The 56,915-nt window shown below is 64.1% G+C and carries 52 protein-coding genes and 2 pseudogenes (2 of these 54 running past the window's edge); 25 read left to right on the top strand and 29 right to left on the bottom strand.

The genetic code is table 11. From position 1 onward, the window contains the following. A protein-coding gene (locus OKW37_RS10335) for a branched-chain amino acid ABC transporter substrate-binding protein (RefSeq protein ID WP_090803969.1) crosses the window boundary here: on the top strand, positions 1-363 show its 3' portion. 789 nt of this gene lie to the left of the window's left edge; the window shows 363 of its 1,152 coding nt (coding positions 790-1,152); its start codon lies off the left edge, out of view; its stop codon occupies positions 361-363. 58 nt (positions 364-421) lie between these two features. Here OKW37_RS10335 and OKW37_RS10330 read toward each other — a convergent pair whose 3' ends face one another. Next, entirely contained in the window at positions 422-2,350 is a 1,929-nt protein-coding gene (locus OKW37_RS10330; RefSeq protein ID WP_429408446.1) for a DUF3857 domain-containing transglutaminase family protein, read from the bottom strand. 187 nt (positions 2,351-2,537) lie between these two features. Beyond that, positions 2,538-3,200, bottom strand: coding sequence for a hypothetical protein (locus OKW37_RS10325; protein ID WP_187612009.1), 663 nt, complete (start codon positions 3,198-3,200; stop codon positions 2,538-2,540). A gap of 343 nt (positions 3,201-3,543) precedes the next feature. Between OKW37_RS10325 and OKW37_RS10320 the strand changes: the two genes are divergently transcribed. Beyond that, positions 3,544-3,678, top strand: a complete 135-nt coding sequence (locus tag OKW37_RS10320) for a hypothetical protein (RefSeq protein ID WP_260321281.1) — start codon at positions 3,544-3,546, stop codon at positions 3,676-3,678. Between the two features lie 278 nt (positions 3,679-3,956). Here OKW37_RS10320 and hutG read toward each other — a convergent pair whose 3' ends face one another. From hutG to OKW37_RS10280, 8 genes are all read right to left on the bottom strand, one after another. After that, positions 3,957-4,769, bottom strand: coding sequence for an N-formylglutamate deformylase (hutG, locus tag OKW37_RS10315; RefSeq protein ID WP_184062086.1), 813 nt, complete (start codon positions 4,767-4,769; stop codon positions 3,957-3,959). 51 nt (positions 4,770-4,820) lie between these two features. Beyond that, entirely contained in the window at positions 4,821-6,206 is a 1,386-nt protein-coding gene (locus OKW37_RS10310; protein WP_429406663.1) for a formimidoylglutamate deiminase, read from the bottom strand. 15 nt (positions 6,207-6,221) lie between these two features. Then, complete coding sequence (gene hutI, locus OKW37_RS10305; protein WP_429406665.1) at positions 6,222-7,451, bottom strand: imidazolonepropionase; 1,230 nt, start codon at positions 7,449-7,451, stop codon at positions 6,222-6,224. A gap of 84 nt (positions 7,452-7,535) precedes the next feature. Then, positions 7,536-8,186, bottom strand: coding sequence for a HutD/Ves family protein (locus OKW37_RS10300; RefSeq protein WP_429406667.1), 651 nt, complete (start codon positions 8,184-8,186; stop codon positions 7,536-7,538). Between the two features lie 8 nt (positions 8,187-8,194). Then, entirely contained in the window at positions 8,195-9,883 is a 1,689-nt protein-coding gene (gene hutU / locus OKW37_RS10295) for a urocanate hydratase (protein ID WP_429406669.1), read from the bottom strand. A 61-nt stretch (positions 9,884-9,944) separates the two neighbouring features. Continuing rightward, positions 9,945-10,640 carry a histidine utilization repressor gene (gene hutC / locus OKW37_RS10290; protein ID WP_184062091.1) on the bottom strand — a complete coding sequence of 232 codons (696 nt, stop codon included), beginning with the start codon at positions 10,638-10,640 and terminating at the stop codon, positions 9,945-9,947. Between the two features lie 25 nt (positions 10,641-10,665). Next, a complete protein-coding gene (hutH, locus tag OKW37_RS10285) occupies positions 10,666-12,186 on the bottom strand; it encodes a histidine ammonia-lyase (protein WP_429406672.1) in 1,521 nt (506 codons plus the stop codon). A gap of 329 nt (positions 12,187-12,515) precedes the next feature. Continuing rightward, the gene (locus OKW37_RS10280) at positions 12,516-13,439 is read right to left on the bottom strand and encodes a LysR family transcriptional regulator (protein WP_090803954.1); all 924 of its coding nucleotides are present in this window, start codon (positions 13,437-13,439) and stop codon (positions 12,516-12,518) included. A 158-nt stretch (positions 13,440-13,597) separates the two neighbouring features. Here OKW37_RS10280 and OKW37_RS10275 point away from each other — a divergent pair, with 158 nt between their 5' ends. Together OKW37_RS10275 and OKW37_RS10270 are read left to right on the top strand one after the other, a co-directional pair. Continuing rightward, complete coding sequence (locus tag OKW37_RS10275) at positions 13,598-14,512, top strand: NAD-dependent epimerase/dehydratase family protein (protein ID WP_429406674.1); 915 nt, start codon at positions 13,598-13,600, stop codon at positions 14,510-14,512. 130 nt (positions 14,513-14,642) lie between these two features. Then, positions 14,643-14,825 carry a hypothetical protein gene (locus OKW37_RS10270; RefSeq protein ID WP_018418561.1) on the top strand — a complete coding sequence of 61 codons (183 nt, stop codon included), beginning with the start codon at positions 14,643-14,645 and terminating at the stop codon, positions 14,823-14,825. 89 nt (positions 14,826-14,914) lie between these two features. Here the strand turns inward: OKW37_RS10270 and OKW37_RS10265 are convergent, their stop codons facing one another. Both OKW37_RS10265 and OKW37_RS10260 read right to left on the bottom strand, forming a co-directional pair. Further along, a complete protein-coding gene (locus OKW37_RS10265; protein ID WP_429406676.1) occupies positions 14,915-15,661 on the bottom strand; it encodes a DUF899 domain-containing protein in 747 nt (248 codons plus the stop codon). Between the two features lie 89 nt (positions 15,662-15,750). Beyond that, on the bottom strand, positions 15,751-17,145 hold the full coding sequence (locus tag OKW37_RS10260; RefSeq protein ID WP_429357173.1) for an NCS2 family permease: 1,395 nt from the start codon (positions 17,143-17,145) through the stop codon (positions 15,751-15,753). A gap of 444 nt (positions 17,146-17,589) precedes the next feature. On the opposite strand from OKW37_RS10260, the gene OKW37_RS10255 reads away from it, so the two are divergent. After that, positions 17,590-18,666: a PRC-barrel domain-containing protein gene (locus OKW37_RS10255; RefSeq protein ID WP_429406678.1), complete on the top strand. Its 1,077-nt coding sequence runs from the start codon at positions 17,590-17,592 to the stop codon at positions 18,664-18,666. Then, positions 18,663-19,911, top strand: a pseudogene (locus tag OKW37_RS10250) (MFS transporter). Before OKW37_RS10255 ends, OKW37_RS10250 begins: the two are co-directional and overlap by 4 nt. A gap of 104 nt (positions 19,912-20,015) precedes the next feature. On the opposite strand, the gene OKW37_RS10245 reads toward OKW37_RS10250, so the two are convergent. Continuing rightward, the gene (locus tag OKW37_RS10245) at positions 20,016-21,155 is read right to left on the bottom strand and encodes a Gfo/Idh/MocA family protein (protein ID WP_429406681.1); all 1,140 of its coding nucleotides are present in this window, start codon (positions 21,153-21,155) and stop codon (positions 20,016-20,018) included. Between the two features lie 3 nt (positions 21,156-21,158). Continuing rightward, the gene (locus tag OKW37_RS10240) at positions 21,159-21,926 is read right to left on the bottom strand and encodes a sugar phosphate isomerase/epimerase family protein (protein WP_184062099.1); all 768 of its coding nucleotides are present in this window, start codon (positions 21,924-21,926) and stop codon (positions 21,159-21,161) included. Positions 21,927-22,256: 330 nt separating this feature from the next. On the opposite strand from OKW37_RS10240, the gene OKW37_RS10235 reads away from it, so the two are divergent. The 8 genes from OKW37_RS10235 to OKW37_RS10200 all read left to right on the top strand — a co-directional run bounded on the left by OKW37_RS10235 (position 22,257) and on the right by OKW37_RS10200 (position 28,862). Next, positions 22,257-23,249 (top strand): LacI family DNA-binding transcriptional regulator, encoded by a 993-nt coding sequence (locus tag OKW37_RS10235; RefSeq protein ID WP_187631208.1) that lies wholly within the window; start codon positions 22,257-22,259, stop codon positions 23,247-23,249. A gap of 605 nt (positions 23,250-23,854) precedes the next feature. Beyond that, positions 23,855-24,235, top strand: a complete 381-nt coding sequence (locus OKW37_RS10230) for a DUF2946 domain-containing protein (RefSeq protein WP_429406687.1) — start codon at positions 23,855-23,857, stop codon at positions 24,233-24,235. Between the two features lie 106 nt (positions 24,236-24,341). Next, complete coding sequence (locus tag OKW37_RS10225) at positions 24,342-25,235, top strand: hypothetical protein (RefSeq protein ID WP_429406689.1); 894 nt, start codon at positions 24,342-24,344, stop codon at positions 25,233-25,235. Positions 25,236-25,253: 18 nt separating this feature from the next. Next, positions 25,254-25,619: a copper resistance CopC family protein gene (locus tag OKW37_RS10220; protein ID WP_429356953.1), complete on the top strand. Its 366-nt coding sequence runs from the start codon at positions 25,254-25,256 to the stop codon at positions 25,617-25,619. Positions 25,620-25,621: 2 nt separating this feature from the next. Beyond that, a complete protein-coding gene (locus OKW37_RS10215) occupies positions 25,622-26,527 on the top strand; it encodes a CopD family protein (protein ID WP_184062104.1) in 906 nt (301 codons plus the stop codon). A 115-nt stretch (positions 26,528-26,642) separates the two neighbouring features. Continuing rightward, a complete protein-coding gene (locus tag OKW37_RS10210) occupies positions 26,643-27,089 on the top strand; it encodes a copper chaperone PCu(A)C (RefSeq protein ID WP_244145121.1) in 447 nt (148 codons plus the stop codon). Positions 27,090-27,360: 271 nt separating this feature from the next. Further along, entirely contained in the window at positions 27,361-27,630 is a 270-nt protein-coding gene (locus tag OKW37_RS10205) for a MoaD/ThiS family protein (RefSeq protein ID WP_090803938.1), read from the top strand. 83 nt (positions 27,631-27,713) lie between these two features. Next, complete coding sequence (locus tag OKW37_RS10200; RefSeq protein WP_429406692.1) at positions 27,714-28,862, top strand: WD40/YVTN/BNR-like repeat-containing protein; 1,149 nt, start codon at positions 27,714-27,716, stop codon at positions 28,860-28,862. A gap of 271 nt (positions 28,863-29,133) precedes the next feature. On the opposite strand, the gene OKW37_RS10195 is transcribed toward OKW37_RS10200, so the two are convergent. From OKW37_RS10195 to OKW37_RS10185, 3 genes and pseudogenes are all read right to left on the bottom strand, one after another. Beyond that, the gene (locus OKW37_RS10195) at positions 29,134-29,457 is read right to left on the bottom strand and encodes a hypothetical protein (protein ID WP_429406694.1); all 324 of its coding nucleotides are present in this window, start codon (positions 29,455-29,457) and stop codon (positions 29,134-29,136) included. An 807-nt stretch (positions 29,458-30,264) separates the two neighbouring features. After that, positions 30,265-30,386 (bottom strand): annotated as a pseudogene (locus tag OKW37_RS10190) (IS5/IS1182 family transposase); the annotation flags it as partial. Next, complete coding sequence (locus OKW37_RS10185; protein WP_429406696.1) at positions 30,374-31,006, bottom strand: TetR/AcrR family transcriptional regulator; 633 nt, start codon at positions 31,004-31,006, stop codon at positions 30,374-30,376. The gene OKW37_RS10185 and the pseudogene OKW37_RS10190, both read right to left, overlap by 13 nt. A gap of 285 nt (positions 31,007-31,291) precedes the next feature. On the opposite strand from OKW37_RS10185, the gene OKW37_RS10180 reads away from it, so the two are divergent. From OKW37_RS10180 to OKW37_RS10170, 3 genes are all read left to right on the top strand, one after another. Further along, positions 31,292-32,185, top strand: coding sequence for an NAD(P)/FAD-dependent oxidoreductase (locus tag OKW37_RS10180; RefSeq protein WP_429406698.1), 894 nt, complete (start codon positions 31,292-31,294; stop codon positions 32,183-32,185). An 89-nt stretch (positions 32,186-32,274) separates the two neighbouring features. Continuing rightward, a complete protein-coding gene (locus OKW37_RS10175) occupies positions 32,275-33,138 on the top strand; it encodes a class I SAM-dependent methyltransferase (protein WP_429406700.1) in 864 nt (287 codons plus the stop codon). 282 nt (positions 33,139-33,420) lie between these two features. After that, positions 33,421-33,816, top strand: coding sequence for a VOC family protein (locus tag OKW37_RS10170; protein WP_429406702.1), 396 nt, complete (start codon positions 33,421-33,423; stop codon positions 33,814-33,816). Positions 33,817-34,075: 259 nt separating this feature from the next. On the opposite strand, the gene OKW37_RS10165 is transcribed toward OKW37_RS10170, so the two are convergent. From OKW37_RS10165 to OKW37_RS10135, 7 genes are all read right to left on the bottom strand, one after another. Beyond that, on the bottom strand, positions 34,076-34,450 hold the full coding sequence (locus OKW37_RS10165) for a BON domain-containing protein (RefSeq protein WP_429406704.1): 375 nt from the start codon (positions 34,448-34,450) through the stop codon (positions 34,076-34,078). A gap of 124 nt (positions 34,451-34,574) precedes the next feature. Beyond that, complete coding sequence (locus OKW37_RS10160; protein WP_429406706.1) at positions 34,575-35,699, bottom strand: porin; 1,125 nt, start codon at positions 35,697-35,699, stop codon at positions 34,575-34,577. Positions 35,700-35,790: 91 nt separating this feature from the next. Continuing rightward, positions 35,791-37,431 (bottom strand): 3-(methylthio)propionyl-CoA ligase, encoded by a 1,641-nt coding sequence (locus OKW37_RS10155; protein ID WP_429406708.1) that lies wholly within the window; start codon positions 37,429-37,431, stop codon positions 35,791-35,793. A 230-nt stretch (positions 37,432-37,661) separates the two neighbouring features. Continuing rightward, positions 37,662-38,504, bottom strand: coding sequence for an SDR family NAD(P)-dependent oxidoreductase (locus OKW37_RS10150; protein ID WP_429406710.1), 843 nt, complete (start codon positions 38,502-38,504; stop codon positions 37,662-37,664). Further along, complete coding sequence (locus tag OKW37_RS10145; protein WP_184062172.1) at positions 38,504-39,778, bottom strand: MFS transporter; 1,275 nt, start codon at positions 39,776-39,778, stop codon at positions 38,504-38,506. The genes OKW37_RS10150 and OKW37_RS10145 overlap by 1 nt, the downstream gene beginning before the upstream one ends. A 78-nt stretch (positions 39,779-39,856) precedes the next feature. Continuing rightward, the gene (locus tag OKW37_RS10140) at positions 39,857-40,912 is read right to left on the bottom strand and encodes a 3-keto-5-aminohexanoate cleavage protein (RefSeq protein ID WP_429406714.1); all 1,056 of its coding nucleotides are present in this window, start codon (positions 40,910-40,912) and stop codon (positions 39,857-39,859) included. 45 nt (positions 40,913-40,957) lie between these two features. Then, positions 40,958-41,365 carry a carboxymuconolactone decarboxylase family protein gene (locus OKW37_RS10135; protein WP_184044320.1) on the bottom strand — a complete coding sequence of 136 codons (408 nt, stop codon included), beginning with the start codon at positions 41,363-41,365 and terminating at the stop codon, positions 40,958-40,960. A 143-nt stretch (positions 41,366-41,508) separates the two neighbouring features. Between OKW37_RS10135 and OKW37_RS10130 the strand changes: the two genes are divergently transcribed. Then, on the top strand, positions 41,509-42,543 hold the full coding sequence (locus OKW37_RS10130; RefSeq protein WP_429406717.1) for an AraC family transcriptional regulator: 1,035 nt from the start codon (positions 41,509-41,511) through the stop codon (positions 42,541-42,543). Positions 42,544-42,784: 241 nt separating this feature from the next. On the opposite strand, the gene OKW37_RS10125 is transcribed toward OKW37_RS10130, so the two are convergent. Then, positions 42,785-45,190: a filamentous hemagglutinin N-terminal domain-containing protein gene (locus OKW37_RS10125; RefSeq protein ID WP_429406719.1), complete on the bottom strand. Its 2,406-nt coding sequence runs from the start codon at positions 45,188-45,190 to the stop codon at positions 42,785-42,787. Between the two features lie 417 nt (positions 45,191-45,607). Between OKW37_RS10125 and OKW37_RS10120 the strand changes: the two genes are divergently transcribed. Genes OKW37_RS10120 through OKW37_RS10110 form a run of 3 tightly spaced genes read left to right on the top strand, consistent with a single transcriptional unit; the run spans position 45,608 to position 48,496 of the window. Then, on the top strand, positions 45,608-46,429 hold the full coding sequence (locus OKW37_RS10120) for an ATP-binding cassette domain-containing protein (RefSeq protein WP_429408449.1): 822 nt from the start codon (positions 45,608-45,610) through the stop codon (positions 46,427-46,429). After that, positions 46,422-47,462 (top strand): ABC transporter permease, encoded by a 1,041-nt coding sequence (locus OKW37_RS10115; RefSeq protein WP_311734821.1) that lies wholly within the window; start codon positions 46,422-46,424, stop codon positions 47,460-47,462. The genes OKW37_RS10120 and OKW37_RS10115 overlap by 8 nt, the downstream gene beginning before the upstream one ends. Positions 47,463-47,491: 29 nt before the next feature. Further along, entirely contained in the window at positions 47,492-48,496 is a 1,005-nt protein-coding gene (locus tag OKW37_RS10110) for a substrate-binding domain-containing protein (RefSeq protein ID WP_429406720.1), read from the top strand. A gap of 56 nt (positions 48,497-48,552) precedes the next feature. Here the strand turns inward: OKW37_RS10110 and OKW37_RS10105 are convergent, their stop codons facing one another. Next, complete coding sequence (locus OKW37_RS10105; protein ID WP_429509809.1) at positions 48,553-49,992, bottom strand: DEAD/DEAH box helicase; 1,440 nt, start codon at positions 49,990-49,992, stop codon at positions 48,553-48,555. Positions 49,993-50,084: 92 nt separating this feature from the next. Between OKW37_RS10105 and OKW37_RS10100 the strand changes: the two genes are divergently transcribed. The 3 genes from OKW37_RS10100 to OKW37_RS10090 all read left to right on the top strand — a co-directional run bounded on the left by OKW37_RS10100 (position 50,085) and on the right by OKW37_RS10090 (position 52,709). Then, on the top strand, positions 50,085-50,693 hold the full coding sequence (locus OKW37_RS10100) for a TetR/AcrR family transcriptional regulator (protein ID WP_429406721.1): 609 nt from the start codon (positions 50,085-50,087) through the stop codon (positions 50,691-50,693). Positions 50,694-50,802: 109 nt separating this feature from the next. Beyond that, the gene (locus tag OKW37_RS10095) at positions 50,803-51,612 is read left to right on the top strand and encodes an oxidoreductase (RefSeq protein WP_184062121.1); all 810 of its coding nucleotides are present in this window, start codon (positions 50,803-50,805) and stop codon (positions 51,610-51,612) included. Between the two features lie 95 nt (positions 51,613-51,707). Further along, positions 51,708-52,709 (top strand): NADP-dependent oxidoreductase, encoded by a 1,002-nt coding sequence (locus OKW37_RS10090; protein WP_429406722.1) that lies wholly within the window; start codon positions 51,708-51,710, stop codon positions 52,707-52,709. Between the two features lie 85 nt (positions 52,710-52,794). Here the strand turns inward: OKW37_RS10090 and OKW37_RS10085 are convergent, their stop codons facing one another. Both OKW37_RS10085 and OKW37_RS10080 read right to left on the bottom strand, forming a co-directional pair. Beyond that, positions 52,795-54,201, bottom strand: a complete 1,407-nt coding sequence (locus OKW37_RS10085) for an MFS transporter (protein WP_429406723.1) — start codon at positions 54,199-54,201, stop codon at positions 52,795-52,797. A 60-nt stretch (positions 54,202-54,261) separates the two neighbouring features. Beyond that, a complete protein-coding gene (locus OKW37_RS10080; protein ID WP_429406724.1) occupies positions 54,262-55,434 on the bottom strand; it encodes a M20 aminoacylase family protein in 1,173 nt (390 codons plus the stop codon). Positions 55,435-55,603: 169 nt separating this feature from the next. Here OKW37_RS10080 and OKW37_RS10075 point away from each other — a divergent pair, with 169 nt between their 5' ends. Next, positions 55,604-56,554, top strand: coding sequence for a LysR substrate-binding domain-containing protein (locus OKW37_RS10075; protein WP_429406726.1), 951 nt, complete (start codon positions 55,604-55,606; stop codon positions 56,552-56,554). A gap of 37 nt (positions 56,555-56,591) precedes the next feature. On the opposite strand, the gene OKW37_RS10070 is transcribed toward OKW37_RS10075, so the two are convergent. Beyond that, positions 56,592-56,915, bottom strand: partial view of a LysR family transcriptional regulator ArgP gene (locus tag OKW37_RS10070; protein WP_184009370.1) — the 3' end only. The gene runs 570 nt beyond the window's last position; the window shows 324 of its 894 coding nt (coding positions 571-894); the start codon falls outside the window, past its right edge; its stop codon occupies positions 56,592-56,594.

Here is a 56,915-nt window from a genome sequence, read left to right as displayed (position 1 = left end):
GACTTCATCAAGCTCGCGGGCGATGCGTCCGACGGCGCGATGGCCTGGGAATACGGCCGCCCGCTCGCGCAACTGCCGGGTGGCAAGGACTTCAACGCGAAGTTCAAGAAGCGCTTCGGCGCGGACGTGCTGTCCTATGCGCCGTTCGGCTACGACGGCGCGTGGGTCGCGATCAAGGCGATGCAGCAGGCCAAATCCGACTCGCCGAACGTGTACCGTCCGGCGCTCAAGTCGATCGACTACGACGGCGTGACCGGCAAGATCTCGTTCGACAGCACCGGCGCGTTGAAGAGCGGCGCGTCGACGCTGTATCAGGTGAAGAACGGCGCGTGGGTGCCGGTCGTGACGAAGAGCGGCACCTAAGCTCCACGTCCAGTAGATCGTCGCGGCCCTGCCCGGCGCGTGGCCGGCGCGGGGCGCGCTACTGGCTCGCGCTCGCCGCCCGGACGACCACCTCGGCATCGAGATCGCGCTCGATGCGCACGAGGGCGTCGCGAATCGCCGCGAATTCGTTTGGCGTACACATCTGATGGCCGAACGCGGCGCGCAGATGCCGGTTGACCTGCAACGTGCGCGTCGCCGGATCGAAGACGTAGTGCGACGCAAACGTGAGCAACGGGTCCTCGACCGTGCTGTCGGTCGGCAGGTCCGTCACGCGCACGAAGCGCGGCAAGCTCATTTCCAGCGTTTCATCGAAGTCCCCGCCGATGCACGCCCACGGCTGCGTTCTGACTGGCTCCGCGAGCCACGCCTCGACCTGCGAGCCCATGCCGCCGGCGAGGCTCGTGAGCGCCCGCACGGCGGTCGTGCCGTCCGGCCAGATCAGATGCGGCACGCTGCCCTGCATCGACGTCGCGAACGGACCGCCGGTCACGGCGACGTCGTCGGTCTGCAATTGCGCGGAGCCGTGCAAGCCCGCTTGCAGCAGACGCCTGGCGGCAAGCTGCTGCGCGCCCTGGCGCGTCGCGCGGCGGAACGTGTTGCGTTCGAGCTCCGCGGTATAGCCCCGATCCTCGACGCGGTACGCATAATGTGCGGTGCCGTTTTCGTCGATGTCGATCTGCACGCGCGCCTTGCGTTCGCGCCGTTGAGTGGCCGGCGTGCGCGCGAGCACACCGTCGTCGACGAGCAGCACCGGCCGGTCCATGACGCCGCCAGGCAGATAGCCGAACGCGGTGCCGCCCGCCGTCGTGTCCGCGAATTGCGCCAGTTCGGGAATCCAGATGATCGCGTGATTGATCGCGCTCGCGCCGTAGCCGGGGACCTCGGGCAACGTGTAGTACGGACCGAGATTGAGCAGCACCGGCTCGCTGCGAATGCCGGCGGCCGCGAGCAGCGCGCCGTATAGCGCGACGTGGTCCTTGCAGTCGCCATAGCGGTTGCGCAGGATGTCGGCCGCCTTGTGCGGAATCGCCGCCGTCTCGCCGAGAAAAAGCGCGACGTAGCGGATGTTCAGACGCATCCAGTCGTACAGCGCGCGGGCTTTGTCGCGAGGATCGGTAAGGCCGGCCGTCAGTTGCTGTGCGAGACCGATGATCGCGGGATCGTCGCGGGTCGCGTCGTTCTCGGCGGGACCGCGATAGCGCGCGGCGAAGCTCGCGAAGTCTGGCACCGTCGACACCATCAGCCGGTCGCCCCAGTTCGCGTAGCCGACCGCGCCCGCTTCGAGCCGCGCATAGGGGCCGTGCCGGTAGTCGAACTCGTAGCGCGTGCGGCCGTTCGCGGTGACGGGCGGCATCGCGACGTAGCCGCGCGCATCCGCATAGAGCGGCACGTCGGCGGGAAGATCGAAGATCAGACGCTGCTCGTCGACGGGCTGGAGCGACGGCTCGACCAGATAGGCGAAGGTGCCCGCTTGCAGCGGCTTCGCGCGGGTCTTGCGAAATGCCAGGTGCACGCGCGAGCCGATCGTGACGCCGGGGAAGATCACGGTGCGCAACACACCGTCCTCGAAGCTCGGCGCGCCGGACGAGCGCGGCTCCTGCACATCGCGGATCGCCTCGGGACCGACCGCATGCGCGGTGCCGTCGGGGTCGATCGTGTCGGCGGCCAGCAATTGCACCTGCTCGATGTCCTTGTTGAACCACACGTAGCGTTGCGCGATCTCGTCGACGCCGCTGGCCGTGTCCGCGCGCATCAGCGTGTCGTCGTGTTCCTCGACGGAACCGTCTTTCTGGATCACGAACAAATGGACGTCGCGCTCGATCGTCGCAGGGGCGCGTTCGTTGGTGGAGGTGACGATTTCGCCGGCTGCCGCGCAAAGGGGCAAGGCGATGCCGCTCGCGGCGGATACCGCGGCAAGCAACGCCGCGGCGCGCACGCCGCGCCCGCGGCACGCGAGCCCGATCATCGCGATCGACGTGTGCGCCAACGTGACGACGACGTTCCCCAAGATCCACCTCGGACAGGTTCGTGTCGTCGTTGTAGCACATCGCCGACCCGTGCGTTTCGGGCCGGAGTCGGCGTTGCCGCGTCGGGCTCGAGCGGCATTGAAGTCACCGGCGCACCCGCGACGCAGCGGCCGGCGTCGATCGTCTTCACTCGCCGTCGTCGAGCTGGCTCAGCAGCGCCTGCAGTTTTTCCACGTGCCGCAGCAGCATGTGCCGGTGCTTGTCGATCTGTTCAAGCCGGCCCTCCAGGTCGGCTTGAATGCGGTCGTCGAGTTCGGCCGCGGCCATCACGTCCTCGACCTTCGCGCGCATCGATGCAAGCTCCACCGGCGCGTGCAGCAGATGCCGCTCGAAGCGCCGCACTTCCTGCGTCGCGAGATCGCGCACCTTGCGAAAATGCGCATGACGGCGGTGCGCTTCGACATCGAGCGTTTCTTCCTCGAGGCGTCGCGCGGGCGGCGGCTGCCCAAAAATCGGCTCGGGCCGCAACACCGTCTTCTTGCGCACCGGATGCGCGGTGCCCCGAAAGCGCGCGAGCGGCTGCTCGTTGTCGATCGCCTCTCGCGCATTCGGCGGGATCTCGTGACCGGTGTGCGGCACGTTCATCCAGCCGCCCGGCAAACCGGTGACGGCCTCGACGCCGCGCACGAATTCCTCGCTGAATTCGCGTTGCCCGGACAGCATCAGCTTCAGGTAGCTCGCGGAAAACGTCATCATGCGCGCGAGCCGGCTCGCGGCGCCGACCTCGCTGGTCAGCAACACCAGGTTCGCGCGCCAGACTGGCAGCAGCAATTCGTCGGAATCTTCCATCGCTGGGTCTTCCATCTTTTCGCCTGATGAATCGATGACCGCGTCGCGCATGTCATCGTTTTGAAAGGGTTGGTCGTCTCGCGGTGTCGCGTGCAATGCCGCTACGTCGCTTTGCGTGCGGTGGGGCCCAGATGCCGAAGGTACACATTTGACACGGTACGCACCGGCCAATTCAGCGCAAAGCGCGTCAAAACAGGGCTGACGACACATCGCGTGTTGCATTGACACACGTATTCGCGCGCCGGTCCTATCCGCGGCCGCTTGATGTGGCATGCTTACACGCCGATGCGGCACGCGTCGTGCTGCATGGCTTGCTCCACAACACTGACTTAAGGGTTTTGTAATGAAGAAAATCGTTCTCGCCGTCGCCGCAGCCGTCGCCACCCTGAGCACGATCGTCCCCGCTCAGGCCAATGAGCATCAGCACGAGTGCCATAAGGTGCGCGTGCATCATCATTGGGAAAAGCGCTGCCACTAATGGCGGTGAAACCGTGTCCGATGGACGCGGTGCACATCAAAAAGCCCCGCTTTCGCGGGGCTTTTTTTCATGGCGCGCCGCGTCTTGAAACAGCCGGCGCACGATACGCTGTGCGCGCTCGACGCTCAAACCATTCCATATGAACGCGCCCGCACGCAATCACGGACACATGCTGTTACACCTTCGCGATACGCTGACCGATGCGGGCCGACGCGGACCGCGATGCCGCGCGTTCTTGCAGCAATCGTGATCCGCGTGGTGAGAAAGGAATACAAGCTTCAGGCGGATTTCACGCGAGCGAGCGCCGTCGTTACCAGCGCTTCGAGCAGCGGCGCGACCTTCGCGGCGAGGTCTTCATCGTATGCATAAGGCAGGCGCTCTTCCATGTACGTGATCTGCGACAGCTCGAGTTGCACCGCATGCACGCCCTGCTCGGGCTGCCCGTATTGCCGCGTGATATAGCCGCCCTTGAAGCGGCCATTCGCGATCGCCGTATAGCCGCCGTGGCGCCCGACCAGCGCGGCCAGCTCGTCAGCCAGGCCCGGCGCGGCGCTCGCACCGTTAGACGTGCCGAAGTTGAAATCCGGCAGACGTCCGTCGAAAAACCGCGGCACGCGCGAGCGGATCGAATGCGCTTCCCACAGCAGCACCTTGCCGTGCTTCGCCTTCAGCGCCGCGAGCTCGCCGGTCAGCGCGTCGTGATACGGCTTCCAGTAAGCGTCGCGACGGCGCGCGATTTCGGCGTCGTCGGGCAGATGGCCGTCGCGATAGAGCGGCTCCTTGTCGAACGTGTCGACCGGCAGCAGACCCGTAGTGTCCTGCCCCGGGTACAGGTTCGCGCCGTCGGGCGGACGATTCAGGTCGACCACGTAGCGCGCGTAGGTCGGCGTCAGGATCGACGCGCCGAGGCGCTTCGCGAATGCATAGAGGCGATCGAGATGCCAGTCGCAATCGTCGGTGCGTTGCGCGACCGGTGTCATCGTCACCGCGATGTCGGCGGGGATTTGGGTGCCCAGATGCGGGATCGAGATCAGCAGCGGCAGGCTTCCCTGATGCAGCGAGAAAACCGGCGTGAGGTTCGAAGCAGTCATGTCAGTCCGGAATCGGTGGGATCGGAGAATCAGTTCGGCGGGTCATGGCCGTTATTTGAGCAGTTCCGCGAGCGCCGCGCGATAGCGCGCATAGGCGCCCTCTTCGTCGCGATGCCGGCGATCGTCGACGACCTTGACGCCGCCCGCGTAGACGTCGCGGATCGGCGTGTCGCCGTGCTCGCAGAATACGACGCCTGACAGCCACGCCTCGCGCTCATGCCCGGCGATGCTCGTATGGTCGGCGTCGAGCACGAGCCAGTCCGCGCGATGGCCCGGCTGCAACGCGCCGACCGCGCGGCCGGTCGCACGCGCGCCGCCGTCGAGCGCGGCCGCGTACAGACGATCCGCGACATGCGGAGCTTGCGCCGACGCCAGCACGTTGCGCTGCCGGCGCGTCAGACGCTGGCCGTATTCGAGCAGACGCAACTCGGCGCGCCAATCGACGCCGACATGGCTATCCGAGCCGACGCCGATGCGGCCGTGCGCGTCGAGATAGTCTTGCGCGGGAAAAATGCCGTCGCCGAGATTGGCCTCGGTGGTCAGACACAAACCCGCGACCGCGCCGCTCTTCGCGAGCGCGAGCGTTTCGTTCGCGTCGACGTGGGTCGCGTGCACGAGACACCAGCGGCTGTCCACATCGAAACGATCGAGCAGCCATTGCACCGGCCGCGTGCCTTCGGTTTCAAGGCACGCGTCGACCTCGGCGGTTTGTTCGGCGATATGGATGTGGACAGGCACGGTTGCGTCGATGCCGCCGAGCAACGCGCGCAGCGACGCCTCCGATACCGCGCGCAGCGAATGCGGCGCCACGCCGTAACGCAGCGCCGCATGTTCGGGGCGCGCGGCGCGTAGCGTGCCGAGCAGATCGAGCAGGCTCTCAGGCGTATTGATGAAGCGCCGCTGATCGTCGCGCGGCGCGCGCGCGCCGAAGCCGCTGTACTGATACAGCACCGGCAGCATCGTGATGCCGATACCGCTCGCCGATGCCGCGTCCACCACGCGTTGCGCAAGCTCGGCCTGATTCGCGTAGCGTTGGCCGTCCTGCGCGTGGTGCACGTAGTGGAACTCGCACACCGACGTATAGCCCGCCTTCAGCATCTCGATGTAGAGCCACTGCGCGACGCTCGCGAGGCCTTCCGGCGTGATGCGCGCGGCAAAGCGATACATCAGGTCGCGCCACGACCAGAAGTTATCCGTCGCATTGGCGCGATATTCGGTGAGCCCCGCCATCGCGCGCTGAAACGCGTGCGAGTGAAGATTCGGCATGCCTGGCATCAGCGGGCCCGCCGCCTTCGGCACACCCGCCGGCGCCTCGGGTTGATCCGTCGTGACCGCGGTCAGCGTGCCCTGAGCGTCCCATTCGAGCAGCACGTTGCGGCGCCAGCCCTCAGGCAGATACGCGTCAGCGGCGAACAGCGATTGATTGGATTGCGTCATCTCTCAGGTTCTAGTTCAGGTCGCACGCGACTCGCGCCGCGTATAAACGGTTTCGCCCGCGCGCACGACGCGCGCGCAGAGCGGCCGGCCAATCCAGTAAGCGAGCTCCGCCAGCGAATCGACCGACCACACCGCGAAGTCGGCCGCGCGACCGACCTGCAGCGCACCGTGCCGATCGCTCTTGCCGAGCGCGCGCGCAGCGTGCGTGGTGACGCCTTGCAGCACCTCGGGCACGGTCATGCGAAACAGCGTGCTCGCCATGTTCATCACCAGCAGTAACGAAGTCGCCGGTGAGGTGCCCGGGTTGCTGTCGGTCGAGATCGCGATCGGCACCTCGTAGCGCCGCAGCAGTTCGAGCGGCGGCAACTGGGTCTCGCGGATGAAGTAGTACGCGCCCGGCAGCAGCACCGCGACGGTGCCCGCTTCCTTCATCGCGGCGACGCCGGCTTCGTCGAGAAACTCCAGGTGATCCGCCGACAGCGCGCGATGCCGTGCCGCGAGCGCGGTGCCGCCGCCGTTCGACAACTGCTCGGCGTGCATCTTGACCGGCAGTTCGTAGCGCGCGGCCGCGTTGAACACGCGCTCGCTCTGTTCCAGCGAAAAACCGATCCGCTCGCAGAACACGTCGACCGCATCGACGAGGCCTTCGTCCGCGAGCGCGGGCAGCATCGTGTTGCAGACTTCATCGATATACGCGTCCGCTCGGCCCGCGAATTCAGGCGGCAACGCGTGCGCGCCGAGAAACGTCGTATAGACCGTGACCGGATAGCGCTCGCCGAGTTGCCGCGCGACGCGCAGCATCTTGCGCTCGCTCGCGAGATCGAGACCGTAGCCCGATTTGATTTCGATCGCCGTCACGCCTTCGGCGAGCAGCGGTTCGAGCCGCGCGGCCGCTTGCGTGAACAGCGACGCTTCGTCCGCGGCGCGCGTCGCGCGCACCGTCGACACGATGCCGCCGCCCTGTCGCGCGATTGCTTCGTAGCTGACGCCCGCGAGCCGCTGCGCGAATTCGTCGGCGCGCTGGCCGCCGTACACGAGGTGCGTATGGCAATCGACCAGGCCCGGCGTCACCCATGTGCCGCGCAGATCTTCGCGCGGCCATGCAGCATAGGGCGTGGGTAAATCGGCGAAAGCGCCGAGCCACGCGATACGGCCGCCGTCGACCGCAATCGCGGCATCGGCGAGCGTGTGGCGAGGATCGCCCTGCGGGCACAAATTCAGGTGATGCCAGACGGTTTGCTTCATCGCGTGCTCTTTGCCGCTCGTTGCGTGTCTGTGGATGGGTTGTCCGTGATGGAGCGCATGTGAGGCCCTATCACGGTTGATTCGTCATCGCGTGTAGCGGATCGTGATCGCGAGCACCGCGCCGTCGCCCGTCAGCGTGCAAGTGAGCGCGTTCGGCCCGTCGACGCGCAGCGTGTCGCCGGTGTCGAGCCGCACGGCTTGCGCGTGGTCCGCCGCCAGTCCGACCGTGACCGCGCCGCCTGCGCAAAACAGCAGCGCCACGTCGCCGTCGAGCACGCGCGGCGCATCCTGCCGCGTGCCAGTGCGCCACACGTCCAACTCGCCCTGCGCCACGTCGCGCCGCACCATCAGGTTGAAGTCGCGCGTCGCGCCGTCGACGAGCCGCGCGTCGATGCGCGGCGCGCCATCGAAGCGCGCGATGTCGAGCGGCTGCCGCAACACATGCGTCGAGGCGACGCCCGCGTCGCCCAGCTCATCGAGCAGCATGCCCGCGCCAGCCAGCAACACCAGCGTCCGGTCAACGCCGTCGAAGCGCGAGAACGGTCCCGCCTGCGCAACGTCGGCGACGCTCACGCGCCACACGAAGTCGGCGCTCGCCGCGCCCTGGCCGCCGCCTGGCGACGGAAATGCCGCGACCTCACGCGTGAGCCCGCCGCCGTTTTTCCACGGCGTCGCCACGAGGTCGGCGCCGCGAATCAGCGTGACGCCTGCCATGCCGCCCGCGTGGTTGGCCATGGTCACGATCAGCGGCCCAGCATCGGCAGATTGAGACCGGCCTCGCGCGCCGTCTGCTGCGCGAGTTCGTAGCCCGCATCCGCGTGACGCATCACGCCGGTGGCCGGATCGTTCAACAGCACGCGGCCGAGGCGCTGGTGCGCGGCTTGCGTGCCGTCCGCGACGATCACGACGCCCGCATGCTGCGAGAAGCCCATGCCGACGCCGCCGCCGTGATGCAACGACACCCACGACGCACCGCCCGCCGTGTTCAGCAGCGCGTTCAGCAACGGCCAGTCGCTGACCGCGTCCGAGCCGTCCTTCATCGATTCGGTTTCGCGGTTCGGGCTCGCGACCGAACCGGTATCGAGGTGATCGCGGCCGATCACGATCGGCGCCTTCAGCTCGCCGTTCCTGACCATTTCGTTGAACGCCTGGCCGAGACGATAGCGATCCTTCACGCCGACCCAGCAGATCCGCGCCGGCAGACCCTGGAACGCGATGCGTTCGCGCGCCATGTCGAGCCAGTTGTGCAGATGCGGATCGTCGGGGATCAGTTCCTTCACCTTCGCATCGGTCTTGTAGATGTCCTCGGGATCGCCCGACAGCGCGACCCAGCGGAACGGGCCCTTGCCTTCGCAGAACAGCGGCCGGATATACGCCGGCACGAAGCCCGGGAAATCGAACGCGTTTTCCACGCCCATTTCGAGCGCCATCTGGCGAATGTTGTTGCCGTAGTCGAGCGTTGCCGCGCCGCGTTCCTGCAGCGTCAGCATCGCCTGCACCTGGCTGGCCATCGACTGCTTGGCCGGCGTGACGATGCTTTCCGGCGCGGTCTTCATGCGCTCGCGCCAGTCTCCGACCGTCCAGCCCTGTGGCAGGTAGCCGTGAATCGGATCGTGCGCGCTCGTCTGGTCGGTCACGCAGTCCGGCGTGATGCCGCGCGCGACGCACTCGGCGAACACGTCGGCGGCATTGCCGAGCAGGCCAACCGAGATCGGCTTGCCGGCGCGCTTCGCTTCGTCGAGCATCGCGAGCGCCTCGTCGAGCGTCTTCGCCTTCTTGTCGACGTAGCGCGTCTTCAGACGGAAGTCGATGCGCGTCTCGTCGCATTCGACCGCGATCATCGAGAAGCCCGCCATCGTCGCCGCGAGCGGCTGCGCGCCGCCCATGCCGCCGAGACCGCCGGTCAGAATCCAGCGGCCCTTCGGGTCACCGTTGAAGTGCTGGTTCGCGACCGCGAAGAAGGTCTCGTAGGTGCCCTGGACGATGCCCTGGCTGCCGATGTAGATCCAGCTGCCCGCGGTCATCTGGCCGTACATCATCAGGCCCTTGCGGTCGAGTTCGTGAAAGTGTTCCCACGTCGCCCAGTGCGGCACGAGGTTCGAGTTCGCGAGCAGCACGCGCGGCGCGTCCGCATGGGTGCGGAACACGCCGACCGGCTTGCCCGACTGAATCAGCAGCGTTTCGTCTTCGTTCAGGTCCTTCAGCGACGCGAGGATCTGATCGAAGCAATCCCAGTTGCGCGCGGCGCGGCCAATGCCGCCGTACACGACGAGCGCGTGCGGGTGTTCGGCGACTTCGGGGTCCAGATTATTCTGGATCATCCGGTACGCGGCTTCCGCGATCCAGGTCTTGCAGGTCTTTTCCGCGCCGCGCGGTGCGCGGATCGTGCGAGTCGGATCGAGACGCGGATCGGCGTGTTTCGGATTGTTCATGGTGTCCCTAATCATGCGTGAAGAGGTTCGATAAAGATTCGGCGAAGACGAAAAAGCGAATTCAGAAATGCCCAGTGAAGCGGTAACGGGTGCCCGGATGCCACAGATTCGCGATCGAGGCGACCTCGCCTTGCGACCATGTGCGCCGGTGCAGCACCAGACACGGCTCGCGTTCACTCATGTTCAACAGCTCGCGCGTGATCTCGTCGGCGGCGAGCGCCTCGATGCGGTACTCGACGCGCTGCAGCGGCGCGACGCGCACGAGGTACTGGTTGGGCGTGGTGTTCGTGAAGTCCTGCAGCGCGTATTCGGGTGCGACGGCCGGATTGACCGAGCGTTCCTCGAGCTGCACCGGCTCCTCGTTTTCGAAATGCAGCAGGCGCGAATGAAACACGGGGCTGCCCGCGCTCACCTGCATCTCTTCGGCGAGCGCCGCATCGGCGATGCTGGCGCCGATGTTCAGCACCCTCGCCTGATAGCGATGACCGCGTGCAACGATTTCGTCGGAGATGCTGCGGATCGCCACCAGGGTCGACTCGTACTTGGGACGCGCGACGAAAGTGCCCGAGCCTTGTACACGTGTCAGCACCTGCTCCGAGGTCAACTCGCGCAACGCGCGGTTGACCGTCATGCGTGCGACGCTGAATTCGCGCGCAAGCTCGTTTTCGGAGGGCACCTGATCGCCTTCGGCCCACTCGCCCGCATGAATGCGCGCGAGGATGAAGTCCTTGATGCCCTGATAAGCGGGTGCGTTCATGGGTGTGATCCGCGCTCTCGACGACTCATTGTTCCGACGCGAACGAGAACGGGCTCAGCTTCGCGACCGCGCCGGCCTGCACGAGCTTGGTGACCGCCGCGATGTCCGGCGCGAAGTAGTGATCGAGCTCGTAGTGCGCGACGTCCTTGCGCACGAGGTCCATCACCTTCTGCAGGCTCGGGCTGGTCTTGTGCGGCGCGCGCAGATCGACACCCTGGGCGGCAGCGAGCAGTTCGATCGACAGGATGTTCGCGGTGTTGTCGGCGATATCGCCGAGCTTGCGCGCGGCGAACGTCGCCATCGACACGTGGTCTTCCTGGTTCGCGGACGTAGGCAGCGAATCGACCGAAGCCGGATGCGCGAGCGTCTTGTTTTCCGACGCGAGCGCGGCGGCCGTCACGTGCGCAATCATGAAGCCGGAGTTCACGCCGCCATCCTTGACGAGGAACGGCGGCAGGCCCGACAGCGTCGCGTCGATCAGCAGTGCGATGCGGCGTTCGGCGAGCGCGCCGATTTCCGCCACGGCGAGCGCCAGGTTGTCGGCCGCGAACGCGACCGGCTCGGCGTGGAAGTTGCCGCCCGACAGCACTTCGCCGGTGTCCGGGAAAATCAGCGGATTGTCGGAGACCGCGTTCGCTTCCATCAGCAGCGTTTCGGCGGCCTGACGCATCTGGTCGAGACACGCACCCATCACCTGCGGCTGGCAGCGCAGGCTGTACGGGTCCTGCACCTTGTCGCAATCGGCGTGCGACACGTTGATCGCCGAACCTTGCAGCAGCGAGCGATAAGCCGCGGCCGCGTCGATCTGGCCTCGATGGCCGCGCAGTTCGTGGATGCGCGCGTCGAACGGCTTGACCGAGCCCATCGCCGCATCCACCGACAGTGCGCCGGCGACGAGCGCCGTGCGGTACAGGTCTTCGATCGCGAACATGTTGTACAGCGCGAGCGCGGTCGAAGCCTGGGTGCCGTTCAGCAGCGCGAGACCCTCCTTCGCCTGCAGCGTCAGCGGCTTCAGACCGACGAGCGCGAGGCCTTCGGTGGCCGGCATGCGCTCGCCCTTCGCGAACACTTCGCCGACGCCGAGCAGGGCCGCCGACATATGCGCGAGCGGCGCGAGGTCGCCCGATGCGCCGACCGAGCCCTTGACCGGGATCACCGGCAGTACGTCGGCGTTGAACAGCGCGATCAGCGCCTCCATCACTTCGCGGCGGATGCCCGAGTGGCCGCGGCCGAGGCTCGACAGCTTCAGCGCGATCAACAGACGCACGACCGGGCGCGACATCGGCTCGCCGACACCGACCGCGTGCGACAGCACCAGATTGCGTTGCAGCAGTTCGAGCTGATCGCGCGGAATGTGCGTGCTGGCGAGGCGGCCGAAGCCGGTATTGATGCCATAAGCCGGCTCGCCCCTGGCGGTGATGTCGGCGACGGCCTGCGCGCACGCGTCGATGGCGGCGTGGCTTGCGGGATCGAGTTGCAGGGTGACCTGCTCACGCGCGATCTGGCGCAGTTGCGGGAGGCTCAGGTAGCCGGGCTTCAGAATCATGGTTGTCGTCCTGTCTATACAAGTTCAATTAAGTCTAGCCGGCGTGCCTTGTATATACAACTTGTTTTTCGAGATTTCGTGCCTGGGGATTTCCATTATTTGGCACGTGGCTCGGCGGGAGCGCGGCGGGTTTGGCGGCAGGTCGCAGGCGGCGGGTGCTGGACGCATGGGCCGGCGTGGCCGCCGTGATTTAGCCCACAGTTGTATATACACCTTCGCGGCGCGGGTCGCCATCTGGCCAAAATTGGGCGCTCTCTCGCTGGCGGGAAGCCGGACACGCCGGCTCCGCCGATATCTGGGTTATAGGACAGAAGGCTCCGCGACGCGGATCAGAGCTTGACCCGCGCCGCGATGAAATCCAGAAAGCACTGCACGCGCCCCGCGAGCGATGCGCTCTGGTAGTACACCGCATGCACCGGCTGCCGTTCATCGACGAGCAGGTTGCCGAGAATCGGCACGAGGCGGTTTTCGCGCACGTCGCCGGCGGTCATGAAGTCGGCCAGACAGGCGACGCCCCAGCCGGACAGCGCCAGTTGCCGCAAGGTTTCGCCGCTCGACGCGGTGATCGACGGTTCGATCTTCAGCAGCGCGGCTTCGTCGCGCTGCCCCTTGGCGCGCTTCGTTCCCCTGCCCCCTTCCCGCAACGGCCAGCGATTCAAATGCTCCGGCGCCGTAAAGCCGATCAGCCGATGCGCGTGCAGCGCGTCGAGCGTGGTCGGCTCGCCGTGCTCGGCCAGATACGCCGGGCTCGCGAGCACGCGCAGCCTGCTCTCGCCGAGCGCGCGCGCATGCAGCGTCGAATCCTGCAGCGCGCCGATGCGAATCGCGATGTCGACCTTCTGTTCGAGCAGATCGACGATCCGCTCGTTGCTGGTCAATTCGAGCCGGATCTCCGGATACAGCGCCGAAAACGCGGTCATATGCGGCGCCACGCAATGCAGCATGAACGGCGACGCCGCATCGACGCGCAAGCGCCCCGACGGCCGTTGCCGCCCGCGCGCGACCGACTCCTCGGCCTCTTCGAGCGCGTCGAGGATCGCGCGGGCGCGCCGCAGGAACGCGTCGCCTTCCTCGGTCAGATGCAGACGCCGCGTCGTGCGCCGCACGAGCGCGGTGTCGAGCTTCTGCTCGAGGCGCGTGAGCGCGCGGCTCACGCCGGAGACGGTCTGCCCCAGCTTCTCGGCCGCCGCGGTAATCGAGCCGCTGTCGATCACGGTGACGAACACCAGCAATTCGTCGGTGGAGGTTTTCATTGTTGATTTCAGATCAAGATTGATTTGAGACTAACACGCTTTTTGCGAGAATCCGCGCGAGCGATACTGCGTGCCTGTCGATCGGAGTTGGCGCTTTAGCGCTTACTCCGATCCCATGCAAGAGATTGCGGTCTTGGCATTTCCCTCAGGAGAACGTCTTGAAGATTTTCGTTACTGGCGCAAGCGGTTTTATCGGCGGCTCGATCGCGGCCCATCTGGCGCGCGCCGGCCATCAGGTGCGCGGGCTGATTCGCAAACCCGAACACAGCGGCGAGTTGCAGCGGCTCGGCATCGAGCCCGTGCTCGGCACGCTCGACGACCGCGCGTTGCTGATCGCCGAAGCGCAAGCGGCCGACGCGGTGATCAACGCCGCGAGCAGCGATCACGAAGGCGCGGTACGCGCGCTGATCGACGGACTCGCCGGTTCGGGCAAGGTGTTCCTGCACACGAGCGGGTCGAGCATCGTCGGCGATGCGTCGGGCGGCGAAGCGGGTGAAGCACGCATCTATCACGAAGACGCGCTGCCCACCCCGACCGCCGACAAGGCCGCGCGCGTCGCGATCGATCAAACGGTGCTCGACGCCGCGCAACGCAACGTGCGCTCGGCCGTGCTGTGCAACACGCTGATTTACGGTCACGGCGCGGTGGCCGGCAGCGCGAGCGTGCAGTTGCCGCGACTCGTGCGCCAGGCGCAGAAAAGCGGCGTCGTGCGTCATGTGGGCAGCGGCGGCAACGTCTGGTCGAACGTGCATATCGACGACGTCGCCGAGCTGTATCGCCTCGCACTCGATAAAACCCCTGCCGGCACGTTCTATTTGGTCGAAAGCGGCGAAGCGTCGTTCCGCGACATGAGCGCCGCGATCGCACGCGCGATGAAGCTCGGCGCGCCGCAGGACTGGCCGCTCGAAGACGCGAAACAGGAATGGGGCTACGAAATGGCCTCGTACGGTCTTGGCTCGAACAGCCGCGTGCGCGGCGAACGCGCGCGCAAACTGCTCGGCTGGCAACCGCGGCGCAGGTCGGTGATCGAATGGATCGAACGCGACATGATGGGGCCGCAAAGCACCGTTTGACGCGGCTTTGCGCGCCGCGCGACGTAAGCTATGTAAGCGCGGTCGTTGCGAATCCGTAAGCTCCTTTCGATAAAATCGCGGGCACCTGACGGTGCGATTCCACCGTCGCGCACACGCCCCGATTCGACCGATGAGCTTCGCGCTGAACTTCGACTGGCTGACTAACCTGATGGCGATTCTGTTCGTCGTCGCGTGTCTGTACGACACGCGTTACGACGAATACGGCGTGCTGACGCTCGCGGCCGCGGCGATGAGCCTCATCGTGATGGCGATGGAAATGTTCCTCAGACCCGCCTTCGAGATGGCGCTGTAGCGAGCTGATGCAGCACAGAGGCGCCGCGCCAGCTAGCGCGGCGCGCGCCCCTCGCCCCCTTCGTCGGCCCGCTTCACCACTTCACCGCTTCACACCGTGTACGATCCGCACGCCGGGCAAGCCGCGCGCGCGTGGTCGTCGTAGCGGTCGTGATGCCTGACCCAGTCGGTCAGACTACTGTTCTCGTTGCGGCCTTTCGGCGCGATGTCCAGAAGCGCGTAGGTGTTCACGAAGCGCTCGTCGCCGCGTGCGTAGCATGAGTACGTGTGATACACGTCGCCGTTTGCGTCCTTGTAGAACACGCTGTGGCCGTGCTGTTCGTCGATGCCGACGTCCTGCTCGGTGAAGTTGTAGAACGCCTTTTTACTCGCCAGTTGCTCCGGCGTGAACGACACGTGGTAGTCGAAATTGAAATCGCTGCCGCTCGACGACACCCACGGAAAGGTCCACCCCATGCGCCGTTTGAACGCGTCGATCTTCTCGAGCGGCGCGTGCGATACCGTCACATAGCTGACGTCGTGATGGACCAGATGCGTGAGAATGCCGCTCATATGGTCCGACAGAAACGAGCAGCCGACGCACCCCTCTTCCCAGTCCGGGCCCAGCATGAAGTGATAAACGATCAGCTGGCTGCGGCCGTCGAACAGCTCCGCGAGCGTCTTGCGGCCTTCCGGCGCATCGAACGTATAAACCTTGTCGACCTTGACCCACGGCAATTCGCGGCGCTTGCGCGCGAGTTCGTCGCCGGCGCGCATATGCGCTTTTTCGTCGGCGAGCAGCGCGCGGCTCGCGGCAAGCCACTCTTCCTGGCTGCCGATGCGATGTTGCGGTTCCATCTGCGTCTCCTTTCCTGCGGATGCAGGGCTTGACCTCAAGCTTAAGGTTTAGAGACGCTGACGCGAAAGTCAAGGAGCCGCAACGAAACTCAGATCGCCCAGCCGCCGACATAAAACCCGACCAGCACGACTGCGATCGCCACGGTCCCGACATTGAGCTTGCGATACTCGCCGCTGACGACGCGTCCGATCACGAGCGTCGCGAAGCCGAGCATGATGCCGGTCACGATGTTCGCGGTCAGCACGATGAACACCGCGCACACGAGCCCCGCCATCGCGTCGACCATGTCGTCCATATGCAGCTTGCTGACGTTCGACAGCATCAGCAGCCCCACGTACATCAGCGCGGGCGCGGTCGCATACGAAGGCACCAGCGCGGCGAGCGGCGAGAAGAACATCACGACGAGAAACAGCAGACCGACGACCGCCGCCGCCATCCCCGTCTTCGCGCCCGCCGCGACGCCGACCGTCGACTCGATATACGCGGCCGCCGGCGCGCCGCCGAGCAGGCCCGAGAAGATCGAGCTCAGCGAATCGGCGGTCAGCGCGCGGCCGCCGTTGATGATGCGGCCGTTTTCGTCGAGCTGCCCCGCCTGGCCCGCGACCGCGCGGATCGTGCCGGTCGCGTCGAACACGGCGGTCATCACGAGCGCGAGCACGCTCGGCAGCACCGCCATCGACAGCGCGCCCTTCACGTCCATCGCGCCGATCAGCGACGCATGCCCCGGCGCGCTCAACGACGGCACCGCGAAGATGCCGTGAAACGCCACGGCCGGATCGATCGCGAGCCCGATCGCCGAGATCGCGACGATCACGATCAGGATCGAGCCCGGCACGCGCCGCCGCACGAGCCCGACGATCGCGGCGAGTCCGGCGACCGACATCAGCGCCGGCAACGCCGCAATATTGCCGAGCGACACCGGCAGCCCCGCGCCCGGATTCTTGACCACGAGCCCGACGTCGTTCGCGGCGATCAGCAGCAGGAACAGGCCGATGCCGATCCCGGTGCCGTGCGCGATGCCGACAGGCAGGTTGCGCAAAATCCACGAGCGCACGCCGGTCACCGAAATCGTCGTGAACACGACGCCCATCAGGAACACCGCGCCGAGCGCAACGGTTGGATGCAGGCCCTTGCCGAGCACGAGGCCGAACGCGGTGAACGCGGTGAGCGAGATCGCGCAGCCGATCGCGATCGGCAGACGCGCCCACACGCCCATCAGCAGCGAGCCGAACGCCGTGGTCAGACACACGGCGACGAACACCGCGCTGGTATCGAAGCCTGCCTTGCCGAACATGCCGGGCACGACGAACACGGAGTAGACCATCGCGAGGAAGGTCGTGATGCCCGCGACGATCTCCTGGCGCTGCGTGCTGCCGCGCGCGGAAATGTCGAAGTAGCGGTCGAGAAAGCCCTTACCGCGGAATGATTCGGTGTCGAAGGATTCGCTCGCGACGTCGGAATTCGCGAGGGCCTGGGGTTCCATCATGATGAGTGCCTCCTTTATCAGCGCGCTGAAACGGCCGCTAAAGCGGCCGTCATCAGGTTCGTCTCGTGGATTGGTTGGTGTGGGTAACGCTTTTCTGAGTCGAAATGTAGGTGAAGCGAACTATGTGTCCAATCGCATGAATGGCATGCCGGACATGTCGCGCGACTTATATCTTTTGCGCGACGGTCGCTCGCGCGAGCGCTGCGCGCGTATACACCTACGGCATACGGGCAGCCGCGAAACGCGCCGAACCCACCCCGGCGATCGCGTTCCAGGCACGCGGCGTGCAGCGCCATACCGCCAGCGCATCGGCGAAACCGCCTGCAACGCAACCGGCGAAAGGCTGCCCGCGCGGCAGCGCAGGTTAAACTCTGGGCCGTATCCCATCCAACCGCGGCGGCTCATCGCGCCGGTCCGCACCTGCCCGTGGAGTTTTTCCTGATGACTGGCGGTTTTCCGCGCCCCGCCGGGCGCCTGCCGATTGTCCCGTTTGGACCGCTTGGATCGCTTCGCCCGCTCGATTCGCCTGATTCGCCTGATTCGCTCGATGTGCTTCGACTGTTCCGCTGGCTGTGCACCGTGGCCGCGCTGTTCGCGTTCGCCGCGCTGTCCGGCTGTAGCAGCCTGCTGTGGGGTACGCAGCAGGCGCCGATCGTCGATGCGACGGTGATGCCGGTCGAGCCGGCAAGCGCGCCGCTCGCCGCGTCCGCGCCCGAGCCGGTCGAGAGCGAGGCGAACGAGGGGCCCGAGGAGCCGAAGAAACCGAAGAAGCCGGTCGTGAAGCCGCACAAGGTCGAACCGCCGCCGCCCGTTGTCGTGCCGGCTCCGCCGCCTCCCCCGCCGCCGCCGCCGCTGATCGTGCTGCGCACGATCGAGCGCAGCGACGCGCGCGCGCTGCTCGACAGCCAGGTGCAGAAGCCCGACGGCAAGGTGGTCGGCCGCGCGGTCGACATGATCGCCGACGCAGCCGGCAAGCCGCGCGAGATGGTCGTCAATCTGCAGGGCTTCCTCGGCGTCGGCGACCGCAAGGTGAACTTCCCGTGGGGCGCGTTCCACTTCACGCCGACCGCGAAGGGGGCGCCGATCACGCTGAACCCGACGGCCGTGCCGAGCACCGCGAACAAATCGAACCCGCTGGAACTGCCGCTGCTCGATGCGACCGTCGAGCGCGCGAACGGCGCCAAGGTGGGCCGTGTGGTCGACGTGCTGATCGACGGCAACGCGCAGCCGCAGGCGATCGTCCTCGACGTCGGCGGCATGGTCAGCCCCGACCGGCGCACGATCGCCGCGAACTGGTCGGCGCTGCGCTTCGTCACGCGCGACAAGGAACTGCATCCGCAGATCGATCTGAGCGACGCGCAGATCAACGCGACGCCGCTCTACGCGAGCGACAAGCCGATTCGCGCGGTGTCGCCGGCGCCGCCCGCGCAGCCTGCCGCCAGCGCCGCGCCGGCGGCCTCGGCGCCGCCGGCCGCGTCGTCGGCCGTCGCGGTTTCCAACGCACGGGCGGTCCGATGACGGTCCGTACTATGGTCACGGCGCGAAGTCTGCGCGCGCTCGATTGGCTCAACTTCTTCGTCGCCAACGTGCAGACGGGCTTCGGGCCGTTCATCGCGTCCTACCTCGCATCGCACAAGTGGACCCAGGGCGAGATCGGCATGGTGCTGTCGGTCGGCACGATCAGCGCGATGGTCAGCCAGGTGCCCGGCGGCGCCGCGGTCGACGCGTTGCGCAACAAGAAGGCGGCGGCCGCGTGGGCGATCGGCGCGATCATCCTCAGCGCGATGCTGCTCGCGATCAGCCCGACCGTGCTGCCGGTGATCGCCGCCGAGGTGTTCCACGGCTTCGCGAGCTGCATGCTGACGCCGGCACTCGCGGCGATCTCGTTCGCGCTGGTGGGTCGCGCGAATCTCGGCGACCGGCTCGGCCGCAATGCGCGCTGGGCATCGATCGGCAGCGCGGTCGCGGCCGGTCTGATGGGACTGTTCGGCGAGTACTACTCGCCGCGCGCGGTGTTCGTCCTGACCGCGGGCCTCGCGGTTCCCGCGCTGATCGCGCTCGCGATGATCCAGCGCACCGACACGATCGAGCTGCCGCAAGCGGCGCCCACCCCCGAGCAGCTCGAGCGGCGCGAAAGCCTGCGCGAGCTGCTGCGCGACAAGCGCATGCTGCTGTTCGCCGCCTGCATCGTGCTGTTCCATCTGTCGAACGCGGCGATGCTGAACCTGGCCGCCGGCGAAGTGACGGCCGGCATGGGAGACAACGTGCAGCTCGTGATCGCGGCATGCATCATCGTGCCGCAGGCGATCGTCGCGATGATGTCGCCGTGGGTCGGGCGCTCGGCCGAACGCTGGGGCCGCCGGCCGATTCTGCTGCTCGGCTTCTCCGCGTTGCCGATCCGCGCGCTGCTGTTCGCGGGCATCAGCAGCCCCTATCTGCTCGTGCCGGTGCAGATGCTCGACGGCTTGAGCGCCGCGGTGTTCGGCGTGATGCTGCCGCTGATCGCCGCCGACGTCGCCGGCGACAAGGGCCGCTACAACCTGTGTATCGGCCTGTTCGGGCTCGCGGCCGGCATCGGCGCGACGTTGAGCACGACGGCGGCGGGCTTCGTCGCCGATCGTTTCGGGCAACACGGTGAGCTTCTTCTGCCTCGCGGCGGCCGGTGCGCTCGCGGTGCTGCTGGTGTGGGCGGCGATGCCCGAGACGCGCGACGCGGCGACGGCCAGCAACGGCGACGGCGCGGCTGTGCCCGGTCGTGGATAGTCGGCGGCGAGGTGAGTCGCGCGAGCTGTATGAGCCGGGGCGTGATCTGATGGTCGCAGTCGGATCACGTCGCAACGGCTTGATCACTCTGGAAGTCAGGTGAGTCAGTCGGCGAGAAGCACCTCTTCGCCTCGACCCAATGGCACGACGACGGGTCGCTGCACGACGGTCTCGATATCGATGTGCCGCCCCTCGCGCGACGAGCGTTCGAAGGCATCCAGCACCTCCAGCACGTGTAACGCCAGTTCGCCGCTCGCGCGATGCGGCCGACCTCGACGCAACGCCATGGCCATGTCCAGCACGCCCACAGCGCGGTAATTGGCCACCCGCGCACCACTCCTCAACGTGAAGTTGTCGACGCCAAAAGCATGGACCTGTGTGTCGAGCGGCTTAAAGCCGCTATCACGTTCAGCCACGCGCGGACTCCCGCCAAAGAAATTGGGATCGACGCCCAACAGGCTACCTTCCGTGCCATAGATCTCGATAGGCGCACGCTGATGGGCCCACACGTCCCAGGAGGCGCTCATCACAACGTTGGCCCCACCCTCAAAATGCAGGATACCGTTGACCGTGGTGGGCACCTCGACCTCGATGACCTGGCCCCTCAGCGGCTCACTGGAGACGATGCGCTGGGGAAAACCGATGGTGGCGCAAGCAGACACGCGTGCCACCGGCCCAAGCAGGTTGACCAACTGCGTCACGTAATACGGGCCCATGTCGTGAATCGGGCCGCCGCCAGGCTTGAAAAAAAACTCAGGATTGGGATGCCAGGACTCCATGCCGCGGGACAACACGGCCACGGCCCCGCCAATGGCACGCCCAATGCGGCCCGCATCGAGCGCCGCGCGGCACGCCTGATGGGCCGCGCCGAAGAAGGTGTCCGGCGCGCAGCCCACGCGTAATCCCGAAGCCTCGGCTCGCGCCAGCATCGCGCGTGCGGACGCGAACTCGGTACCCAGGGGCTTTTCGAGGTAGACGTGCTTGCCCGCCTCCAGAATCTGCAGGCTTACCGGCACATGCGCGTGCGGCACCGTAAGGTTGATGACGAGTTCGATGTCGGGGTCGGCCAGCAGCGCAGCCACCGTCATCGCGGCAACGCCGTGCTGCGCGGCCTTGGCTCGGGCGGCCTCCGGACGCAAGTCGGCGCAAGCCTTGATGCGGACGAATTCCGAATTCGCCGCGCCGGTGAAATAGGCATCGCTGATGTTGCCGCAACCGATGATGCCGACGAAGACAGGTTTCATGGATCAGGCTCCGAGCTGGTGCAGATAGGCAAAGGCATTGCGGGCGAAGCGTTCGCCGTCGCTGGGATTGTCGTGCTCGGCGGCGAGGAAACGCGCCCCCGCTTCGCGGCAGGCGGCGGCCAGCGTGGGCCAATCCATGACGCCGTGACCGACGTCGGCCCAGCCGTCCTCGTCCAGTTTTTCACCCGCGGGCGCGAGGTCTTTCGCATGGGCCGAGACCACGCGGCCCGTATAACGACGAAGCCATGGCAGAGGATCGGCGCCGCCGCGCACGAGCCAGGCTACATCCACTTGCCAGCCGAGCGGGCTTGCCCCGGCGGACTCGAACAGCAGTTCCAGCGCCGTTGCGCCGTTCTCCTTGGCGCTGAGTTCCCAATCATGGTTGTGGTAAGCGAGGGCGATGCCCTGAGCGGCTAGCCGATGGGCGAGGCTGCCCAACTCGTTGCCGAGCGCCCGCCAGTATGCGGCGTCACTGTCGCGCTCGGCGGGCGGCACCGCGGGCATGACCAACTGGGTGATACCGAGGGTCTCGCACGCCGCGCTCACTTCGTGCAAACGCTCACGCAGCATGGCCATGCTGAGGTGGCTGGAGGAGGCGCTCAGGCCGCGCGCCTGAAGCTTGTTCCGGGTGTCGGCCGCATTTTCGAGCAAGGACCCGATCAGCTCCACCTGGCGAAATCCGGCCTGGGCGGCAATGTCGAACTGCCGGTCGAGTTCGCCCGCATTACGCAGACTGTAAATCTGGATGGAAATGGGCAAGGCTTGATTCATGGTTGTCAATCCAAAGAGTCAAGGTGGATGCGGCACGGATGGCCTACGGAGCTGGGCGCAAGTCAAAAGGTAAGCGCTTTCCCATTTACCTGGAACAGGGGCTTTACCCTATGCAGCAGGGACCGGCACAAACAGGAGTACGCGAGAAGCTTCGGATAAGCGGATTGCATAATGCTGCGGTTTGCAGCAACACCATGGATTCCCGCAAGCCGAGTCTGAATCCCGCTCAGTTTCGAGGTTCGATGACGCATGAGGGGAAAACCTTTTCCCGTGATGCTAAAATTGTTACCTTCCTGCTGGCGACAAACGCGCCGCTGCCTGAACGAACCAATGCGAAGCAAACCCTCCATCGAAGCCGTTGCCCGCGAGGCTGGCGTTTCCATTGCCACGGTGTCGCGTGTGCTCAACGGGACGAAGGCCGTGACGGCGGCCACGCGTGAGCGGGTCGAGGCAGCCGTACGGGCACTGAACTACCGGGCCAATCCGTTCGGCCGCAGCCTGAGTACCGGTCAGAGTCGCATTCTGCTGATGCTCATGCCGGATTTCGCCAACCCCTACTACGCCGAGATCGTGCGCGGGGCCGGCGCGGTCAGTCGCCAGGCCGGTTACACGCTGCTTCCGGCGGACCTGGAAGCCTGGACCGGCACGGCGGACGCCTCGCTGCCGACGCTGGCCGGCAGTCTGAGCGACGGCGTCATCAATCTCGTGCCCATGTCCGACCCGGCAGCCCGGCGCGAGGCGGCGAACGGCAAGCCATGGGTCAATTGCTCGGAATTCTTGCCCGGTAGTGACGTGCCTTATGTCAGCATCGACCACCGCCAGGCCGGTACGGATGCCGTGCAGTACCTCATCAACAAGGGCCACCGGCGCATCGGCTTCATCACCAGCGACGAGCGCTTCCTGTATGCGCGTCAGCGCCGCGAGGGCTATCACGCGGCACTACTGCGCGCCGGTCTCGCGCCTGCGCCCGAGCTTGTCTGCGTTACTGGCGACAATAGTTACGCCGCCGGAAGCCAGGCGGCGGCAAAGCTGCTGGCGGTGGTGGATCCACCGAGCGCCGTGTTCGCCGTGTCGGACACGTTGGCCATCGGCGCGATCAAGGGCTTTAGCAAAGCCGGCCGGCGGGTGCCGCACGACGTGGCGGTAATGGGCTTCGACGACGTGCCCATCGCTGGCATCTTCGAGCCGGGGCTGACGACCGTGGCCCAGCCCATGGTCGAGCTGGGCGCCGCGGCGGCCGAAATGCTGCTGGCGCTGCTCGACGGCCAACGCCCAGCGTCGCGCATCCTGCAGCATCAGTTGGTGCTGCGGGAGTCGGTTTGAGCGGTCGATCGGGAGAAGTAGAGATCTGCTTCGCCCACCGAGGTGGTTTGTAGCTGGCTCAGTTTTGGTGAGGCTGCCGACGCCGATGCATGTCGGCCACCTTGCTCCCACGGCTCATGAAATCGTTCGTTGAAGCTTTCGTGGTCGCCGTGGTTGGCGCCATCGCTGTGGCGGTTTTTGCTCAGTCGAGCCAGCCGAAGACCCATCAGCAAATAGCAGGTGCGGGCGCACGCGAGCGAATGGCTGGAGATGGGCCGGCTACCACCCGATGCGCTCGGCTGTTGTCGACCCCAAAGAGACCTTCGACTTTGGGGCTGACAGCCGTCCGTTGCCAAGCGGGGTCCGGTCATTCAGGAAACCGGTTCCGCGCACTAGCGATAACTCGGTAACCGAGAGCCGCGCCGGCCTGTGCGTGGTTCCAGTCCAGAAGCACGACACCGATCGCAAGAGCCTTTGGACCCAAGCGCCTCAACCAAGGCTACATCTGCGTACCTGGGGTCGCCGTGTCTGACGCGGCAAGCTGTCATAGGTCGATGCCTGCAAGTAACACATGGCATAATGCGCCGCATTCACCTTCACCAGACCAATATCGAACCGTCGGCCTTATGCTGAGCTGCTTCTTCCGGAAATTGGGCTCCTATCTGGGATTGCTGGCAATCCTGATGGCAACGCTCGCGCCGACGGTTTCGCAGGCACTGGCTGACCGCAATGAGGCTGGGCTTCCTTCAGCCTCGCTCTGCTCCGCACATTCGACTCCAGGCAATCCGCCGGGCAACGAGGACACCTCCCACTCGCTGGCCGCTCACTGGCATGCTTGCGGCTACTGCAACCTGATTGCGCACATGCCCGTGCTGCCGAGCGTCCAGCCTGAATTTGCGGTCACGGTCTGGGCCATCCAGCATCGCATTGCGACGCGGTTCGAGAGCATCCGTCGCGTCGAACCGCTGGTATCCGCCCAGCCGCGCGCGCCCCCCGTTTCATCCTGAATTGAGCCCTGATGGCGATGCCGTGCACGAACGCATCGCCAGGCGTCGTCGTGTCTCTTCACAGACTCGCGGCCGCGCAATGACGACCTCAATCAATGGATGAAACATGCATGCCAATACCTTGCGCCATGGCAAACCCTTCTTCGCCACGGCATCGATCTCGTTCGCCGCAACTGCGCTCCTGCTCGCCTCATCGCCAGCCGCTGCCCATGCCATCGCGGGCGACCGCGTCTTTCCGTCAACGTTGGCTGTCGATGATCCAGGTGTCGGCGATGAAGCTAACTTCGAATACGGGCATCAGCGTGTTCCTGGAGACAACGGCGATCAAAGCATCAATACGTTCAGCTTCGAGTACGACAAGCTGATCACGTCAAGGCTTGCCCTGTCCGTCGACGGCGCTTACGTGATGCAGAACAATCCGACTGCGCACGGGTTCGATAACTTTGGAGTCGGCCTGAAGTATCTGCTGTATGTGAACGCCCCGCACGAATTCATGACTTCAGTCGGGGTGCATGCGGAATTGGGTGGAACCGGCAGCCACGCGATTGCGGACAGCTTTTCGACCATCTCGCCGACGATCTACGTGGGCAAGGGTATGGGCGATCTGCCCGACTCACTGGCCTATCTCCGACCCGTTGCCATTACCGCCGAAGCTGGGCCTTCGTTGACCACCGGGGCCGGTCAGCCCAATTCTTTCGACTACGGTTTCACGGTCCAGTACAGCCTGCCCTATCTGCAGCAGCAGGTGCATGATTTCGGCTTGCCGCAGCCGCTCTCGAACATTGTTCCCATCGTCGAGTTTCCGCTATCGAGAAGTCAGGGCCAAACCACTGGGACAATCAATCCAGGGTTCATCTGGATCAACCGCTATGGCCAGTTCGGTGTCGAAGCCCAGATACCAATCAACAGCGCGAGCGGTTCGCATGTGGGCATCCTGGTACAGGCCCATCTTTTCTTCGACGATATTGCGCCGAAAACGCTCGGCAAGCCGCTGTTCTAACGTGTAAGGAGTCCTCTCATGAAACTGCACACGATTGCACGCGCGGCCATCGCCGCGCTGATGATCGCCGGCTGCAATCTCGCGCAGGCGCACGCCTACCCGACCCAGGAGGCGCCGGGGGCCGGTGCGACCGTCACGACCTCGCAGAAGGACGTGGCGATCGACTTCGACGATGGTCTGGAGCCCGCCTTCAGCTCGATCGCCGTCACCGACTCGCAAGGCAAGTCCGTGACGAGCAGCAAAGCTGCGGTTGACCCGTCGAACAGGAAGCATATGTCGGTAGGGCTAAATCCCCTCGTGCCGGGCGCCTATACCGTCTCGTGGGTCGCCGTTGCCAACGACGGCCATCGCACCCAGGGGCATTACACGTTCACGGTGAAGTAACGGTGGATCCGCTCGTCGTCGCCCAGATTGCACTGGCCGCGATGCAGGACATTCTGTTTGCCGTCGCTACCGGCGCTCTTGCATGCGGCGTGCTGGGCGCGCGTAGCGGATTGCCTGGGCAAGACACGACGCGAGTCTGGCGGACGGTCGCGTCAGTCGCACTCGCTCTCACCGCCCTGGCGTACCTCTGGCTTCAGGCCGCAGTCATGAGCGGTTCGCCGCTCGGTGAAGCTGGTTCGGCTATCGCCCCAGTACTGACGCAGTCCCACTTCGGTAAGGCATGGTCGATCGGCGTTGCCGGCGCGCTGCTCGCGGCGTTGAGTGGCCTCAAGAAAGAGCGCGGCTCAGCGCTCTTTGCTGCGGGGTTCGTCCTGTGGGTCGCGGGCAAGGCAGCCGCGAGCCATGCGGCCGACTCCGGCGACTTCTCGTGGCGTGAGGCGATCCACGTCGTCCACCTTTCCGCGACTGCGCTTTGGGCCGGCAGTGTCATCGTCGCCGCGATCCTGCTGCGCCGGCTCGAACGCGAACCAGGCCGTCCGCCCGGCCGGAGGGCTGCGTTCTGCTCGGCGCTGTCTCATCTGGCGACGACTGCGCTCGTGTTTGTTCTCGTCACCGGTTTCTACAACGCCGTTCAGGACACGGCGCAGGCCAGCGCGCCGCTGCTGCGCACACACTGGGGCCGGTTGCTCGCCGCAAAGCTTGCATGTGTGGTCCTGGCGACATTGCTCGGCGGCTGGAACCGGATGGCGATTCTGCCCGATCTGCTCGTGCTTGCCGAGCGGAACGATCCGGATTACCCCGCCGCGCAACGCCGCTTCGACGGCGTTCTCTCTGTCGAAGCGCTCGTCATGCTAGCCGTACTTGCGCTGGCTGCGGTGCTGGGCCATACGTCGCCGACGGGCGGATAGCGGAGCGACCATGTAGACATGCGACCGATATGACGATCGAGCCTTGCCTCGGTGCCGCGACGTAGGTCTCACCGGCCCATCACATTTTCCTTAACGTAGAACAGGAGGTTATGCCATGCACCACCCCTTCTTCCGCCTGGCTATCGCGCTGCCGCTCGCGGCTGCTTCGCTAACCGCTTTCGCCGCTTCGTCGGGCGCCATGATGGTGTCCGACTGCTGGATCCGCTCGATGCCGGGCGACGTGCCGTCCGGCGGCTACTTCAAGCTGATGAACATGGGAGACAAGCCCGTCGATCTCGAAGGTGTTAGCACCGATGCGTTCGGGATGTCCATGCTGCATCAGACGCAGACTACCGGGAGCACGTCGAAGATGGTCATGGTCGACAAGGTGACCGTCCCGGCCAACGGGACACTCGCATTCGCGCCGGGCGGCTATCACGTGATGTTCGAGAAGGAAAAGAAGCCGCTGACGGTCGGTTCAACGGTTCCCGTCACGTTCAAATTCAGTGACGGGGAGAGTATCGTCGGGCAATGCGCGGTGAAGAGCGCAACCGGCCAGTAATGACGCTTGCAGGCCGCGCGAAATCGATCGCGAGACTTGAGAGCGCGGGCTGCAACGATTCGGGCAACCGGCGGACGTTTGTATCTGGTCAATGATGCTCGATGCGTTCGGCGGCACGCGACCCCGAGCCGCCTTTCGGACTCGCGACACCGCAACGGCCGCTTCGGAGGCGCAACCTGTCGTCTGTTGTATGGCGATGCCCCGAAGCACCCAGCGGATCGTCTAAACTGCAGAATCGACGAACAGGCCATTCCCGCTCGGCTACCCCGCCATGGCGCACATCTTCTTCGCTGCTTCGATTCAACGGCATATCGCAACGCCCGAGCGCGAGATCGACGCGCGCACGCTCGGCGAAGCACTGAAGGCCGTCTTCGCCGCGCAACCTCGACTGCGCGGCTACATCCTTGACGATCAGGGCTCACTGCGAAGACATCTCGCCGTGTTTGTCGACGGCCGGCCGGTGCGCGACCGACAACATCTGTCCGATGCGCTCGGCGAGGAAAGCCGCGTTTACGTCATACAGGCGTTGTCGGGCGGATAAGAAGGTTCCACTCTTACTCGAGCTTTGCATGGGACCAGAGTAAGCGCTAAAGCGCCAACTCTGGTCGACAGGAGACACTCCACATGAGCGATCGATTGCTTGTTGCAACCCGCAAGGGATTGTTCGTTCTGCAAGCCGACGGCGAGGGCGGCTGGACGCTCGGTGAGCCGTATTTCGTCGGCGAGCCGGTGAGCATGGTGCTGCCTGATCCGCGCGACGGTTCGCTGTATGCCGCGCTCAATCTCGGCCACTTCGGCGTGAAGCTGCATCGCCGGCGCGCGGGCATAGAGGATTGGGAAGAGTGCGCGGTCCCCGTCTACCCGCCGCAGCCTGCCGACGAGACGCATGCCGGTGACGGCGCGGACACGAGCGCGGACAATGCGAGCGCGGCCGTGCCCAGCCCGCCGGCTCCTCCCTGGACGCTCCAGCAAATCTGGTCGCTCGAAACCGGCGGCCCGGACGAGCCGGGCGTCCTGTGGGCCGGCACGATTCCCGGCGGGCTCTTCCGTTCCGACGATGGCGGCGATACATGGCTGCTCAACCGGGCGCTGTGGGATCGCCCGGAGCGCCGAGAATGGTTCGGAGGCGGCTACGACGCGCCGGGCATCCATTCCGTGATGGTCGATCCGCGCGACAGCCGGCACGTGACGATCGGCGTGTCGTGTGGCGGCGTCTGGCAAACCGCCGACGGCGGCGCGACCTGGCGCGTTAGTGCCGAAGGCATGGAGGCCGACTACATGCCGCCGGAGCGACGCGGCGATGCCAACGTGCAAGACCCGCACCGCGTCGTGCAATGCGCCGCAAATCCAGATGCGCTGTGGACGCAGCATCACTGCGCGATCTTCCGCTCGACCGACGGCGCGGCGCACTGGCAGCGGATCGAAGCGCAGCCATCGAGCTTCGGCTTCGCGGTTGCCGTGCATCCGCACGAGCCGGACACCGCGTGGTTTGTGCCCGCCGTGAAAGACCAGTGCCGGATCCCGGTGGACGGCCAGTTCGTCGTCACGCGCACGCGCGACGGCGGCCGCACGTTCGAGCGTTTCTCGAACGGGTTGCCGCCTGCACCGGCGTATGACCTCGTGTATCGGCACGGGCTCGCTGTAGATGACTCCGGCACGCGCCTCGCAATGGCGTCGACCACCGGCGCGCTATGGACGTCCGACGACGGCGGCGAAAGCTGGCATTTGATTTCAGCGCATTTGCCGCCTGCTTATTGTGTTCGGTTTGGATGAGGGCGCGGGGCGGGCTGGTGAGACATGAAACGCCTACATTGCCTTCATGCGCCGGACATAGCCTGAATGCGTGCATCGGCGTGATGGATCGATACTTCGAGCCGTACGCGCCGGCGAACCGCTTTGTGTAGCTCGGCTTGTCGCAAGAGACCTTTGACACTTCGCCGAACGTCTGATCAGCACCAGCAGTCACGCGGACGCCCCCGCGCGAGAGACAGCTTTTGGCGGAGGACGCAGCTACTACAGCGTCAAGGCGTGCGAGACTTCAGTGCTAGTTTTCCGCCTTTTTCCCCTCGTCTGCTGTACGTAGTGCTGCGTTGGCTGTGACCAGCAGTTTCGCATCGTGGTCCTGGACTGCAGCGTCAACCGTGTCGAACGCTTTCTTCAGATCCTTTTGTGCCAGCTTTGTCGCGCTTCCATTTTCCAAAATGGTTTCGGCTTCCTTTCTCAGGCGCTTAACTAGTTTCGCGGCGCATCTGGTGTCGAGCGTCCCATTGATGACGAACTCACTGATGTAATTCGCCAGCGCGGCCAGCGTCGCAGCGGTCGACTCATTCGCGCCGCTCTTACCGCTCGCTTCGGACTTCTTGCTCATCAGGACTCTCCCGTTAGGACACGCTTCCGCGATGCAGGACCAACGCTACGCTCACGGTCGGTGTCGCATGAAATGGTGACAGACTTCGAGCGAAAATAAGACGGTTTTTTTGGATGAAGAGGCGCTGTCATATCGCAACGTTCGGATATCGGTCGATTGTTGCCGCGTGGGGCTATGGGCGCGGTACTGCGGGGTGAATTTTGGTTTGCTACAGAATTGCTACAGATGGAGTGAGCGGCTATATCTGGCGGGCCTTGGGTTTGTCATTCCACCCTCTGAACTATCGCCCACCTGAAGGGGCAAAGCAACTTTGAACGTCCCAGTTCCACTGGCGGATTCAACCGGTCGATGCAATAGTTCGATGGAACCGCTTGCCGGCCCGCAGCGGAGGATTGTCGCAAGTCGACCCGTTGCAGCCGGTCGAGCAGTCTCTGTTCTAAGGGTAGGTATCGGAGTGGAACGGTCATTCCGTGCCGTCGCCTGGGGGACAAGTCATCGGCCTCTGCGGACGCTTAGACCCGTGAGTTGGTGAGGCGGCTTACGCCGTGCAAGGATGACGTCTTGCTCGACCCTCGAATTGCTCTCGAACTTAAGTTTGATTTCTCTATAAGCAATCAGCTTGTCGTTCACCAGATCGAAAGGAAGCGCCCGCAAGGTTCGGGATGGTGTTCAGAACTCGTTTTGCCGCACTGAGCCATCCACATAGGGCCGATGCGGTGGAAGCGGTGCGGCACCTGGCTCGAATGCAGCGCTACGTTCGGCATAAGGAAGGCGCCGATTGCCTGCCCGCGCGGGCGGCTTTTGCGCTCATGCAGCGGCCTCGCGCATCAGTCGTTCGCGCGTCATCCACAGATTGCTTAGAGCGAACAGCGTGTGCAACTCTGCGGGTTCTTCATCAAGCCGCGATAGCGCACCTTTAGATGCCACCGTGCGCGGCGATGAACATGGCGACGGCCGACCGGCAATAGGATTCGATTTCGTTGTCATCCTCTGCTCTCGCCTCATCGAAGCGTGCGACAAGCAGAAGATCTGATCCTTTGAAAAGCGCGGCAAACAAGCGGGCGGACTGGGGAGCATCGGGTACGTTCAGAATCGCTTTCGCGTGCAACTGACGCAACACGGCCTCGATTTGGGCGATGACATGGGCGGGCCCGGCTTCGTAATGGAGCTTGCTTAACGACTTTTGATTCGTCTTGTCGGCCAAAACCATGGCTTCGACGCTGCGGACGTCCGGGCTCAACAGCGTGCGAAGCAGGGATGATCCCACCGCCATGAGCTGATCTTCGGCCGACCCGTCGACGCCTTCAGAAAGCGCCTGGGGTGCGAATTGATGGCAGTGGGCCGCCATGGCCGCGCTGAACAGCGTCTCCTTGTTCTCGAAGTGCCGATAGATGCTGAGCTTGGATATCTTCGCGCGCTGCGCGACCTTGTCCATGGTCGTCGCTTGAAAACCCAATTCCACAAAGAGTTCGCAGGCGGCGTCGACGATCGTATGGCGAAGCGCCTCGTTGGCGGGCCGGCCGCGCCGGCCCTGGCTATTTTCGGTCACGACAATTCCAGTACTTGACAGTATTCAAATTCTTGCACTACGATACCACGCAGTATCTTAAATGTGCAAGCCAAGGACAGGTTTCAACCAGTTGCCCAAATCAGGTTTCCCCGGGGCGCCTGGCGATATCGAATGCGGGATTGTGGGGCCGATCACTACAGCCATCAGCAACTTTCTCGCCAATGCCGAAGCCCTACTCGCTGACCGTCTCAAGCGCGTATCGCTGGACGATATTGCACACCACGCCCAGCCCACCCCTCCAATCACAACACGGAGCCCATCACCATGGATGACGTCATCATCATCGGCGGCAGCTTTGCCGGCCTCGCCGCCGCCCTGCAGCTCGGCCGTGCCCGCCGCAAGGTCACGGTTCTCGATACCGGCCGGCCGCGCAACCGCTTTGCAGGCCACTCGCATGGCTTGCTCGGCCACGATCACAAGCCACCGCTGGACATCCTGGTCGAGGCGCGGCAGCAGTTGACGCGCTATCCAACGATCAGGCTGGTCAATGCCCGGGCCGAGAGCGTGTCTGGCGCCATCGACGATTTCTGCGTCGTCACTGACGATAACGAAAGCCTGAGGGCGCACCGCCTGATCCTGAGCTATGGCGTCGCCGACCAGATGCCTGATGTTCCGGGCTTTGCCGAAAGCTGGGGCACGTCCATCGTGCCCTGCCCCTATTGCGACGGCTTTGAAGTCGCCGGCCAGCATTGGGGCCTCGTCTGGTCCAGCCCGCAGTCGCACCAGTCTGCCAGGCTGTTCCGCGATTGGACGGACAAGCTGACTGTCTTCGCCGATGGTCATGACATTGCGCCCGATATCCAGGTCGATCTGGCGCGTCGCAACATACGTGTCGTCGATGGCCGGATCGTCGAGATCGCCCATCACAAGGGCCATATCGACACCGTCAATCTCGATACCCGCCGCAATGTCGCGGTCGACGTCCTGTTCGCCCATCCGCGCAACAAGCCGTCCGCACGCCTGCATGAATCACTGGGCCTCGCCACGGTCGATACGCCCACCGGCATCGTCCTCAAAGTCGACGAGCGCCGCCAAACCAGCATGCCCGGCATCTACGCCGCTGGCGACCTCGCCACGCCCTTCTTGCCCTCGGTCACCCAGGCTTCATCGCAGGGCGCGATGGCGGGTATCTTCGCCCAGCAGTCGATGGTGGTTTGAGAGCACAGATCCTTGTTGCGTCGTCGCCTTCGAAAAGGTTGGCGTAAATCGACGCGGCGAAAGGCGGATCGTCGAGTCAAGGAGATGACATGGCAAAGCAAAGTGCTGATCAGGTGGGTGACTGGAATGGTCAAAGCGGGGAGCGCTGGGTCGCCAACCAGGCCCGGCTCGACGCTCTGGTGGCGGTGTTCGGCCAGGCCGCGATCGAAGCCGCCGCGCCCGCGACGGGTGAGCGCGTGCTGGACATCGGCTGCGGCGCGGGTGCGTCAAGTCTGGCTCTGGCCGCTCGCGTCGGCGCGGGGGGCCAAGTGCTGGGCGTGGACATATCCGAACCGCTGATCGATCGAGCGCGCGCGCTTGCGCGCCACGATACGCCGGCCCTGTTTCAGGTGGCCGACGCCAGCAGCGCAGAGCTGCCCGAAGGCGCGTTCGACATTCTGTTCTCGCGTTTCGGCGTGATGTTTTTCCCCGATCCGACAGCGGCGTTCGCCCATATGCGACGCGCGCTCCGGCCGGGCGGCCGGGTCGCTTTCGTCTGCTGGCGCGGTGCGGCCGAGAACGATTGGATGCGACTGCCGGTGGGCGCGCTCAAGGACATCGTCCCGCCGAGCGCGCTCCCCGATCCCGAAGCGCCCGGCCCGTTTTCGTTCGGCGACCGGAAGCACGTGGCGCGCATCCTGACGGCGGCCGGTTTCACCGAAATCGTTATCTCGCCCTTCGACGCGGCCGTCCCATTCGGCGAGGGCGAAACGCGGGACTCGGCGATCGACGACGCAGTGAGGATGACGCTTGAGGTCGGCCCGCTGTCGCGTGCGCTCGCTGGTCAGCCCGACGACATCCGCGCCCGTGCCTCCGCCGCAGTTCGTGCCGCCTTCGCGAGCCTCCCCGGCGAGGGGTCGGTGATGATCAACGGCGCGGCATGGGTCGTCATGGCACGAAATCCGGCAAGCTGACAGGGATTAACAGGGGAGATGCCTCCGCTCGGTCGAACAGGGCGTCTTTGGCCGGCCAGATTGATGTCCCTTCTGGCCGCTGAACGAGCGCTCGCCTTGCGACAATCAGATGGCCGGTTGCGAAGCAGAGCCGGCGCCTGAGCGGCCTTCCGGCGGCGCATGTGACCGGCAGTTTGTGGCCGAACCGAGCCAGATGCCGATTCGCCCGAGTTCGCCCCCCTTTGCGGACATCCGGCGCCCGGAGGACAATGCCCTTGCGAATCTCTTCCGAGGCTGCCCAACATGGCTAAATTTCAGCCCGATGGATGGCATACCGTCACGCCCCGAATCGTCGCACGGGATCCGGAAAACCTGATCACATTCATCAAGATGGTGTTTCAGGCACAGGGCGAATTCCGTCACGGGCGGCCTGCCGAACTCATGATCGGCGATTCCGTCGTGATGGTTAGCGGCGCAGACGGCCTTCGCGATCCGATGCCGGCATTTCTGTACGTCTACGTCGAGGACGCCGATTCGACCTACCAGCGAGCGATTGCGGCGAATGCGATCTCACTCGAAGTTCCGACCGACATGCCATACGGCGACAGGCGAGCAATGGTAAGAGATCCGTGGGGAAACACATGGCAGATTGCCACACATCAGCGCGACCTCTGTGCTGCCGAGATTCGTTCAAGGTAGGACGTTACCGACAGCAGCACTTTTCTGTCGGTTCGTCTATTCGCTAAAGCTCAAGAACGGTGCGGCACGCTCGGTCGACGTTGGGTGTTTTGCCTCCCGACGAATGCCGTCACCCCTTCGACGAAACCGGGCTCATCTGCGCAATCGATCCATTTGCGCCGTCCGCCAACCAGATGCGCCGGCAGACTGACGTCGTAGGCAGAGCGGTGTCGCTTCGGTGCAAGCCTGGCAGCGGTCCGGACTTACTTACGAGGACCACTTACTGGCCGAATACGCGTTTGAGTGTCAGATTGTTTTTCACGGTTGTCACGCCCGGCACGGCTTCGGCAACCCCGGCCGCCCTGTCGATCTGCGCTGCATCGGGCACCGTGCCAAACAGCGTCACCGCGCCACCTCTCGCACGGACACTGATGTTTGAAGCACTGATCTCCTTGTCCTTCATGAGCGCAGCGCGTACCTTCCTGCCGAGCGCGCGATCAGCCTGTCTGGAACTCGTCGAAGCGCCGCTGCCCGGCGACGCCATGACGGTTGACGCTGGCGCACTGCCCGATTCGCCAGGCTGGGACCACGCATTGATCCATGTCGTCACGATCAGTGCGCCGACCGCCAGTTTGAGTGCCCTGATTACCTTCATTGCTTTCTCCAGTCTTCCTGAGTCTTGTGGGATCCCCGTTGGAATCGCTGTTCTGCTACCGCGGGGCGAGCCGGCACGCTTCACCGGCCAGAGGTCTTCATTTCGAGCTCAATACGGAGGATCCCTAGAAGTAGTGGCGTATCCCGAGCATGACCGCCGTCGTCCCGAGGCCAGGCGCGACGGGCTGGCCGTACGTAATCGTCTGCGTCATATCTCCGTGGTTGTTCACCCAACCCACCTGGCCATAGAGCAAAGTGGCCTTGGACAGACTGTATTCGGCGCCTCCGGCGACCTCGAGCGATTTGTTGGCCGAATTGTTCGCGTCCTTCAGGTAATACACGCCACTGGTGAGCTTGAATGCCGGTGAGAACTGATAGCCGAGGCCGGCCGAATACAGGTCGAGGTTGACCAGATTCGCGTGCGCCGGATTCCTGCCGTTGGAATATGACGCGGAAATGGAGAAGGCGTGATAGGTGTACAGCGCCCCGAGGTAGTAGAGGCGGTTGTTGGCGAGTCCGGTGGGCACCGTCGTCGGTCCGGGATTGGTGTCGTGACCGTTGTAGTAGACGGCTCTCAGATTGAGGCCATAGTTCGAGTATTTGAGCACGGCGGACTCGCGCGTGCCGCCCTGGAAGCTGCCTGCCACACCGCCGGGCGCATATTCGAGCGCTGCGGACACGCCGGCGAATGTCGGCGACTCGTAGACGATCGCATTGCTGTCGTACAGCGCGCCGATCGGTCCGTTGGTGCTGGTGCCGGACCAGCCTGCGGCCTGGTTCATGCCCAGCCATGCCGTCAGGATGCTGCCGAAATACTGGCCCGCCCGCACGTCGGTATCGGCCATCGCGTAGGCCATCGGCACGATCTGGCGACCGGCGTTGACCGTGCCGAACGGTCCCGACACGCCGACCGTTGCGAACTGGTTGAACTGCGCCACCGCGCCCGGCGTATCCGCCAGGCCGAACTTGCCGGTGCCGCTGTCGAACGACCCCTGCAGCTTGAAGTTGACGTGATAGCCGCCGCCGATATCCTCGGTCCCCTTCATGCCCCAGATGCTCGCGTAGATCCCGCCGTCCTTGTAGCGATAGACCTTCCCCAGATTCTTCGCCGTCGGGCTGAACGAGGCCGCCGAGGTACTTTGATATAGCAGACCGGAATCCACGACGCCGTACAGCGTCACCGACGACTGCGCATAGGCCGGACTTCCAAGGACGGCCACCGCGGCCGCAGCTACCCATTTCAGTTTCATTGCGTCTCCAGTTTTGTAGCTTTAATCCACCCGTAACGACGTACGTTCAAGACGTACGTTCAATACTCAATACGCCAGGCCACCTGCTTCCTTAAGTCGGCAACAGATAGTCCTGAAACGCTTCGCGCAGCTGGTTCTTCAGCACCTTGCCGGTAGCGCCAAGCGGCACCGCATCGACAAATACGACTGCATCCGGCGTCCACCATTTCGCGATCTTTCCTTCGAAGAACGCCAGCAATTCTTCGGCTGTCACCTGTGCACCGGGCTGTTTCACTGCGACAAGCAATGGCCGCTCGTCCCACTTCATATGCTTCGCCGCAATGCAGGCCGCGCTCGCTATCGCGGGATGCGCGGCTGCGAGGTTTTCGATCTCGATCGAGCTGATCCACTCGCCGCCGGACTTGATCACGTCCTTGCTGCGATCGGTGATCTGCATGAAGCCGTCGGCGTCGATGGTCGCGATATCGCCGGTCGGGAACCAGCCATGCGCGTCGGCATCGATCCGCAGCGGGTTGCCACCTTCATTGCGGAAGTAGTTGCGCACCACCCATGGGCCACGCACCAGCAGATCGCCCGAGCTCACGCCGTCCCATGGCAGTTCCTCGCCGTTCTCACCGAGGATCTTCATATCGACGCCAAATACCGCGCGCCCCTGTTTGGATTGCAGGGCGCAACGGTCTTCCGGACCCAGTGCGAGGTGCCTTGCTTTCAACGCGCCGATGGTCCCGAGCGGACTCAGTTCGGTCATGCCCCATGCGTGCAGGACCTCGACGCCGTACCCATCCTGGAACGTGTGAAGCATTGCGGGCGGGCAGGCTGCGCCGCCAATGACGGTGCGCTTCAGGGTCGAGAAGTTCAGGCCACCTTGCTCGAGCCAGGTCAGCAGGCCTTGCCATACTGTCGGCACGCCAGCCGCGAAGGTGACCTGCTCGGCTTCGACGAGCTCGTAGAGCGCTTGGCCGTCCAACCCGGGGCCGGGGAAAACCAGCTTGGCCCCGACCATGCACGCGACATACGGAATGCCCCACGCATTGACATGGAACATCGGCACGACCGGCAGCATCACGTCGCGCGCCGAGCAGTTCAGCGCATCCGGCAGTGCGGCAGCGAACGTGTGAAGCAGCGACGAGCGATGCGAGTAGAGGACGCCCTTCGGGTTGCCGGTGGTACCGGACGTGTAGCACAGCGCACAGGCGGTATCCTCGTCAAAATTCGGCCATACGTAGGTCGACGAGCTGCGCTCGAGCAGATCTTCGTAGCACAGCAGGTTGGCAATGCCGGTATCCAGCGGCATATGCGCGCGATCGGTCATCGCGATAAACGCCTTGACAGTCTTGCAGCGGCCCGCAATGGCCTTGACCAGCGGCAGGAACGTCAGATCGAAGAACAGGACCTGATCTTCCGCATGGTCGACGATGTAGGCGATCTGCTCTGCGTGCAGGCGCGGATTGATCGTATGCATCACTGCGCCCATGCCGGATATGCCGTAGTACAGCTCCATGTGGCGATAGCCGTTCCAGGCGAGGGTGCCGACACGGTCGGACGGCCTGATGCCCAGACTCGTGAGCGCATTGGCCATCTGTCGCGCGCGCCGGTGACAGTCGCGGAAGGTGTAGCGATGGATGTCACCCTCTACCCGCCGCGACACGATCTCCGTATCCCCATGATGGCGATCGGCATGCACGATCAGCGAGGAAATCAGCAACTGCTTTTGCAGCATCAAACCGTTCATTTCGTCCGTCCATTCTTTAATGCAGAGTCACGAGCCGACATCGCCCGCGGCAGCATTCGAGCCATCGGGCGCCTGCGGTCTTTTACCGCCGGTCAGTCGTCTTTTGTCAAAGACCGATCTCCAGAAGCGCTCACAATCCTATTCGCAGAACTGATCGTTATGGCAGATGCTGAAGAGGTCGATGCAAGGATTTTCAGGCGTGATCGCTTCAGGTCACGCGGCGCATCCGGTCATATCACCACGCCGCCATTCGGGCTGATCACCTGGCCGACCAGGTAGTGGTCGCCGGCCAGATAGGTCACCGTCGAGGCGTATTCTTCCATCGTGCCCAGGCGTCCGGCCGGCACCACTTGCCAGAACTGGTTGCGCTTTTCCTCACCGGCGGCCTCGAAGTATTCCGTGAATTCGGGAGTGGCCACACCCCCAGGCGCCATCGCGTTGACGAGGATATTGGCGCCCGCGACTTCGGCTGCGACCGACTTCGTGAAGGCAACCACCGCGCCCTTGGTGGCGCTGTAGTGCGGGCTATGGGCGCTCATGGCCGAGATGCCCGCAATCGACGCGATGTTGATGATCCTGCCGTCGCGCTGCGGCTGCATCAGCCTGAGCGCTTCGCGGGTGCAGTAAAAGAGGCCGTGCACGTTGACGTCCCAGTAACGATGCCACTCCTCGTCGCTGATGCTGCTGGTGAAAGCCAGCGCTTGCCGCTGCACGGGCGTGGTGAGATAGGCGTAATGCCTGTTGCGGCGTCCCGTATCGATCGGCGTGTTCGGCACGAGCGCGGCGTTGTTGACGAGAATGTGCAACGTCCCGAAACGCTCGACGATCGCGGCGAACAGGTTGGCGACTTCGCTGCTGGACGAGACGTCGCAGCGCAGCGCCAGACACGGCGCGCCGGCCGCTTGCACGGCAGCGCGCGTTTCTTCGAGAGCCGGCATGTCGATATCGCAGATCGCGACCCGTGCACCGGCGCGGGCCAGATCCACGGCGATGGCACCGCCCATCCCGCGACCGGCACCGGTGACGAGGGCGACACGCCCTTCCAGATTTCGACGTTGGTCTTGCATGTCCATTACCTCGCAGGTTGTATGTTTTGCAGCGCGAGCGCACGCTGCCTGCGCGAGGCGCGCGCCGCGAGGGCGAAAAACAGCGCTGAACTGATCGTCAGCACGTCAGTGGCGATCAGGACACCCGTCAGCGGAGCGGTGGCGCCAGCCTTGATGAAATGGTCGGCGGCCATCCCGATGACCACGGTGCCGATGGCAAGGGCGAATACGTTGATCGACAGCATCGTGAAACCGAAGATCGTCGAGCGCATCTTCTGGGGTGCCATGCTCATGATCGCCGCCGCCCCCGGGCCGTACACGGCCAGCGGCAGGAAGAATCCCGCGCACATGCCGATGTAGAACAGCGGCGAACTGACCGGGACGAAACGACAGGCCAGCATCAACGGCGCGCAGATCACGACAAGGAGCGCCATGAAGCTGGCGTGTCCGCCGCGCAGTTTGCTCGCCACACGATCGCCCATGACGCCACCCATCACCGCGCCCAGCGTGCCGAACACCAGTTGTAGCGCGCCGATCCTGGTGGCAATGCCAGCCGCGTTCATGCCGCGTTCGTTGACGAGCCACAACTGCGAGAAGGAAAAGCTGGCAAAAACGAGGTGTACCAGTACGAAACCAACGATTACGAAGCCCAGCGCACGGTTGCTGCCGACGGTGCGCAACACCGCGAGCGCCTGGGCTACGAACGGTGCGCCGCGTTCCTGCGGTGCGAGCTGGCTACGGTCTTCCTTGAGCAGCGCCAGCGGCAAGGCAACGGCGACGCCGACGATGCCAAGGACATAGAACGTGGTCCGCCAGCCATGCGTGGCGCCAAAGCTGCCGGCGAGCAGGAAACTGCAGCCGACGCCCATGGGTATCCCCATGAAGAACAGCCCCATTGCCGTGCCTCGTCGCTTCTCCGAGAAGAGTTCAGCCAGCAGGGCCACCGCGGCAGGTACCAGCGCCGCCTCGCCGCTGGCAACGAAAAAGCGCGCCACCACCATCTGCTCAAAGCTCTGGGCATGGCCCGAGGCCAGCGTGCAGGCGCTCCAGATCAGCACGCCGGCGGCGATGACCCGGGTGCGGCTGAAGCGGTCCGCAAGGGTGCCCATGAACATCGCCATCACGCCGAAGCTCAGCACCCATACCGCGCCGACCAGAAAGCCGTATTGCGTGTTGCTGAGCGCCAGATCTTTAATGATCTGCGGCGAGAAACCGAGCAGCATATTGCGGTCGATGTGGGCCAGCAGGTGGATCACCAGTAGCGACGCCAGAACCGCAGAGGGGCTTTTCTTCCAGAACATCATCTGTCTCCATGCCTGAGAGGGTTCAGAGCGAGGCGCAACGCCATACGCTGCCGCGTTGCGCCCCGTTATCCCCGCTCAGGCGACCTTGCGTGCCGGCACGTCGCGCCGGCCGGACGTGCGATTAGGTACCATGCGCAGGTTGTCCAGCGTCTCGTCGACCGAACCCCACCGGGTGCCGATCTGGTAGATGCGGTGGGCATCCTCGCCGCTCGCGATGTCGCGATTGAGCTCGCGCGCAATGCGCACCATCTGCTCGATCTGCTGCACTGAAGTCGCCCGCTCGCCGTTCGGGCCGAACAGCGTGTCTTCGATACCGACCCGTACATGCAGGCCCAGCGCAATCGCCAGCGTATTCATCGGCACCACGTTCCGGTTCAGCGTTTCGAACGTAAGCACCGCGCCCTCCGGGGTGCGGCGGGCAAACTCGATCATGTCGGCGGGATGCAACCCGGCCGCGCCGCCGCCAATTGCCACGTAATTGATATTCAGCGGACCGCTATACGCACCGTTGCGAATCAGACGCTCGACCGTTTCGAGTTGCGTCAGATTCCCCAGCATGAACTGCGGCTGGATGCCGTTGGCGACGAGACGCCTGATGTGTTCGACGTGCCATGAGGGATTGGACGGCACGATCATGTCGCGATAGGCAGCCTGCAGCGCCGGGTTCATGAGCGAGGTACCCGCGATGTCGGCCTCGGTCATCAACTCCATCACGTTCATCTGGCTGGTGTTGATTGCGACGGTGACCTGATCCGGACGGGGGTTCAACTCCGCGAGCATGTGACGTGTGTCGTCGTTTTGCCATTGGGCCGCTTCGCCTTCATTCTCCGGCGCGAATGAGATCGAGCCGCCGACCTGCAGCACCATCTTCGGCACAGCATCGCGCAGACGGGCAAGCATGTCGTTGAACTTCGACAGACGCTTGCTGCCCTTGCCGTCCTCCTCGCGAACGTGCACGTGCAGCACGGTCGCGCCTGCGTTGTAGCAGTCGACGGCCTTCTGCACCTGCTCGTCCATCGTGACCGGGATATCGTCCGAATCGCCGGGGATCCATTGCGGCCCATAGGGCGCCACCTGGATCACGAGTTTTTCCTGGTTTTCAGGCAGCAGGGAGTCGTCCATGAAATGCATGGTCTGTGTTCCTCTTTGAAAATTAATGAAGTGACTGCGCTGACGTCAGGCAACGGCCTGCGCAGCGTCGACGTTTGCCTTCTCGAAGGCGGCCAGTTCTTCCAGCAGGATCGGCGCGCCGAGACTGGAGGAATGAATGCCAAGGACGCTAACCGCCTGTAAGACCGCAGCGATTTCTTCCCTGGTGGCGCCCAGTTCGAGCGCGCGGCGGATGTGACGGCGTGTGCCCGGCGCATACATATGCGTGCAGGACGCGTCGACCGCGATGGCGAGGAACTCGAACACCTTCGGTTCCAGCACACCCGACATCACGGTGTGCATGCCCATCGCCATGAATTTCTCGGCCCAGACAGGATCGAGTTCTGCAATCGCATCCCAGGCGGGATTCCAGTTGCCGGTTGCGCGCAACTGATCGCAGACCGGGGTCGCGCTGCGGCTCGTCTCATTGCTCATTGTTTCGCCTCCTCTCGAACTTCTCGAATTTCCGTACGCGTTGGTCATCACGCGTCTCTGGAGGCAAGTATCGGATACTGGCAAATAGCGGTTTGACAGATTGAGGCAAAAAATTTACATTTTGATGCATGAGGGAAAACCATATGTCCTATCTGCTTCGCAGTGCCTCCCTGACCAGTTACGTCGAAGTGGCCCGATCGGTGGGCCTTGATCCTTACCAGCAGTTAAGTGATGCCGGCATTGACCGTTCCGCGTTGCTGAACCCCGACATCATGATTCCGGCCGAGGCAGTGGCGCGGTTGCTGGAAACCTCCGCCCGGGCCGCTGCCGTCGAGGATTTCGCGCTGCGCATGGCCGAGACCCGCCACCTGTCCAACCTTGGCCCTCTCGGTTTTGCGATGCGGGAACAGCCGACACTGCGCCGCGCGCTCGAATCGATGGCGCACTATCTGCGCCTGCAGAACGAGGCGGTGGTGATGCGCGTCGAGGAGACGGCAGGACTCGCCATCATCCGCGAAGACCTCATGGGCGGCATGCCTGGCTCGATGCGCCAGGCAACGGAGTTGATACTGGGCGTCCTGTACCGGACACTGGGCCTGGTGCTGGGCGCCGCCTGGAAGCCGCGCACCATCTGTCTCACGTACAGCGCTCCAGCCAGCCTCGCCATGCATGCGCGTGTATTTGGCGCGCCCGTTGAGTTCAACCAGGATTTCGACGGCATCGTGTGCCTCGCAGCGGATCTCGACGCCGCGATTCCAGCTTACGATCCGGTCATGGCGCAGCAGGTGCGCCAGTATCTGGATTCGATGCTGCTTCAGTCCAACGCAACCATGTCCGACAAGGTCAGGAAACTGGTCATTGCGCTTTTGCCGTCTGGCACCTGCTCGGCCGACCGGATCGCGCAGCATCTGGGCATGGATCGCACGACCGTGAATCGCCACCTCGCCCGTCGGGGTGACAGCTTTCTGTCGATTGTCGATGCGGTGCGGGTTGAACAGGTGATGCGGTATGTCAGTAGCGGCGACCGGCCGCTGTCTGAAGTGGCCACGCTGGTAGGCTTCTCATCGCTGAGCGCGTTTTCCCGCTGGTTCAACGGCCGCTTCGGCTGCAGCGTTTCGACGTGGCGCCGCAAAAATGCACAACGAAGTGCTGGGGCCCGCGATGCATCGCCTGGCTAGCCAGCGCGTTGGGCCGCTGATTCTCTACCCTTGCGCCCCAGTGCCAGCGATCGTGACTATCGTTTGCGATTGCGCCCATGCCGCACAGGGCATGGCCAGAAGGATGATCCAGGCAGACTGGATAAGCCTCGCGCGAATGGAGCAATTCATCGCCGACCTCCCGGAGTTGTCCCGCCCAAATGATTTTCACGACAGCATCTGCGTCGTGTCGAGTTCCACCCTGTCGACAAGCCTTCGCCATCTACTGACCCAGTTGCCACCGCAGCACGGGGTGCGTTGCTCCGGCGGGCATGGCCCATACCCCGCCAGGTCCGAAGTCGTATGTGGGACCGAAGCTGACGGGGTTGCTCATCTGAGCGGTGGTCAGGCCCTGGGCGTTGCCAACCTGGGCGCCATGAGCCACACTCACTACAGCGACGGTGGCGCCGGTCGTCTGTGTATTCCAGAACACGTCGCTGCTTATGGTCACTGGCCCGTAGTTGAAGCCCGCGATGCCACCTCCGCCTCCCTGCCCTTGAACGCTGCCAGTGGCAAATGATTGCTCAACACTGCTATATAGATTCACTCCCACTAGCGCTCCCGCGGCTGCATCAGTCGCGCTGACTGCACCCGTCGCGTACGACTGCGTGATCGTTCCTGCGTTTTGACCGGCCAGCCCGCCGGCATAGGCCGAAGTGCCCACAACGCTCCCCGATGCGAAAGACTGCCTGATGACTCCCCCGTTGTAGCCGACGAGTCCACCATCGGAGAAACCTTGAGACGACGACACGTCAGCATTGCTGGAGGACCGTGTGATAGTGCCATCGGACCAGCCGACGAGGCCGCCCGCCTCTTGAGCGTTCTCGACCGCGACCGTACCACTGGTGTGGACGGACGCAATGGTGCTGGTGTTGAGCCCAGTTTCCAACAGGCCGGCCAGAATCCCATAGTAGCCGGCGTTAGCCGTGCCACTGACCTCGCCTTGCACCGTCAGGTCGCGTACGACACCGCCAGATCCTATGGCGGAAAACAAACCTGCGCCCGGGTCGATGTCCGACGGTGATGCCTGAATCTTGAGGTTGGATATCGTATGGCCCATGCCATCGAACTGTCCGGTGAAAGGACTCGCTGGGAAAGCGCCAATCGGCGCATTGAACGTGCCCGACGGCGGCGTTGCATCCACGTCCTTGCCTAGCGCGTAGATGCCCGAAAGGTCCTGGTTGATTTTCTGGAGGTCGGCGAGCGAGTTGATAAGTTCATAGGCGGTCGACTGCGTGACGAGACCGCTGTCAGGTGGCGCCGTCCACGCCTGATTCAACAGAATGGTTCCCGCGCTGTAGTTGCCCCCGATGTCGTACAGCGCACTGACGATACCCGTGCTTGCCGACCAGTCGATGATGCCGTTATTCGCGATGCTGCCTCCATTGTCGCTGCCCGTTGCGTCGGCGCGCACGGTCAGATTGCCGGTACCGCGGTTCGCTATCGTCGTGCCCGTCGTCACTGAGACGTTGTGGTACGCGGCAAGCGTCAGCGAAGCCGCTCCCTCCCAGATAAGGCTGGATGCAATGCTCAGGTCGCCCGTTGCGCCATTGACGCCCGTCGTCGTGACCGCGACCGATGTGCCCGAATTCAGGCTCTGCTGCAACGGCCGGGTGGCCGCACTATCGATTGTGAATGTGGGTGTCAACAGGTTCCATTGGCCCGCGTGAACGGCTGCATGCCTGCCGAATGCGAGTTGTGCCGCTTGCGTGTCGACCGTTCCGCCGCTGCCATCCGCGTTGCTCGCGGAGATCTTGCCGAGTTGACTGACACGGCCGCCATCGGCGACGAGCCACACGTGACCGTCACGATCCGCCGTGCCCGTCGCGCGGATGCGCGTGCCGCCGCCAGCAAGCGCATAGACGTTCCCATCGGCGGCCTGCAGGCTGATCTGCGCGGCGTTTATGCGCCCTTTGTTGACCACGGTACCCTGGCCGCCCGTCTGCACGAACACCTGTCTGCTGCTGCCCGAATCCTGTAACAACACCTGTTCGCCTGCAGCCAGTTCGGCCGTACCGTTGGGCGCTGTGATAGTGCCCGCGTTGATCACGGCGTGTCGCGCGATCAGGAACACATCGCCGCTGCTCGAACTGATCTTGCCGAGGTTGATCACGCTTGCGTTCGGGTCGCCCGACAACGTGAGGGAACCACCGCCCTGCATGAACGCGTCGTTGCAGACATCGAGCGTTGACGCGACGAAACGGCCACCGGTGCTGATCACGCCCGATGGCCCCACGACGATGCCTTGCGGATTGATCACATACAGACTCCCCGTTGCACTGAGCCTGCCGAAGATGGCGGACGGCGAGCCGCCCGTCACGCGGTTCAGCGTCGCGCCCGAGCCGTTGTCGAACGTCACGCTGTTGTTCCTGCCGATCGAAAAACTGTTCCACTCGATCACGCCGCGCGTCGAACCCGGTTGCGTGATCACGAGGCCGTTGGCCTGGCTTGCTATTGCGCCCGTGCCGGCCACGTAAGTGCCGCCTTGTGGAAGTTTGCCCGCCGCGAGCGTCGCATGGGCAAAGCACAGTCCGGTGAGCGCGCTGCCGATGACGAGCCACCGGCGTCCGGCTGACTGCCGACGACGCAGCGCGCGTCGCGCGGGCCGAGGTAGTTCTGGACGTGACATACACCCCCCTTTCCGCGTGGGGCGCGGAATGGCTGACGACGACCCGCAGAGCCGGCCTGAAACGCGTTAGTCGTAGTGTCTGAAGAATAGCCGTTGGAGTGGCGGATGCATGCCGATACCTCTGCTTTTTGCGCCTTTTTGACCGGGCGTTTGTGGCCGCTCGTCCTGTGGGGACCCTTCTGACGCGCTTCTTCTATCCCTCAGGTTGTGCGTTGTTCAAGTGCCCAAGACTAATATTTTCCCGATGAAATATAAGCGGTCTCGTAAGCGATTCTTGAACTGGACTCTAAGGCTTGCTAAATTTCAGGGACATTTCCAATGTAAGTTGATGCGGCGATCGATAAGCAAAGGGGAAAGATCTATGGCTGTCGTCGTTCACAACATCGCTGTGGGTCATTCGAGCTGGAGCGCGGCGTGATGCCGAACCAGGCAGCGCCCGGTACGTGCGCCTATCAGCATATCGTGCGCGCCCAAGGTATCAGCCTGTCCTACGGCAAGATACGGGCGCTGTCCGGCATCGATCTGGCCATTGGGCGGAACGAGATCGTCGGCCTGATCGGTGATAACGGCGCGGGTAAGTCGACGCTCATCAAGGTACTGACTGGTGTCGTGCGGCCGAGCACGGGCAAGCTGTTCATCCGGGACAAGGAGGTCGACTGGAACCGCTTTTCGGTGCGCGAGGCGCACCGACTGCGCTTCGAGACGGTCTATCAGGAAAAATCGCTGGGCGAGAAGCAGCCGCTGTGGCGTAATTTTTTTGTCGGCCGGCAGATCACCAACCGGTTCGGCTTCATCAAAGTTGCCGACCAGCGGCGCATTGCCAACGATATTTTGAAGCGCCAGCTCGGTTTCCGCGGCGTGGGGATCGACGCGGATTCGCTGATTGCGAAACTCTCCGGTGGCGAGCGCCAGGGCATCGCGATCGGACGGGCGATGTATTTCGACAGCGATCTGATCATTCTCGATGAACCCACGGTTGCGCTTGCCATTAGCGAGGTACGTAAGGTTCTCGACTTCGTCCGGTCGATCAAGGAGTCCGGCCGCGCCTGCATCTACATCGAACATAACCTCGCCCATGTGCACGAGCTCGCCGATCGGCTCGTCGTGCTCGATCGTGGCCGGATCGTCGCGGATATGAAGTCGGGTGAGATGAGCCTCGAGGAACTCACCCGGTTCTTGATTTCGCTACAGCAGAGCGGGCACGGGCCGGCGCTGGCTGCGGGGCAAGGACGTGAGTGATCCGATAAAAGACGAACAGCCGGCGCGGCTGGTGCGTTTTCGCCTGCCGGATTTTGCACGCATAGAGGGAGTGCCGAGCCTGGTCGTGTTCGCGTTGGTGGTCGGCCTGTTCATGGCAACCGCACCGCGCGTCTTTTTAGGCTGGCCAATCTACTTCTCCTTCCTGACCACCGTGCCACCGCTGGCGGTGTTGGCGATCGGGCTCACTCTGGTGGTTGCGGCGGGGGAAATTGATCTGTCCTTCCCCTCCGTGATGGCATTCTCGGGCTTCCTGTTCGCCTGGTGCGTGAACACCACCGGATCAGCCTGGTTAGCCGGGATCGCGGCATTGGCGGGCGGCGCGCTGGTCGGCGTGGTGAACGGGGTGCTGGTCGCGGTGGTCGGTGTGCCTTCGATCATCGTGACAATCGGCACGCAGTTCCTCTGGGCTGGGGTTGCTTCGATCCTGTCCGGCGGACTCTCCAATGCGCTACAGGAGCTCGCCAACGGTTCAGCCTATGCAGTATTCGCGGGCACGTTGTTCGGTGTGATCCCGATGCAAGCGCTCTGGGCGCTCGGGCTCGCAGTGTTCATGTGGTTCATCCTCAATCGTCACCGTTTTGGCGAGCACCTGCTGTTCATCGGAGACAACCGAAACGTGGCGAAGGTCGTGGGCATCAATGTCGTGCGTGAGACGGTGAAATTGTTCACGCTGATGGGTGTGCTGGCCGGTTTCGCCACGGTGCTGCTCACGCTCGAGAATCTGAACTATTTTTCAACCCAGGGGCAGGGCTATCTGCTGCCGGCGCTGGCCGGCGTGTTCATCGGCGGAACCTCGGTGTTTGGTGGCACGGCGACGATCGTGGGTACCTTCTTCGGCACTTTCGTGATAGGCATGCTGGAGGCCGGAATCGTTGCGACAGGTATCGCCGGCTTCTGGGTACAGGCGATCGAAGGGGTGGTGTTCATCGTCGCTGTGACGCTGCATCTGTTGGTAGAGAATCCCGCCAAGCTGCGCGTGTTGCGCGAAAGATTCAGGCTTGGGGGGCGATAAAGCCGTTAAATCAGGAGAAAGGAGCAGAAATGATCAAGATCATGACGAGATCCCTCCTGGGGGCGAGTATTCTCGCGTTTGGCCTCGCGCAGACGGCCGGTGCCACCGAGCCGACCACGACGGGGCCGCTCGGCGCCGGTATGACAATGTATATGCAGATGGGCGGAAACCCTGGCGACGGCGCGACGCTGCCACGTCAGACCGGGGCTGCGGACGCGGGGCATGCCTTAGGCATCAAGGTGATCGAGCAGTTCTCGGCCTGGAGCCCGGAGACAATGCTTGCGCAGTTTCGCCAGGCGATGGCGGCGCATCCGACGTGCATCGGCATCATGGGCCATCCGGGCGATCCAGCCTTCGCGCCACTGATCAAGCAGGCGGTAGACCAGGGCATCATCGTTACCGTCGGCAACACGCCGCTACCCGAGAACCAGAAACTTTACGACGCGAAGGGCTTCGGCTACGCCGGCGTCGAACTCTACGTCGGCGGGCAGATCACCGCGCAGGCAATGCTCAACGCTGGGATCAAGAAGGGCGACGAGGCGCTGGAATACGGTGTGTTCAACGAGAGTGTGCGCAGTCAGTCTGACCGTGGCCTTGCCGAAACGCTGGAGAAGGCCGGCGTAAAGGTGACCAGGCTCAATATCTCACCTCAGGTGGATTCCGATTCATCGCTCGCCGTGCCGATCCTGGTCGCCTTTATCCAGGCGCACCCTAATCTGAAGGCGATTGGAACTCAGCACGGCGGTGTAACCGGGTTCATTCCGCAGGCGCTCCAGCAGGCTGGCAAGAAGCCGGGGCAAATCATCATTGGTGGCATCGATCTGGCACCGGCCACGATTTCGGGGCTGCAGAGCAAATACATTACCGCGACGCTCGACCAGCAACTTTATCTGCAAGGCTTCCTGCCGGTCACGCAATGCGTGCTCTCGGCTGCTTATCATTTCGCGGGACTGACCATCAACACCGGCGCAGGTGTCCAAACACCTGCGACGATCGACTCGCTCATTCCGTTGATCAAACGCGGAATCCGCTAAGGTCGGATGATGTGAGATGGAATGGCGTGTGCGTTGCCGTCACACACGGATCAGGGTTAGCGTTTGCCGCGACCACCAGCGGGTTTGCCAGCCGGCTTACGTGAACCCGCAACTGGCTTGCTGGCCGGTTTGCTGCGTGGCTTTTGCACGCTGAATGGGCTACCGCTGGACAAGCTTGTGCCGTTACCCGCGGCCACAGCGCGTTGCGCTGCAGGCTTGCGTTTGTTTTCGCCACTTTTCGGGCGCGGTTTTTTGCTGAGCACCTGCATGGCGCCCGGCGCAGCTTGCGGCACTTTGGGCTTCTTAGGCTTTTTGGGTTTCTTGATGATCTGGCCCGTCGCGCCAGTTTGCGGCACGCGGTGTTCGGCTTCAAAACCCGGCTCTTCTTCACGGGGCAGCGCTCGCCGGATCAGCGCTTCAATCGCGGCCAGTTGCGGGGCTTCATCGGCGCACACAAGGGACACCGCCACGCCGCTGGCGCCCGCTCGGCCGGTACGGCCAATACGGTGCACATAGTCTTGCGCCACGATCGGCAGATCAACGTTGATCACCAGCGGCAGATCGTCGATATCCAGCCCGCGCGCAGCCACATCGGTAGCGACCAGCATATGTACTTCGCCCGTCTTGAAGCGCTCCAGCGCACGCAGGCGCGCGGGTTGCGGTTTGTCGCCGTGGATGGTGTCGACCGCATAGCCCGCTTCATCCAGCATGGCCGCCAGGTAATCCACGCCATTGCGGGTTTTGACGAACACCAGCGCGTGCTTCCAGTCGTTCTCAGCCACAAGGTGCATGAAAAGGTCGGGCTTGTTCTTTTTATCCACCGGCACCACCCACTGCTTGATCTTGCTGGCCGTGGCATTGGGCGGGCCGACGCTGATATTGACCGGGCCGCGCAGAATGCCCGCCGCCATGGCGCGGATCTCATCGGTAAACGTGGCAGAGAACAGCAGGGTCTGGCGCTGAGCGGGCAAGGCAGCGAAGACGGCGTTGAGCTCGCGCGCAAAGCCCAGATCCAGCATGCGGTCGGCTTCATCCAGCACCAGCGTTTGTACCTGATCAAACTGCACTGCGTTCTGGCGATGGAGATCTAGCAAACGGCCCGGCGTGGCGACGAGCAGATCCACGCCTTTGCGCAACTTCATCATCTGCGGGTTGATGCTCACACCGCCGTAGGCGGCCAGAAATCGTAAGTCGAGGCCTTTGCCGTAAGCGATAAAGCTTTGCAGCACTTGTTCGGCCAGTTCACGCGTGGGCACCAGCACCAGAACACGCGCGCGGTTGCTGGACACCGCAGGGCCGTGTTGCACCAGCCGTTGCAACAGCGGCAGCGCAAAACCCGCCGTTTTGCCAGTGCCGGTCTGTGCCGCGGCCATGACGTCCTTGCCACTGAGCACAGCAGGAATCGCCTTGGCCTGCACCGGCGTAGGTGTCTGGTAATTGAGGTCCTGCACATTGCGCAGCAAGGGATCGATCAGGCCAAGCGAGGCAAAAGACATTGGCGTATTCCGGGCTAAAGCCGCAATTCTAGCGGTTACCGCCTGAACCGTCGGTCTCTGGATGGCCCCTGCAAATCCCGCCGAAATGATATATGATGGTCGTCATGAAAAATGCATCCGTCACCCGGAAGCCAGCCAGCCGCAAGGAAATCACGCACGAGCGCATCGTCGAGGTCGCCGCACGCGCGATTCGGCGCAGCGGCTACGACGGCACGGGCGTGGCTGACATCATGAAGGAGGCAGGTCTGACGCATGGCGGCTTCTATGCCCATTTCCCGTCGCGCGAGGTGCTGCTTGCCGAAGCCGCTGACCGCGCCGGAGCTGAATCCGTCGCGCTGTCGGAGCGTATCGCCGCGTCCGTGCCGCCGGAACAGGCGTTGCCGGCGATGATGCGCGCCTATCTGTCGAAGGAGCATTGCGAGAGCATCGAGACCGGTTGCCCGATCTCTGCCCTCGGCTCGGAGATGCCGCGCCAGGCGCCGGCCGTACGGCGCGCGGCCACCCGCCGCATCAAGGAGATGATCGATGTCGTTGCGCGCCAATTGCCCGATTGGGGTCAGCCAGGCGCGCACGAACAGGCGCTTTTGATGGTCGCCACAATGGTTGGCACGATGGTGATGGCGCGTGCCGTCGACGACCCCAAACTATCGGAGAGTTTTCTTGAAGCGGCATTGAAAAAACTCGCACCGATTGATGCGTAAATACGCCGGCCCTGTGCCGGTTTTCGTTGGACCGCAAATATGACTGTCATCATATTTTAGTGAAACGAATGCTCAACCACCCACGCAAAGACATCTTGGGAAGAACATCATGCAAACCAAAATAGCGCTCGTGACGGGCGCCTCGTCAGGAATCGGCGAAGCCACGGCAAAGCGGCTTGCGAAGGCCGGATACAAGGTCTACGGCACCAGTCGGCGCGGCCAACGAGCCGGCCAACAGTCGTTCGACATGCTGCCGCTCGATGTGACCAGCGATGCATCCGTTGCAGCCGCCGTCAGCGAAGTGCTGCGCCTGCAGGGCCGCATCGACCTGCTGGTGAACAATGCCGGTTTCGGCGTCGCCCCTGCCGCCGCGGAAGAGAGTTCGATCGACCAGGCACGCACGATCTTCGATACGAACTTCTTCGGGATCATCCGCATGACGCGTGCTGTCGTGCCTCATATGCGGCGACAACGCAGCGGCCGCATCATCAACATCGGTTCCGTGCTCGGTTTTCTGCCCATGCCCTATATGGCGCTGTATTCCGCCACCAAGCACGCGGTGGAAGGTTATTCGGAGTCGCTCGACCATGAGTTGCGTACGCTGGGCATTCGCGTATCGGTCATTGAACCTGCCTACATCAAGACGCCTTTCGACGCGAACTTGATCGCGCCCGACGCCCCTCTCGACGAATACCGCGAGGTGCGCTCGGCCGTGGACAAGCGAGTGAAGGAAGTGGTCGAGGGCGCCGACGGTCCCGAGGTCGTGGCTGAAACCGTACTGCAGGCCGCCATCGCGGCTCGTCCGAAACTCCGCTATACCGCTGGCGGACTCGCCGCCCGTCTGCGATTGCTGCGCAGATTTGCGCCCGCTGGACTGGTGGACGCCGGTATCCGCAAAGATCTGCGGCTGGCAACGTAGACGACGTGACTGTCTCCTCCCTGTTCAAAGGCTCTGCATCCGTGCTATTGCCAGCGAAACAACCAGACTTAACGAGCCACTGACAAGGAACCATGATGCAAGCATTCGTCGTCGATCGATATGGACGCAACAATGGCTTACGATCCGGCGATATGCCGGCTCCAGAGCCGCGCGAGGACGACGTATTGATCCAGATCCACGCCGCGGGCGTGAACCCGCTCGATGCCAAAATCAGAGACGGAGAGTTCAAGCTCATTTTGCCCTATCGTTTGCCGCTGATTTTGGGCAACGATCTGGCAGGGGTCGTCGTGCGCGTCGGCTCGCGCGTGCGGCGATTCAAGCCCGGCGACGAGGTCTACGCGCGCCCGCACAAGGATCGCATCGGCACTTTCGCGGAATTCATCGCGGTCAAAGAGGATGGCGTGGCCCTCAAGCCGACAGCACTCACGATGGAGGAAGCGGCTTCAATCCCGCTGGTGGGATTGACCGCCTGGCAGGCGCTGATCGAAAAAGGGCAATTGAAGAAAGGGCAGAAAGTGCTGATACATGCCGGCTCGGGCGGTGTCGGCAGCTTCGCCATTCAACTGGCGAAGCATGTGGGCGCGACCGTCGCGACAACAGCGAGCGCGCGGAATCTCGAACTGGTGAAGCAACTCGGCGCGGATATCGTCATCGATTACACGAAAGACGACTTTGCGACCATCCTGAAGGACTACGACCTGGTACTGGATACGCAAGGCGGCAATGCGCTCGAGAAGTCGCTGCGTGTGCTCAAGGCCGGCGGCAAGCTCATCGGGATCGCCGGTCCGCCTGATGCCGAATTTGCGAAAGAGATCGGTGCCTCGTGGTTCCTGAAAACGGTGATGCGCTTTCTGAGTTATGGCATCAGGAAGGCCGCGAAACGTCATGACGTCAGCTATACATTTCTCTTTATGCGGGCGAGCGGAGAACAGCTCAGCCGGATTGCCGCACTGATCGACGCGCGAGCGATACGACCCGTCATCGATCGGGTCTTTCCGTTTGAGTCGACCCAGGAGGCTTTGGCTTATGTCGAAACCGGACGTACCAAGGGTAAGGTTGTCATCAAGATCCGATAGTCAGCGTGAAGCAGGGCAAATGGCAAAAGAGGCGCGATCGAAAAGATCGCGCCTCTTTTTTCAGCGGACCCCGATCGCCATCACGTCAATCGATCGCCCTACCCGCGGTCTCTCGCATGAACGGCAACGGCAGCAACGACACGACGCTGCAACCGATCAGATACCACGCCGGCGCGAGATTGCTGCCCGAAATCTGGATCAGCCAGGTCGCGAAAAACTGCGCGAAGCCGCCGAAGACCGACACGCCGAGGCAGTACACGATCGACATGCCGGTCGCGCGGATCGCGCGCGGAAACAGCTCGGGCAGCATCACGATATTGGGCACCGCGGTGAACGTGACGAGCAGCGCGAGGCCCGCGACCACCGCAAGCAGCACCGGCACCGTCGGCGACGCGTTGATCGTCATGAAGGCCGGGTAGACGGCGAGAATCAGCAGCACGCGCGATACCCACAGCACGCGCTTGCGGCCGACCCGATCCGACAGCGCGCCCGCGAACGGCGAGCAGATCACCGTGACCACTGCGCCGGTCCACGCGGCCCACAGCGCGGTCGCCATCGGCAGATGCAGGATGCGGATCGCGTACGTCGACAGGTAGAACAGCACGATGTAGTTCGCCGCGGTGCCGCCGATCGTCGTCAGCACGCCGGTCGTGATCGAGCGCGCGTGGTCGCGGAACAGGTCGCGCACAGGTAGCGACTGAACTTGCGCAGCGGGCTTCGCAACGGTAACCGAAGCAGCCTGCGCAACAGCGCCGCCAGACGCTGCCGTGCCATCTTCAACACCCGGCAGCGTCTCGTCGAGATGCCGCCGGATATAGATGCCGACCGGCCCCATCGCCATGCCGATCACGAACGGCACGCGCCAGCCCCAGCTTTCGAGCGCGGCCGGCGACAGCGTCGCGGCCAGGGCAACGCCGAGCAGCGAGCCCACTACCGTGTTCATTCCCTGACTCACGAACTGCCAGCTGCCGTAGAAGCCGCGCGTGCGATCGCTGCCGTATTCGAGCAGTAGCGCCGTCGATGCGCCCACCTCGCCGCCCAGCGCGAAACCCTGGATCAGCCGCGCGAGAATCACGAGCAGCGGCGCCGCGACGCCGATCGCCGCATAGGTCGGCGCGAACGCGATGATCGCGGAACCGAGCGTCATCAGCCACAGCGTCAGGCTCATCGCGGCCTTGCGTCCGGCGCGGTCCGCGTAGCCGCCCAGCACGATGCCGCCCACCGGCCGCATGATGAAGCCGACGCCGAACGTGCCGACCGCGAGCATCAGCTGCACGAGCTGACCTTCGACCGGGAAATACAGCTTGCCGATGATCGTCGCGAAGAAGCTGTAAACCGTGAAGTCGAAAAACTCGAGGCCGTTGCCGAGCGTGATCGCGGCGATCGCCTTCGCGTGGCCGACGCGCTTTTTAGGTTCATCGGCGAGGCGCTGCACATCTAGCGCATCGAGCCCATTGGCGCTCGCGGACCGCGGTGTGGCTGAATAGTCCATCTGTGTCTCCGTCATTATCTTGTGGCTGCTACGGCAAGGCGCTCGCGCGCCGCCGCCGCGTCAAACGAGGAACGTCTGCGCGAGCTTGGTCCAGTAGGCCGCGCCGGTCGCGAGGCAAGCGTCGTTGAAGTCGTAGCCGGGGTTGTGGACCATGCAGCTGCCCTCGCCGTCGCCATTGCCGATGATCAGATAGCTGCCCGCGCAGCGTTCGAGCAGGAACGCGAAGTCCTCGCTGCCGGTCAGCGGTTGCATGTCGTGAATCAGCCCGTCGACGCCCAGCCAGTCGAGCGCGACCTGGCGCGCGAGCGCGGTCATGGCCGCATCGTTGACGAGCACCGGGTAGCGGCGCTGATAGTCGACCTCGGCACGCGCGCCGAACACGGCCGCCTGCCCGGTCGCGACCTCGGTGATGCGCTGCTGCAGATGGTCACGCACCTCGGGCCGCAGCGCGCGCACCGACAGGCGCATCTCGGCGGTTTCGGGGATCACGTTCGGCGCTTCGCCCGCGTGAATCGCGCCGACCGTGATGATCGACATATCGAGCGGCGCGATGTTGCGCGACACGATCGACTGCAGCGCGAGCACGATCTGCGCGCACACGACGACCGGATCGACCGCCTTGTGCGGCACCGCGCCATGGCCGCCGCGGCCGATCACCTTGATGATCACCGTATCCGACGACGCCATGAACGACCCCGGCATGAAGCCCAGCTTGGCCGTAGGAAAACCCGGCATGTTGTGCATCGCGAACACGGCGTCGCAGGGAAACTGTTCGAACAGGCCGTCGTCGAGCATTTTCTTCGCGCCGGCGAGCCCCTCCTCGGCCGGCTGGAAGATCAGATTCAGCGTGCCGTCGAAGCTTTTTTCGCGCGCCAGATGCCTGGCGGCGGCGAGCAGCATCGCCGTATGGCCGTCGTGACCGCATGCGTGCATCTTGCCGGGCAGCTTGCTCGCGTACGGCAGGCCCGTGGTTTCTTGGATCGGCAGCGCGTCCATGTCAGCGCGCAGGCCGAGCCGGCGCGTGCCGTGGCCGAGCTTCAGTTGCCCGACCACGCCGGTCTGCCCCAAGCCGCGATGGACGCTGTAACCCCACTCCCGCAGGCGGTCGGCGACCAGATCGCCGGTTGCAAACTCCTCGTAGGCCAGCTCCGGATGCGCGTGGATGCTGCGTCGCAGCGCGATCATTTCCTGTTCGACTTCGGCGATGCCCGCCGGAATGACCATCGTGTTCATGCCATCTCCTGTCGATCGGACCTGGCGCTTCAGCGCTTAGTCCGATCCCATGCAACTGGTTGCGCCCCTGTCAGCGTGAACCCAGCATAGCGGCGCCGATATCCGGGCGGCAGGCGTAGAATCGTTGCGGTGCCAACCCTTGGTTGCCCCCGTCACGCCTCTCATTCGAATGAAACTGCATCAGCTCAATACCTTGGCGGCGATTGCCGATACCGGAAGTATCCGGGCGGCCGCCCGCTCGCTGGGGCTTTCCCCGGCCGCCGTGACCAAGGCGATGCGCGAGCTCGAAGCCGATCTGCACGCGCCGCTCGTCGTGCGCAGCGCGAGCGGTGTCGCGTTCACCGAGTTCGGGCGCGCGCTCGTCGTGCATGCGCGGCTCGTGCTCGGCCAGTTGCAGCGCGCGCAAGCCGAGATCGAGGCGTTGCGCGGAGCCGCCGCCGGCAAGCTGTCGATCGGCGTCACGCCGTGGGTCGCGCTGACTTTTCTGCCGCCCGCCGTGCGGCGCTTTCGCGAGCGGATGCCGGAGGTGCAACTGGAATTTTTCGAAGGCCTGCTCGCGGTCGTGCAGCCGCGTCTGCGCGACGGCAGCCTCGATTTTTCGATCAGTCGGCCGCCGCCCGCGTCGCCGCAGTCGGAGTTTCAGAACGCGCCGCTCTTTTCGACGCATGCGGCGGTGGTCGCGCGGCGCGACCATCCGAAGGCCGGCTGCCGCACGCTGCTCGACCTTCAAGACGCGGAATGGATACTGAACTGGGACCCGGCGAGCCGCGAGTCGATGTCGAACAATCTGTTCGTCAAGCGCGGCATGCCGGTGCCGCACACGATCGTGCTCGCGCATTCGCTCGCGATCGTGCTGGGCCTGCTCGCGCACACGGATATGGTCAGCGTCTTTCCGTGGCCGCTCGTCGAGGCGATACGCGCGAAGGAAAACCTGTGGGCGCTGCCGCTGCGTGAAACGCTGGACGAAACCATCATCAGCATCACGTCGCGGCGTGGCGCGCCCACGAGCCCGGCGGCCGCCTGCTTTCTCGACTGCCTGCGCGAGACGATCGACGAAGGCGCGCGCTCGCAGGACCCGGAACAGCGCCGCCTGTTTCATTCGATCGAGCTGTTGCTATAGCAGCTGCCGCATTTCTGCATGCGGCACCGCCGCGTAGTCAATCGAGAAACTCGCCGGCCCGCTTTCTGAGCATCGCGCTGAAATCGTCGAGCCAGCCGATCGACAGACGCCAGCTCTGCCAGTACAGATCGACGTCGATATGCTTGCCCGGCGCGATCTCGACCAGTTCGCCGCGCTGCAAATGCCCGGCGATCATCCGCTCGGGGCACATGCCCCAGCCGAGGCTCATCACGCACGCGCGCAAAAAACCGGCGACGTGCGGAATCCAGTGCAGCGGCGGATCGAGCTCCGCGCGCGTAATGCGCCGCATGAAGCGCTTTTGCAGTTGATCCTTCGGATTGAAGTCGACGCACGGCGTGCG

It is taken from the genome of Paraburkholderia sp. MM5482-R2, assembly GCF_050436125.1.
Taxonomy (GTDB): Bacteria; Pseudomonadota; Gammaproteobacteria; order Burkholderiales; family Burkholderiaceae; genus Paraburkholderia; species Paraburkholderia tuberum.
Note: the sequence above shows the minus strand (reverse complement) of the source record. Positions and strands in the feature narration are given on the sequence as shown.

Coding starts and splice junctions, on each gene's coding strand:
- OKW37_RS10085 (WP_429406723.1), bottom strand. CDS start 54,201: ATGGACTATTCAGCCACACCGCGGTCCGCGAGCGCCAATGGGCTCGAT.
- OKW37_RS10165 (WP_429406704.1), bottom strand. CDS start 34,450: ATGAAGGTAATCAGGGCACTCAAACTGGCGGTCGGCGCACTGATCGTG.
- OKW37_RS10180 (WP_429406698.1), top strand. CDS start 31,292: ATGGATGACGTCATCATCATCGGCGGCAGCTTTGCCGGCCTCGCCGCC.
- OKW37_RS10130 (WP_429406717.1), top strand. CDS start 41,509: ATGTCCTATCTGCTTCGCAGTGCCTCCCTGACCAGTTACGTCGAAGTG.
- OKW37_RS10080 (WP_429406724.1), bottom strand. CDS start 55,434: ATGAACACGATGGTCATTCCGGCGGGCATCGCCGAAGTCGAACAGGAA.
- OKW37_RS10320 (WP_260321281.1), top strand. CDS start 3,544: ATGAAGAAAATCGTTCTCGCCGTCGCCGCAGCCGTCGCCACCCTGAGC.
- OKW37_RS10150 (WP_429406710.1), bottom strand. CDS start 38,504: ATGGACATGCAAGACCAACGTCGAAATCTGGAAGGGCGTGTCGCCCTC.
- OKW37_RS10125 (WP_429406719.1), bottom strand. CDS start 45,190: ATGTCACGTCCAGAACTACCTCGGCCCGCGCGACGCGCGCTGCGTCGT.
- OKW37_RS10205 (WP_090803938.1), top strand. CDS start 27,361: ATGGCGCACATCTTCTTCGCTGCTTCGATTCAACGGCATATCGCAACG.
- OKW37_RS10325 (WP_187612009.1), bottom strand. CDS start 3,200: ATGGAAGATTCCGACGAATTGCTGCTGCCAGTCTGGCGCGCGAACCTG.
- OKW37_RS10265 (WP_429406676.1), bottom strand. CDS start 15,661: ATGGAACCGCAACATCGCATCGGCAGCCAGGAAGAGTGGCTTGCCGCG.
- OKW37_RS10260 (WP_429357173.1), bottom strand. CDS start 17,145: ATGGAACCCCAGGCCCTCGCGAATTCCGACGTCGCGAGCGAATCCTTC.
- OKW37_RS10195 (WP_429406694.1), bottom strand. CDS start 29,457: ATGAGCAAGAAGTCCGAAGCGAGCGGTAAGAGCGGCGCGAATGAGTCG.
- OKW37_RS10095 (WP_184062121.1), top strand. CDS start 50,803: ATGCAAACCAAAATAGCGCTCGTGACGGGCGCCTCGTCAGGAATCGGC.
- OKW37_RS10270 (WP_018418561.1), top strand. CDS start 14,643: ATGAGCTTCGCGCTGAACTTCGACTGGCTGACTAACCTGATGGCGATT.
- OKW37_RS10160 (WP_429406706.1), bottom strand. CDS start 35,699: ATGAAACTGAAATGGGTAGCTGCGGCCGCGGTGGCCGTCCTTGGAAGT.
- OKW37_RS10120 (WP_429408449.1), top strand. CDS start 45,608: ATGCCGAACCAGGCAGCGCCCGGTACGTGCGCCTATCAGCATATCGTG.
- OKW37_RS10210 (WP_244145121.1), top strand. CDS start 26,643: ATGCACCACCCCTTCTTCCGCCTGGCTATCGCGCTGCCGCTCGCGGCT.
- OKW37_RS10175 (WP_429406700.1), top strand. CDS start 32,275: ATGGCAAAGCAAAGTGCTGATCAGGTGGGTGACTGGAATGGTCAAAGC.
- OKW37_RS10140 (WP_429406714.1), bottom strand. CDS start 40,912: ATGCATTTCATGGACGACTCCCTGCTGCCTGAAAACCAGGAAAAACTC.
- OKW37_RS10075 (WP_429406726.1), top strand. CDS start 55,604: ATGAAACTGCATCAGCTCAATACCTTGGCGGCGATTGCCGATACCGGA.
- OKW37_RS10310 (WP_429406663.1), bottom strand. CDS start 6,206: ATGACGCAATCCAATCAATCGCTGTTCGCCGCTGACGCGTATCTGCCT.
- OKW37_RS10220 (WP_429356953.1), top strand. CDS start 25,254: ATGAAACTGCACACGATTGCACGCGCGGCCATCGCCGCGCTGATGATC.
- OKW37_RS10100 (WP_429406721.1), top strand. CDS start 50,085: ATGATGGTCGTCATGAAAAATGCATCCGTCACCCGGAAGCCAGCCAGC.
- OKW37_RS10330 (WP_429408446.1), bottom strand. CDS start 2,350: ATGATCGGGCTCGCGTGCCGCGGGCGCGGCGTGCGCGCCGCGGCGTTG.
- hutU (WP_429406669.1), bottom strand. CDS start 9,883: ATGAACAATCCGAAACACGCCGATCCGCGTCTCGATCCGACTCGCACG.
- OKW37_RS10280 (WP_090803954.1), bottom strand. CDS start 13,439: ATGAAAACCTCCACCGACGAATTGCTGGTGTTCGTCACCGTGATCGAC.
- OKW37_RS10155 (WP_429406708.1), bottom strand. CDS start 37,431: ATGAACGGTTTGATGCTGCAAAAGCAGTTGCTGATTTCCTCGCTGATC.
- OKW37_RS10300 (WP_429406667.1), bottom strand. CDS start 8,186: ATGGCCAACCACGCGGGCGGCATGGCAGGCGTCACGCTGATTCGCGGC.
- OKW37_RS10235 (WP_187631208.1), top strand. CDS start 22,257: ATGCGAAGCAAACCCTCCATCGAAGCCGTTGCCCGCGAGGCTGGCGTT.
- OKW37_RS10135 (WP_184044320.1), bottom strand. CDS start 41,365: ATGAGCAATGAGACGAGCCGCAGCGCGACCCCGGTCTGCGATCAGTTG.
- OKW37_RS10170 (WP_429406702.1), top strand. CDS start 33,421: ATGGCTAAATTTCAGCCCGATGGATGGCATACCGTCACGCCCCGAATC.
- hutC (WP_184062091.1), bottom strand. CDS start 10,640: ATGAACGCACCCGCTTATCAGGGCATCAAGGACTTCATCCTCGCGCGC.
- OKW37_RS10245 (WP_429406681.1), bottom strand. CDS start 21,155: ATGAAACCTGTCTTCGTCGGCATCATCGGTTGCGGCAACATCAGCGAT.
- hutI (WP_429406665.1), bottom strand. CDS start 7,451: ATGAAGCAAACCGTCTGGCATCACCTGAATTTGTGCCCGCAGGGCGAT.
- OKW37_RS10240 (WP_184062099.1), bottom strand. CDS start 21,926: ATGAATCAAGCCTTGCCCATTTCCATCCAGATTTACAGTCTGCGTAAT.
- hutH (WP_429406672.1), bottom strand. CDS start 12,186: ATGATTCTGAAGCCCGGCTACCTGAGCCTCCCGCAACTGCGCCAGATC.
- OKW37_RS10200 (WP_429406692.1), top strand. CDS start 27,714: ATGAGCGATCGATTGCTTGTTGCAACCCGCAAGGGATTGTTCGTTCTG.
- OKW37_RS10255 (WP_429406678.1), top strand. CDS start 17,590: ATGACTGGCGGTTTTCCGCGCCCCGCCGGGCGCCTGCCGATTGTCCCG.
- OKW37_RS10110 (WP_429406720.1), top strand. CDS start 47,492: ATGATCAAGATCATGACGAGATCCCTCCTGGGGGCGAGTATTCTCGCG.
- OKW37_RS10145 (WP_184062172.1), bottom strand. CDS start 39,778: ATGTTCTGGAAGAAAAGCCCCTCTGCGGTTCTGGCGTCGCTACTGGTG.
- OKW37_RS10230 (WP_429406687.1), top strand. CDS start 23,855: ATGCTGAGCTGCTTCTTCCGGAAATTGGGCTCCTATCTGGGATTGCTG.
- OKW37_RS10090 (WP_429406722.1), top strand. CDS start 51,708: ATGCAAGCATTCGTCGTCGATCGATATGGACGCAACAATGGCTTACGA.
- OKW37_RS10105 (WP_429509809.1), bottom strand. CDS start 49,992: ATGTCTTTTGCCTCGCTTGGCCTGATCGATCCCTTGCTGCGCAATGTG.
- OKW37_RS10225 (WP_429406689.1), top strand. CDS start 24,342: ATGCATGCCAATACCTTGCGCCATGGCAAACCCTTCTTCGCCACGGCA.
- hutG (WP_184062086.1), bottom strand. CDS start 4,769: ATGACTGCTTCGAACCTCACGCCGGTTTTCTCGCTGCATCAGGGAAGC.